50 protein-coding genes (1 of these 50 running past the window's edge) are annotated in these 57,671 nt (G+C 54.3%); 27 read left to right on the plus strand and 23 right to left on the minus strand.

Annotation, left to right across the window (positions count from 1 at the left end; all coding sequences use genetic code 11):
* The first annotated feature begins 200 nt into the window (after positions 1 to 200).
* From AC6I8E_RS21735 to AC6I8E_RS21765, 7 genes are all read left to right on the plus strand, one after another.
* Complete coding sequence (locus AC6I8E_RS21735; RefSeq protein ID WP_013356650.1) at positions 201 to 1,403, plus strand: AAA family ATPase; 1,203 nt, start codon at positions 201 to 203, stop codon at positions 1,401 to 1,403.
* Positions 1,400 to 2,371, plus strand: a complete 972-nt coding sequence (locus AC6I8E_RS21740) for a ParB family protein (RefSeq protein WP_497824938.1) — start codon at positions 1,400 to 1,402, stop codon at positions 2,369 to 2,371. The genes AC6I8E_RS21735 and AC6I8E_RS21740 overlap by 4 nt, the downstream gene beginning before the upstream one ends.
* Before the next feature lie 183 nt (positions 2,372 to 2,554).
* Positions 2,555 to 3,481, plus strand: a complete 927-nt coding sequence (gene cscK, locus AC6I8E_RS21745) for a fructokinase (protein WP_497824939.1) — start codon at positions 2,555 to 2,557, stop codon at positions 3,479 to 3,481.
* A gap of 159 nt (positions 3,482 to 3,640) precedes the next feature.
* Positions 3,641 to 5,176 (plus strand): carbohydrate porin, encoded by a 1,536-nt coding sequence (locus tag AC6I8E_RS21750; RefSeq protein ID WP_497824940.1) that lies wholly within the window; start codon positions 3,641 to 3,643, stop codon positions 5,174 to 5,176.
* A 67-nt stretch (positions 5,177 to 5,243) separates the two neighbouring features.
* Positions 5,244 to 6,614 carry a sucrose-specific PTS transporter subunit IIBC gene (locus tag AC6I8E_RS21755; RefSeq protein ID WP_278495708.1) on the plus strand — a complete coding sequence of 457 codons (1,371 nt, stop codon included), beginning with the start codon at positions 5,244 to 5,246 and terminating at the stop codon, positions 6,612 to 6,614.
* On the plus strand, positions 6,614 to 8,023 hold the full coding sequence (locus tag AC6I8E_RS21760; protein ID WP_497824941.1) for a sucrose-6-phosphate hydrolase: 1,410 nt from the start codon (positions 6,614 to 6,616) through the stop codon (positions 8,021 to 8,023). The genes AC6I8E_RS21755 and AC6I8E_RS21760 overlap by 1 nt, the downstream gene beginning before the upstream one ends.
* Before the next feature lie 29 nt (positions 8,024 to 8,052).
* The gene (locus tag AC6I8E_RS21765) at positions 8,053 to 9,057 is read left to right on the plus strand and encodes a substrate-binding domain-containing protein (RefSeq protein WP_033785205.1); all 1,005 of its coding nucleotides are present in this window, start codon (positions 8,053 to 8,055) and stop codon (positions 9,055 to 9,057) included.
* A 28-nt stretch (positions 9,058 to 9,085) separates the two neighbouring features.
* On the opposite strand, the gene AC6I8E_RS21770 is transcribed toward AC6I8E_RS21765, so the two are convergent.
* The 4 genes from AC6I8E_RS21770 to AC6I8E_RS21785 all read right to left on the minus strand — a co-directional run bounded on the left by AC6I8E_RS21770 (position 9,086) and on the right by AC6I8E_RS21785 (position 12,866).
* Entirely contained in the window at positions 9,086 to 10,276 is a 1,191-nt protein-coding gene (locus AC6I8E_RS21770; protein ID WP_147789852.1) for a cytochrome P450, read from the minus strand.
* Positions 10,277 to 10,298: 22 nt separating this feature from the next.
* The gene (locus AC6I8E_RS21775) at positions 10,299 to 10,844 is read right to left on the minus strand and encodes a chorismate mutase (RefSeq protein ID WP_147789851.1); all 546 of its coding nucleotides are present in this window, start codon (positions 10,842 to 10,844) and stop codon (positions 10,299 to 10,301) included.
* Positions 10,845 to 11,165: 321 nt separating this feature from the next.
* Positions 11,166 to 12,332 carry a zinc-dependent alcohol dehydrogenase gene (locus AC6I8E_RS21780; RefSeq protein WP_033785209.1) on the minus strand — a complete coding sequence of 389 codons (1,167 nt, stop codon included), beginning with the start codon at positions 12,330 to 12,332 and terminating at the stop codon, positions 11,166 to 11,168.
* Entirely contained in the window at positions 12,333 to 12,866 is a 534-nt protein-coding gene (locus AC6I8E_RS21785) for an SRPBCC family protein (RefSeq protein ID WP_049788844.1), read from the minus strand.
* Between the two features lie 228 nt (positions 12,867 to 13,094).
* On the opposite strand from AC6I8E_RS21785, the gene AC6I8E_RS21790 reads away from it, so the two are divergent.
* Positions 13,095 to 13,340, plus strand: coding sequence for a hypothetical protein (locus AC6I8E_RS21790; protein WP_095708309.1), 246 nt, complete (start codon positions 13,095 to 13,097; stop codon positions 13,338 to 13,340).
* Between the two features lies 1 nt (position 13,341).
* Here the strand turns inward: AC6I8E_RS21790 and AC6I8E_RS21795 are convergent, their stop codons facing one another.
* Positions 13,342 to 14,253, minus strand: coding sequence for a GNAT family N-acetyltransferase (locus tag AC6I8E_RS21795; RefSeq protein WP_497824942.1), 912 nt, complete (start codon positions 14,251 to 14,253; stop codon positions 13,342 to 13,344).
* A 477-nt stretch (positions 14,254 to 14,730) separates the two neighbouring features.
* On the opposite strand from AC6I8E_RS21795, the gene AC6I8E_RS21800 reads away from it, so the two are divergent.
* Positions 14,731 to 14,940, plus strand: a complete 210-nt coding sequence (locus AC6I8E_RS21800; RefSeq protein ID WP_497824943.1) for a hypothetical protein — start codon at positions 14,731 to 14,733, stop codon at positions 14,938 to 14,940.
* A 397-nt stretch (positions 14,941 to 15,337) separates the two neighbouring features.
* Entirely contained in the window at positions 15,338 to 16,921 is a 1,584-nt protein-coding gene (locus tag AC6I8E_RS21805; RefSeq protein ID WP_147789924.1) for a sensor domain-containing diguanylate cyclase, read from the plus strand.
* Between the two features lie 24 nt (positions 16,922 to 16,945).
* Here AC6I8E_RS21805 and AC6I8E_RS21810 read toward each other — a convergent pair whose 3' ends face one another.
* A complete protein-coding gene (locus AC6I8E_RS21810) occupies positions 16,946 to 18,727 on the minus strand; it encodes a GGDEF and EAL domain-containing protein (protein WP_013356630.1) in 1,782 nt (593 codons plus the stop codon).
* Positions 18,728 to 19,074: 347 nt separating this feature from the next.
* On the opposite strand from AC6I8E_RS21810, the gene AC6I8E_RS21815 reads away from it, so the two are divergent.
* From AC6I8E_RS21815 to AC6I8E_RS21825, 3 genes are all read left to right on the plus strand, one after another.
* On the plus strand, positions 19,075 to 20,457 hold the full coding sequence (locus AC6I8E_RS21815) for a methyl-accepting chemotaxis protein (protein ID WP_497824944.1): 1,383 nt from the start codon (positions 19,075 to 19,077) through the stop codon (positions 20,455 to 20,457).
* Between the two features lie 416 nt (positions 20,458 to 20,873).
* Positions 20,874 to 21,113, plus strand: a complete 240-nt coding sequence (locus AC6I8E_RS21820; protein ID WP_013356627.1) for a hypothetical protein — start codon at positions 20,874 to 20,876, stop codon at positions 21,111 to 21,113.
* A 426-nt stretch (positions 21,114 to 21,539) separates the two neighbouring features.
* Complete coding sequence (locus AC6I8E_RS21825) at positions 21,540 to 23,669, plus strand: putative bifunctional diguanylate cyclase/phosphodiesterase (protein ID WP_497824945.1); 2,130 nt, start codon at positions 21,540 to 21,542, stop codon at positions 23,667 to 23,669.
* Positions 23,670 to 23,714: 45 nt separating this feature from the next.
* Here AC6I8E_RS21825 and AC6I8E_RS21830 read toward each other — a convergent pair whose 3' ends face one another.
* Positions 23,715 to 24,299, minus strand: a complete 585-nt coding sequence (locus tag AC6I8E_RS21830; RefSeq protein ID WP_013356624.1) for a GNAT family N-acetyltransferase — start codon at positions 24,297 to 24,299, stop codon at positions 23,715 to 23,717.
* 254 nt (positions 24,300 to 24,553) lie between these two features.
* Between AC6I8E_RS21830 and AC6I8E_RS21835 the strand changes: the two genes are divergently transcribed.
* From AC6I8E_RS21835 to AC6I8E_RS21855, 5 genes are all read left to right on the plus strand, one after another.
* Positions 24,554 to 25,123, plus strand: a complete 570-nt coding sequence (locus tag AC6I8E_RS21835; RefSeq protein WP_497824946.1) for a pyridoxamine 5'-phosphate oxidase family protein — start codon at positions 24,554 to 24,556, stop codon at positions 25,121 to 25,123.
* 276 nt (positions 25,124 to 25,399) lie between these two features.
* Positions 25,400 to 26,866, plus strand: a complete 1,467-nt coding sequence (locus AC6I8E_RS21840) for a YsnF/AvaK domain-containing protein (RefSeq protein ID WP_497824947.1) — start codon at positions 25,400 to 25,402, stop codon at positions 26,864 to 26,866.
* 809 nt (positions 26,867 to 27,675) lie between these two features.
* On the plus strand, positions 27,676 to 28,914 hold the full coding sequence (locus tag AC6I8E_RS21845) for an AAA family ATPase (protein WP_497824948.1): 1,239 nt from the start codon (positions 27,676 to 27,678) through the stop codon (positions 28,912 to 28,914).
* Complete coding sequence (locus AC6I8E_RS21850; protein ID WP_497824949.1) at positions 28,907 to 29,665, plus strand: retron system putative HNH endonuclease; 759 nt, start codon at positions 28,907 to 28,909, stop codon at positions 29,663 to 29,665. The genes AC6I8E_RS21845 and AC6I8E_RS21850 overlap by 8 nt, the downstream gene beginning before the upstream one ends.
* Positions 29,666 to 30,363: 698 nt before the next feature.
* Positions 30,364 to 30,702, plus strand: coding sequence for a hypothetical protein (locus AC6I8E_RS21855; RefSeq protein ID WP_497824950.1), 339 nt, complete (start codon positions 30,364 to 30,366; stop codon positions 30,700 to 30,702).
* Between the two features lie 96 nt (positions 30,703 to 30,798).
* Here the strand turns inward: AC6I8E_RS21855 and AC6I8E_RS21860 are convergent, their stop codons facing one another.
* From AC6I8E_RS21860 to AC6I8E_RS21870, 3 genes are all read right to left on the minus strand, one after another.
* On the minus strand, positions 30,799 to 32,235 hold the full coding sequence (locus AC6I8E_RS21860; RefSeq protein ID WP_497824951.1) for a putative phage abortive infection protein: 1,437 nt from the start codon (positions 32,233 to 32,235) through the stop codon (positions 30,799 to 30,801).
* Positions 32,236 to 32,359: 124 nt separating this feature from the next.
* Positions 32,360 to 33,214 (minus strand): restriction endonuclease, encoded by an 855-nt coding sequence (locus tag AC6I8E_RS21865; RefSeq protein ID WP_497824952.1) that lies wholly within the window; start codon positions 33,212 to 33,214, stop codon positions 32,360 to 32,362.
* Positions 33,215 to 33,516: 302 nt separating this feature from the next.
* The gene (locus AC6I8E_RS21870; RefSeq protein ID WP_497824953.1) at positions 33,517 to 33,648 is read right to left on the minus strand and encodes a hypothetical protein; all 132 of its coding nucleotides are present in this window, start codon (positions 33,646 to 33,648) and stop codon (positions 33,517 to 33,519) included.
* A 365-nt stretch (positions 33,649 to 34,013) separates the two neighbouring features.
* Between AC6I8E_RS21870 and AC6I8E_RS21875 the strand changes: the two genes are divergently transcribed.
* Both AC6I8E_RS21875 and AC6I8E_RS21880 read left to right on the plus strand, forming a co-directional pair.
* The gene (locus AC6I8E_RS21875; RefSeq protein ID WP_497824954.1) at positions 34,014 to 34,190 is read left to right on the plus strand and encodes a hypothetical protein; all 177 of its coding nucleotides are present in this window, start codon (positions 34,014 to 34,016) and stop codon (positions 34,188 to 34,190) included.
* Complete coding sequence (locus tag AC6I8E_RS21880) at positions 34,153 to 34,833, plus strand: SOS response-associated peptidase family protein (RefSeq protein ID WP_497824955.1); 681 nt, start codon at positions 34,153 to 34,155, stop codon at positions 34,831 to 34,833. Before AC6I8E_RS21875 ends, AC6I8E_RS21880 begins: the two co-directional genes overlap by 38 nt.
* Here the strand turns inward: AC6I8E_RS21880 and AC6I8E_RS21885 are convergent.
* Together AC6I8E_RS21885 and AC6I8E_RS21890 are read right to left on the minus strand one after the other, a co-directional pair.
* Entirely contained in the window at positions 34,830 to 35,519 is a 690-nt protein-coding gene (locus AC6I8E_RS21885; RefSeq protein WP_497824956.1) for a DUF6685 family protein, read from the minus strand. The two genes, AC6I8E_RS21880 and AC6I8E_RS21885, sit on opposite strands and share 4 nt — an antisense overlap.
* Positions 35,520 to 35,899: 380 nt before the next feature.
* Entirely contained in the window at positions 35,900 to 36,112 is a 213-nt protein-coding gene (locus AC6I8E_RS21890) for a replication-associated protein RepA4 (RefSeq protein ID WP_497824957.1), read from the minus strand.
* Positions 36,113 to 36,676: 564 nt separating this feature from the next.
* Here AC6I8E_RS21890 and AC6I8E_RS21895 point away from each other — a divergent pair.
* Positions 36,677 to 39,214 (plus strand): excinuclease ABC subunit UvrA, encoded by a 2,538-nt coding sequence (locus AC6I8E_RS21895; RefSeq protein WP_497824958.1) that lies wholly within the window; start codon positions 36,677 to 36,679, stop codon positions 39,212 to 39,214.
* A 159-nt stretch (positions 39,215 to 39,373) separates the two neighbouring features.
* On the opposite strand, the gene yefM is transcribed toward AC6I8E_RS21895, so the two are convergent.
* Positions 39,374 to 39,625: a YoeB-YefM toxin-antitoxin system antitoxin YefM gene (gene yefM / locus AC6I8E_RS21900; protein ID WP_013356618.1), complete on the minus strand. Its 252-nt coding sequence runs from the start codon at positions 39,623 to 39,625 to the stop codon at positions 39,374 to 39,376.
* 178 nt (positions 39,626 to 39,803) lie between these two features.
* Here yefM and AC6I8E_RS21905 point away from each other — a divergent pair, with 178 nt between their 5' ends.
* The gene (locus tag AC6I8E_RS21905; protein ID WP_110332314.1) at positions 39,804 to 40,118 is read left to right on the plus strand and encodes a HigA family addiction module antitoxin; all 315 of its coding nucleotides are present in this window, start codon (positions 39,804 to 39,806) and stop codon (positions 40,116 to 40,118) included.
* A gap of 49 nt (positions 40,119 to 40,167) precedes the next feature.
* Here AC6I8E_RS21905 and AC6I8E_RS21910 read toward each other — a convergent pair whose 3' ends face one another.
* The 6 genes from AC6I8E_RS21910 to budA all read right to left on the minus strand — a co-directional run bounded on the left by AC6I8E_RS21910 (position 40,168) and on the right by budA (position 47,751).
* Positions 40,168 to 41,007 carry an MBL fold metallo-hydrolase gene (locus AC6I8E_RS21910; RefSeq protein WP_497824959.1) on the minus strand — a complete coding sequence of 280 codons (840 nt, stop codon included), beginning with the start codon at positions 41,005 to 41,007 and terminating at the stop codon, positions 40,168 to 40,170.
* A gap of 163 nt (positions 41,008 to 41,170) precedes the next feature.
* On the minus strand, positions 41,171 to 42,484 hold the full coding sequence (locus AC6I8E_RS21915) for a CitMHS family transporter (protein WP_033785223.1): 1,314 nt from the start codon (positions 42,482 to 42,484) through the stop codon (positions 41,171 to 41,173).
* A gap of 338 nt (positions 42,485 to 42,822) precedes the next feature.
* Positions 42,823 to 44,274: a flagellin N-terminal helical domain-containing protein gene (locus AC6I8E_RS21920; protein ID WP_497824960.1), complete on the minus strand. Its 1,452-nt coding sequence runs from the start codon at positions 44,272 to 44,274 to the stop codon at positions 42,823 to 42,825.
* A 205-nt stretch (positions 44,275 to 44,479) separates the two neighbouring features.
* The gene (locus tag AC6I8E_RS21925) at positions 44,480 to 45,253 is read right to left on the minus strand and encodes a (S)-acetoin forming diacetyl reductase (protein WP_033734994.1); all 774 of its coding nucleotides are present in this window, start codon (positions 45,251 to 45,253) and stop codon (positions 44,480 to 44,482) included.
* A 21-nt stretch (positions 45,254 to 45,274) separates the two neighbouring features.
* The gene (alsS, locus tag AC6I8E_RS21930) at positions 45,275 to 46,954 is read right to left on the minus strand and encodes an acetolactate synthase AlsS (RefSeq protein ID WP_312217332.1); all 1,680 of its coding nucleotides are present in this window, start codon (positions 46,952 to 46,954) and stop codon (positions 45,275 to 45,277) included.
* 14 nt (positions 46,955 to 46,968) lie between these two features.
* Positions 46,969 to 47,751 (minus strand): acetolactate decarboxylase, encoded by a 783-nt coding sequence (budA, locus tag AC6I8E_RS21935; RefSeq protein ID WP_013356611.1) that lies wholly within the window; start codon positions 47,749 to 47,751, stop codon positions 46,969 to 46,971.
* Between the two features lie 104 nt (positions 47,752 to 47,855).
* Here budA and AC6I8E_RS21940 point away from each other — a divergent pair, with 104 nt between their 5' ends.
* Together AC6I8E_RS21940 and AC6I8E_RS21945 are read left to right on the plus strand one after the other, a co-directional pair.
* A complete protein-coding gene (locus AC6I8E_RS21940) occupies positions 47,856 to 48,761 on the plus strand; it encodes a LysR family transcriptional regulator (RefSeq protein ID WP_013356610.1) in 906 nt (301 codons plus the stop codon).
* Positions 48,762 to 48,833: 72 nt separating this feature from the next.
* The gene (locus tag AC6I8E_RS21945) at positions 48,834 to 49,079 is read left to right on the plus strand and encodes a hypothetical protein (RefSeq protein WP_013356609.1); all 246 of its coding nucleotides are present in this window, start codon (positions 48,834 to 48,836) and stop codon (positions 49,077 to 49,079) included.
* A 62-nt stretch (positions 49,080 to 49,141) separates the two neighbouring features.
* Here AC6I8E_RS21945 and AC6I8E_RS21950 read toward each other — a convergent pair whose 3' ends face one another.
* The 4 genes from AC6I8E_RS21950 to AC6I8E_RS21965 all read right to left on the minus strand — a co-directional run bounded on the left by AC6I8E_RS21950 (position 49,142) and on the right by AC6I8E_RS21965 (position 55,270).
* Entirely contained in the window at positions 49,142 to 52,186 is a 3,045-nt protein-coding gene (locus AC6I8E_RS21950; protein ID WP_497824961.1) for an efflux RND transporter permease subunit, read from the minus strand.
* On the minus strand, positions 52,183 to 53,316 hold the full coding sequence (locus AC6I8E_RS21955) for an efflux RND transporter periplasmic adaptor subunit (RefSeq protein ID WP_147789911.1): 1,134 nt from the start codon (positions 53,314 to 53,316) through the stop codon (positions 52,183 to 52,185). Before AC6I8E_RS21955 ends, AC6I8E_RS21950 begins: the two co-directional genes overlap by 4 nt.
* A 92-nt stretch (positions 53,317 to 53,408) precedes the next feature.
* Positions 53,409 to 54,578 carry a sensor histidine kinase gene (locus tag AC6I8E_RS21960; RefSeq protein WP_497824962.1) on the minus strand — a complete coding sequence of 390 codons (1,170 nt, stop codon included), beginning with the start codon at positions 54,576 to 54,578 and terminating at the stop codon, positions 53,409 to 53,411.
* The gene (locus AC6I8E_RS21965) at positions 54,575 to 55,270 is read right to left on the minus strand and encodes a response regulator (protein WP_013356605.1); all 696 of its coding nucleotides are present in this window, start codon (positions 55,268 to 55,270) and stop codon (positions 54,575 to 54,577) included. The genes AC6I8E_RS21960 and AC6I8E_RS21965 overlap by 4 nt, the downstream gene beginning before the upstream one ends.
* Positions 55,271 to 55,399: 129 nt before the next feature.
* On the opposite strand from AC6I8E_RS21965, the gene AC6I8E_RS21970 reads away from it, so the two are divergent.
* The 3 genes from AC6I8E_RS21970 to AC6I8E_RS21980 all read left to right on the plus strand — a co-directional run.
* Positions 55,400 to 56,188, plus strand: a complete 789-nt coding sequence (locus AC6I8E_RS21970) for a MipA/OmpV family protein (RefSeq protein ID WP_370425751.1) — start codon at positions 55,400 to 55,402, stop codon at positions 56,186 to 56,188.
* Positions 56,189 to 56,196: 8 nt separating this feature from the next.
* The gene (locus AC6I8E_RS21975) at positions 56,197 to 56,319 is read left to right on the plus strand and encodes a hypothetical protein (RefSeq protein ID WP_013356603.1); all 123 of its coding nucleotides are present in this window, start codon (positions 56,197 to 56,199) and stop codon (positions 56,317 to 56,319) included.
* 514 nt (positions 56,320 to 56,833) lie between these two features.
* Positions 56,834 to 57,671 carry the 5' portion of an Rpn family recombination-promoting nuclease/putative transposase gene (locus tag AC6I8E_RS21980; RefSeq protein WP_013356601.1) on the plus strand. The gene runs 113 nt beyond the window's last position, so the window shows 838 of its 951 coding nt (coding positions 1–838); it begins with the start codon at positions 56,834 to 56,836; the stop codon falls past the right edge of the window.

The following is a 57,671-nucleotide window of genomic DNA, read 5'->3' on the forward strand; positions in this document are numbered from 1 at the left end:
CTGATGCCTGTTCAATATACTCAAACTGAATGGACTGCGGCCACAGAGCTCAAGAGATCCTCTTTTACAGCTGACCATAAATTTCCGAAAACCATTCCACCACCTGAGACAAAAAATCCAGGTTTTTGGCATTTTCCTAAAAAATTGGCAGGTATGCGCTTTTTGTGTAGTATGCAAAAAACATTAACGTAGAGGGGCTTATGAAGCGTGATTATGGTGGAGTGCTGGAGATGGCAACACGTGCCAACTCCATGTTACATGGACTCAGTGACCACATTGAGCAGCAGCGTCAGGAATTTAACCAGACAGGTTTTTACCAGACTTTCTCCCGCAATGCTGTTGCTAATATGCCACTGCTGAGTAAGCACGCTGTCGTCGCTGCAATTAGTGATATGGAAGCAGCAGGATACCAGTTTGGTAAAAAGCAAACCGGCAGTACATCGCAATATGCCCTGACCATTCAGAACGTCGTCGACATTTATCAGCATCGTAAAGTACCAAAATATCGCGATCGGCATGATGGCCCCTTTGTCGTGTTTGTTGTCAGCCTTAAAGGCGGTGTCTCTAAAACCGTCAGCACCGTGACGCTGGCTCACGGTATGCGCGCCCATCCTTCAATGCTGCACAATGACCTGCGCATACTGGTTATTGACCTGGATCCCCAGGCATCAAGCACGATGTTCCTGAGCCATACCAACAGTGTCGGTTCTGTACTGGAAACAGCAGCGCAGGCTATGCTCAACGATCTGGATGCAGACCAGCTTCGCGAGCAGTTTATTAAACCTACCGTCATGCCCGGCGTTGACGTTATCCCGGCCTCAATCGACGATGGCTTCGTTGCCAGCGACTGGGAAGAACTGGTTGCTGAACATCTGCCCGGCGTTGCCCCCTCAGAAGTCCTTCGCCGTAATGTGATCGACCGTCTGGCAGGTGACTACGATTTTATTTTCCTTGATACCGGCCCTCATCTTGATTCCTTTATGCTGAATGCGATCGCGGCCAGCGATGTGCTGCTGACACCGACGCCGCCGGCACAGGTCGATTTCCACTCCACCATGAAGTACCTGACGCGCCTGCCAGAAATGCTGGAGCGTATTGAGGCTGAAGGTATCGAACCGCGGCTCAAAGCTAATATTGGCTTTATGTCTAAAATGACCTCCAAGCATGATCACCTGACGTCACAAAGTTATGCCCGTGAGGTATTTACCAAATCGATGCTGGACTGCGGCTTACCGCGTCTTGATGGATTTGAGCGTTGTGGCGAATCCTTTGACACGGTGATCAGTGCCAACCCCGCTTCCTATCCGGGCAGTGCAGACGCCCTGCGAAAAGCCAAATATGAAGCCGAGCAGTTCTCAAGGGCTGTGTTTGATCGCATCGAATATATCAGGAGTACCCTGTGAGCAAACCGATACAGCGCATTGGCCGCAAGTTCGGCGATTCTGCTATTGCGAACATGATCGACAGTAGCAGCCAGTCGCGCACTTTTACGCTGAAGTCAGGTGCGAAGGCGACCTTTGTACGCCAGCTGATCCTGCATGACGATATTGAAACCCGAACCAGCGTTGACCCGAAAATCAATGGACGTGATCAGAGCACGCTGACGCCTGAATCGCTGCAGGAAATCACGCGTACGATTACACTGCAGCAATTTTTCCCGGCCATAGGTCGCGTGAACGGTGACCGAATTGAGATCATGGATGGCTCGCGCCGTCGCGCTGCCTGTATTCTTTCCGGGGCCAGTCTGGAAGTGCTGGTCACCGCGGATGAACTGAGCCTTAGCGATGCGCGTCAACTGGCTGCTGATATTCAGACGGCGAAAGAGCATAACCTGCGTGAATTAGGGCTGCGCTTTATGCTGATGAATGAAAGTGGCATGAGCAAATCAGACATTGCTAAAGCGGAAGGTATCTCAAATGCTAAGGTCTCCCGTGCATTTCAGGCCGCATCCGTACCCGCTGAGTTTATCGAACTCTTCCCGGTCGTTTCTGAGCTGACCCTTCAGGATTATCAGTTGCTGCTTGATGTCTGGGAGGAGGCGAAAGCGGAAGCGATTGATGTCGCCGCACTGGTCAGCAAAATTCAGCAAAAGCTGGAGGCAGATGATGCACTGCAAAACGCTAATGCAGACGAGAAGAAGAGCGCAATCCTGAATGGCTTCAAAAGCGCACGTCGTCAGTTAAAAAAACCTGCACCGGTCAGTAAAACGGTGACGGAAAAGCTGGCAACGTTTACTACGGCCAATACCTATGCGCGTCGTAAAACCAATGATGAGAAGCGCACCGTGCAGTATGAATTCAGTCGTCTGCCGAAAGAGATTGCTGAACAGATTGATGCGTCGATAAGACAGATACTCTCTACGCTTAAATAATCTTCATCACACATTACTGACAATGGAACCGGCCGCTGCGCCGGTTTTTTTATTCCTGCTCTCTAATCATAAAACTCCTCTGCTAATCACATATCACTTAAACATGTTAACGCTTGAACCTGACGCCATTTAGCGTTATAGCTAAAACGGTTTAGCTTTCAGGTTTAATCAGAGGAGTTTTTTATGTCTGTTCGCGTATGGTGCCTCGGGGATGCCGTGGTCGATTTGCTACCCGAAATGCCGGGTAGCCTGATGCAGTGTCCGGGCGGAGCACCCGCTAATGTCGCCGTTGGCATTGCCCGCCTGCAGGGAAACAGCGGTTTTATCGGACGGGTGGGTGCCGATCCGTTTGGTGAATTTATGCGGCAGACGCTCAGTGAAGAAAATGTTGATACGGCCTGCATGATTGCCGATTCACAGCATCGCACATCAACCGTGGTGGTCGGGCTGGATGAGCAGGGCGAGCGCTCCTTTACCTTTATGGTTCGGCCCAGTGCCGACCTGTTTCTTGAACCGTCAGATCTGCCCGAGTTTCATCGCGGGGAATGGCTGCACTGCTGTTCGATTGCCTTAGCGGCGGAACCCTCTCGTACGGCGACGCTGACCGCCATGAAACAAATCCGCGCGGCAGGCGGCCATGTCAGCTTCGATTTAAATCTGCGGGAAGATCTCTGGCCCGACACGGCACTCCTCCATGCGGTGGTGAACGAAGCCCTCAGTCATACGGACGTGGTGAAACTCTCTGACGAAGAGCTCGATTTTCTTAGTCCGGGTCAGGAAGCCGCTGTCAGCATGCCTCAACTGGCCGCCAAATTCAGCATTCGCCTGTTACTGGTGACGCGGGGCAGGGAAGGGGTGATGGCCTGTTATCAGGGCCAGACAACCCACCATGCCACCACGCCCGTTGACAGCGTCGATACTACCGGTGCAGGTGATGCCTTTGTAGCCGGATTACTCTGGGAGCTGGCGAAGTCGGGTCTGCCTGTAAACGAATCACAACTTGCCAGCTATCTGGTGACTGCGCAGCGCTGTGGCGCACTTGCAACCACGGCGAAAGGAGCCATGACAGCACTTCCCTGGCGCCACCAGCTGGACGATCTGGCCGGCTAATCATCCTGTAATGCCCCTGTTTTGGGAGCTATCTCACAATCACTAAACCGGTTTAGCTATTTTCATTGCAGAGGGAAATTACCCGTGGCTATGATTTGCGCCTAAACCGGTTTAGCAAAAATATCGGTGATGATAGCTTCTCCTCAGGGATATAAAAAAATGAAAAAAAGCACGTTAGCCGTCGCCCTCTCTGCAATATTCCTTTCCACATCCGTCTGGGCCGATCCCAGCATGAGCAGCATCGAAGCCCGCCTTGCGGCGATGGAGCAGCGCCTGCAGGCTGCCGAGCAGCGGGCGAATGCCGCTGAAAGCCGCGCAGAGGTCGCCGAAAAACAGGCTCAGATGGCTGAAAGGCAAGCTCATCAGCTGGCAGCGGTGCAGCAGCAGACCCAGACCTCTGCCGCTGAGGTCGCGCAGCGCACTGCGAAACCGGAACAAAAATCTGCCGATGAAGGTGGCTTTGAGTTCCACGGTTATGCCCGCTCAGGATTATTGATGAACAGCTCCGCCGCCAGAACTCAGGGTGGCCCGACCGTAACTCCGGCTGGAGAAACCGGCGGTCACGTTGGGCGTCTGGGTAATGAGCCGGATACCTACGTTGAGCTCAACCTTGAACATAAGCAGACGCTGGACAATGGCGCCACCACCCGCTTCAAAGCGATGCTGGCCGATGGACAGCGCACTTATAACGACTGGACGGCCGCCAGCAGCGATCTCAACCTGCGTCAGGCGTTTGTCGAGCTGGGACAGCTTCCCACTTTCAGCGGTGCGTTCGATAACGCAACGGTCTGGGCCGGTAAGCGTTTTGATCGTGATAACTTCGATATTCACTGGATCGACTCCGATGTGGTCTTCCTTGCCGGAACCGGTGCCGGTATCTACGACATGACATGGAGCGATCAGGCACGCAGCAACATCTCGCTTTATGGCCGTAACTTTGGTGACATCGAAAACAATGAAAACACCGCACAGAACTACATCCTGTCGCTGAATAACTTTGTCGGTCCGGTGCAGATGATGGTCAGCGGTATGCGGGCGAAAGATAACGACGATCGCCGGGATATTGACGGTCTCCGTGTCAAAAGCGATGCGGCAGAAACCGGCGTCCATGCGCTGCTGGGCCTGCATAACGATAGTTTTTATGGACTGACAGAAGGCACGTCGAAAACGGCCCTGCTCTACGGTCATGGCCTGGGCGCTGAGGTGAAGTCGATTGGTTCTGACGGCGCACTGCTACCGGAAGCGGATACCTGGCGGCTGGCGAGTTACGGTACGACGCCTCTTGGCGGTGGCTGGCACATTGCGCCCGCCTTACTGGCACAGCGCAGTGACGATCGCTATGTCAAAGGTGACAGCTATGACTGGGCGACAGTTAACCTCCGGCTGATTCAGGAAATCACGCAGAACTTCGAGATGCAGTATGAAGGCTCTTATCAGTACATGGATCTGCGTCCGGAAGGCTACAACAACCGTAACGCGGTCAGCGGCAGCTTCACCAAACTCACCGTTGCGCCAACCCTGAAAGCCGGTGATGTCGGCGACTTCCTTAAACGTCCGGAGATTCGTCTGTTTGCCACCTGGATGAACTGGGATCACCGGCTGGATAACTATGCCAGTGACGACGCGTTCGGCAGCAAAGGCTTCGATGCCGGCGGCGAATGGAACTTCGGCGTACAGATGGAAACCTGGTTCTGATCGGGCGGCCCCGGCTGCCGGGGCCTGAACGTCACGCGGATAAAAACATAACAAGAGTGAGGTATGTATGGACTATGTAAAAATATCGCGGGCCCTGCTGCCCCTGCTGGGTGGCAAAGAGAACATTGCCAGTGCGGCTCACTGTGCGACGCGGCTACGGCTGGTGCTGGCAGATGATGAAAAAGCGGACACCACCGCGATTGGCCGGATTGAGGGCGTTAAAGGCTGCTTCCGCAACGCCGGACAGCTTCAGGTTATCTTCGGTACCGGTGTGGTAAATAAGGTCTACGCTGCCTTTATCGCCGAAGCTGGCATTAGCGAATCGAGCAAGTCTGAGGCTGCTGATATTGCCGCCCGCAAGCTCAATCCTTTCCAGCGTATCGCTCGTCTGCTGTCGAACATTTTTGTGCCGATCATTCCGGCTATTGTGGCGTCGGGTCTGTTGATGGGCCTGCTGGGGATGGTTAAAACCTACGGCTGGGTCAATCCGGAAAATGCGCTCTACATCATGCTGGATATGTGCAGCTCAGCGGCCTTTATTATCCTGCCGATCCTGATTGGTTTTACGGCGGCACGCGAGTTTGGCGGCAACCCATTTCTGGGCGCGACGCTGGGCGGCATTCTGACGCACCCGGCGCTGACCAACGCCTGGGGCGTCGCCGCCGGTTTCCACACCATGAACTTCTTCGGCATTGAAGTGGCGATGATTGGCTATCAGGGTACGGTATTCCCGGTGCTGCTGGCGGTATGGTTTATGAGCATGCTGGAAAAGCAGCTGCGTCGGGTGATCCCGGATGCGCTCGATCTTATTCTGACCCCGTTCCTGACGGTGATTATCTCAGGCTTCATTGCGCTGCTGATTATCGGTCCGGCGGGCCGTATGCTGGGCGATGGGATCTCTTTTGTGCTCAGCACCCTGATTGCTCACGCTGGCTGGCTGGCGGGACTGGTATTTGGCGGGCTCTACTCGGTGATTGTTATTACCGGCGTGCATCACAGCTTCCATGCGATTGAGGCGGGACTGCTGGGTAACCCGTCTATCGGGGTTAACTTTCTGCTTCCTATCTGGGCAATGGCGAACGTTGCTCAGGGCGGGGCCTGTCTGGCGGTGTGGTTTAAAACCCGCGATGCGAAGATCAAAGCAATTTCGCTGCCCTCGGCGTTTTCAGCACTGCTGGGGATCACCGAGGCGGCTATCTTTGGTATCAACCTGCGGTTTATGAAACCCTTTATCGCGGGTCTGTTGGGCGGCGCGCTGGGCGGTGCCTGGGTGGTATCGGTCCATGTCTATATGACGGCGGTCGGGCTGACCGGTCTGCCGGGCATGGCGATTGTTAAGGCGGGTTCTCTGCTCAATTATGTCATCGGCGTCGCCATCGCGTTCACCACCGCGTTTGTGATCTCTTATCTGCTCAAATACAAAACGGACTCTGAATAATGGCCTCATCAACACGTCTTGCCGCCATTCTGCAGGCGGTGATGCAGGGGATGCCAAAGGCGCTCAGCGACAGCCACTATCCCGGCTGGCATCTGGCACCGGTTACCGGACTGCTTAACGATCCCAACGGCTTCATCCATTTCGACGGTCACTATCATCTCTTCTACCAGTGGAACGCGCTGGGCTGTGCGCATCAGCATAAATGCTGGGGGCACTGGCGCTCAGCCGATCTGCTGCACTGGGAGCATCAGCCCATCGCGCTGATGCCGGATGAGGAGTATGACCGCAGTGGCTGCTACTCCGGCAGCGCGGTCGACGATAACGGCGTACTGACACTGGTCTACACCGGCAACGTAAAATTCGATGATGGCTCGCGTACGGCGTGGCAGTGCCTGGCGCAGCAGAACAGTGCAGGCGGTTTTGACAAGCTCGGTCCGGTCATCGCCGTGCCGGAGGGTTATACCGGCCACGTTCGCGATCCCAAAGTGTGGCGTCACGACGATCGCTGGTACATGGTGCTGGCGGCGCAGAATACGCAGCGGCAGGGCAGGGTGCTGCTGCTGCGTTCTGACAATCTGCGGGAGTGGCAGAATCCCGGCGAGATTGCGGGCAGCGGACTGGGCGGGCTGGATGCCGCGGGTTATATGTGGGAGTGCCCGGACATGTTCACGCTCGGAGACAGCACCTATCTGATCTGCTGTCCGCAGGGTGTTGCGCCCGAAGAGAAGCGCTTTCTGAACAGTCACGCCTGTGCCTGGCTGAGTGGCGACCTGGATTATCAGCAGCCTGCATACCAGCACGGCCCGCTGAACGATATGGATGCCGGCTTTGAATTTTATGCTCCGCAAACCACGCTGACCGCGGATGGCCGGCGTCTGCTGGTGGGCTGGATGGGGACACCAGACGGTGAAGAGATGGCCCAGCCAACCGTGGCGCAGGGCTGGATCCATCAGATGACCTGTCTGCGCGAGCTGAGCTCACGTAACGGGCGTCTCTGTCAGCAGCCCATCGAGGAACTGCAGGCGTTGCGCGAGAATGAGCAGCACTATCAGGGCCGCGCCGATGATGCGCCGCCGATTGCCGCCCAGCGGCTGGAGCTTGAGCTTGAGAGCCAGGGCGACATCGAACTCAATTTCGCCGATACCCTGATCCTGACGTGGCAGCATAACGAACTGCGGCTTGCCCGTCGCAGCCTGATGTCGGGTGAATGGACGTATCGTTACTGGACCGGGGCAGCCCGCCGGTTACAGGTTCTGTGTGACCACTCCAGCGTTGAGATCTTCATCAACGACGGGGAAGGGGTGATGAGCAGCCGATATTTTCCGGACCAGCCGGCGCTGCTGACTCTGCGCGGGCGCGCAGAACTGCAGGCGCGCTACTGGTCGTTACGTCGCTGCATGGTAGAATAAGCCCTTGTTTCCCTAACCGATGTCTTGCCGTGAGAAAAACAAAACGCGTTACCATCAGTGATATCGCCGGGCTGGCCGGGGTTTCAAAAGCCACTGCCAGCCTGGTGCTCAACGGCCGTGGCGAAGAGTTACGGGTCGCGAAGGAGACGCGTGAGCGGGTGCTGAGGCTGGCCCGCGAACACCATTATCAGCCCAGTATCCATGCGCGGATGTTGCACGACGCCCGCAGTCATACGCTGGGGCTGGTAGTACCGGAGATCACCAACCACGGTTTTGCAGCTTTCTCTCATGCGCTGGAAAATCTCTGCCGTGCGGCGGGTCTGCAGTTGCTGATCGCCTGTACCGACGAAAATGCCGGTCAGGAACGGGTCGTGGTCAACAATCTGGTGGCGCGTCAGGTCGACGGCCTGATTGTTGCCTCCAGTATGCTGACTGACAGCGACTATGTCAGCCTCAGCGAACAGCTGCCGGTGCTGCTGTTTGACCGCCACATGAACAACACGACGCTGCCCTGGGTCATCACCGACTCCGTGACGCCCACCGCTGAGCTGGTTGAAAAGCTGGCGCGCGCCTGTCCGGAGGAGATCTACTTTATGGGCGGACAGTCCGATCTTTCTCCGACTCAGGATCGTCTGGCGGGATTCAGAGAGGGGCTGGCGCGGGCCGGTGTAACGCTGCAGCCGGAGTGGGTAATCCAGGGGAACTACCATCCCGGCAGCGGTTACGAGATGTTTGCCGCACTATGTCAGCGGCTGGGGCGTCCACCTAAAGCAATTTTCACTGCCGCCTGCGGCCTGCTGGAAGGGGTACTGCGCTACATGAGTGAGCATCACCTGCTGACCGGCGATATCCGCATCGCCAGTTTTGATGACCACTATCTCTATGATTCACTCTCGATTCCTGTCGACACCGTAGAGCAGAATGTTCCGGCGCTCGCGCAGGCCTGTTTTTCTATGCTGACCACGATGATCGCCGGAAATGATCCAGCAGACAGCCAGCTGGTGCTGCCCGCCACGTTGCGCCTGCGCGGCTAATCGCCGGGCGCTTCTGGCCCCGGCGGCTTCACCACTTGACCGGCAGGGCGCTGACACCACGCAGGTTGGCTCTGTGATTGCGGCGAACCCCGGCGGTTACCGGCCGCATTGCTGGCAGTCGGGTCAGCAATACCTCTAGCGCCACCTCCATTTCCGCCAGTGCCAGCCGGTAGCCCATACAGTGATGTATCCCGCCACCAAATGCCAGGTTGCGTCCCTCATGTCGCCGGATATTGACCCGCTCCGGCGAGGTAAAGACAAGCGGGTCGTGATTGGCTGCGCCCAGACTCAGAAAAAAGCGTGTTCCTGGCGGAATGAGCTGGCCTGCCACCTCAATTTCTTCCAGCGTCGTGCGGTACAGCATCTGGACCGAACTGTCGTAACGCAGACACTCCGCTATGGCATCAGGTATCAGCGCATGATTCTGTTTCAGGCAAGCCAGTTCCTGCGGATGGTCATGCAGAGCCAGGAGAGTATTGCAGAGCATATTTGAGGTGGTCTCATGGCCGGCAATAAACAGCAGTATCACATTGGCGATGATCTCATCGTGACTTAGCCGGTCGCCATCGCTGCTGCTGCGCAGAAAAAGGGACACCAGATCGCTGGCCGTGCTGTCACGCCGGGCGACGATCATTGCGCTGAAGTAACGCTCCAGTACGGCAAACGCATCGGCGGCTTCCAGCAGATCCGACTGGCTGATTTGCGGGTCGAACACTTTGACCAGTACAGACGTGAGCCGACCCAGTTCAGGCGCGTCAGACTCAGCAAGATCCAGCATCCCGCAGATAATGCGTACCGGTAACGGAAAAGCGAATGCCTGGGCCAGATCGCAGTCGCGATGACCTGCCAGCGCATCAACCAGGTCATGAGCGACACTCAGCGCCATCTCCCGGAGTGGTTTAATTTCCCGGGCGCTGAATGCCTTCATAACCAGTCCTCTTAATCGGTTATGATCCGGCGGATTCAGCACCAGAAACATTCTGCTGATGCCCTGAAACAGCGGCATGTCGGCGGCAGCATCACCAAACCTTAACCTGACACTTTCCATATAATTCTTGCCGACCCGCCGATCGTTCAGCAGTGCCTCCACCACCGCGTGACTCCCGCTGATGATGATCTTATCCCCGGCAGGAATAAGCGGGCCCTGCCGATGCAGTTTCCGATAAAGGGGAAACGGATTGTCAGTGTATTCGGGGTTCATCAGTTCATGAAGCTGCATAGCTCACTCCACGGCTTAAGGATTAATGCGAGCGCTGAATGCGGGCGAGAGAAGCGAAAAGGTTGTTTTTATCACTTTCGCTGAGGTGAGACGCCGTGAGCTGTGACATCAGATACGCTTTGTCCTCCTGCGAGAAGCTGCCGGTCATCAGGCGCTGGCTGATCGCAGCCAGGAGCTGGGTATCCAGCCGTTCAATCTGCTGCCGGGTCCCGGCCAGATCGGTGACGGGTACGTCACTTTCCGGTGCTGAGAGCCAGTCAGCCCGATAGCGATACTGAATCGCTTTGCTTGCGTTCATCAGAGCATGGACAAAAGGCTCAACCGATTGAGGTTCAAGTCCTGCCTGCTGCGCGTTTTGCAGCATCTTTTCCAGAACAACCTGCTCACGAGGCAGATCCTCAACGGGTAAATGATGCTGCGCTTTATAACCCGCCACAGCCTTCATGACCTGCATGCGTTCATTTAATGCGGTGGAAAGCGCGTCGAGTGATACGGAAGAAACCGAACCTGCGAAAACGTTGCTGCACATGAACAGTGAAGAGAGAAAAACTGCCACATATTGCGTCATTTGCCTGCTCCATAAATGAAAACTGGCACTAATTTACACATGAAAAAATAACTTATTGTGATTATTTTGTTTTCAAAATGTGAACAGGCAGAGGTGTCTGCTTAGCGTTTACAGGGGTCTGATTCTGATGTGTTTTTTTCACTTTACGTTCATAAAAAATTCATATCAACATGGAATTATGGCGGGTTAATTCAGGTTCAGCTTTACGGTGACAGGCGCTTATCATCAGTGTTTCAGCGTCCGGGAATAAGTGGGATTTTTGCCAGAATTCAGGAAAGGTCCCGCCGGGCGGCAGCGCCGCCCGAATCGGTTTATGTGTTTTCAGGGCACGAACACGGCGCGAACGCAGCCATCTTCTTTGTGTTTAAACATCTCATAGCCTCGCGGGGCCTCTTCCAGTGGAAAACGATGTGTCGCCATAAAAGCCGGGTTCAGCTCATTTCTGGCAACATGCTCCAGCAGACGATGCATGTAGCGTTGCCCGTGCTGCTGGGCGGTACGGATGGTCAGGCTTTTATTAATCATCAGCCCCAGCGGGAACTTATCCATCACGCCATATACCCCCAGAATCGCGATGTTGCCGCCTTTACGGCAGGCATATAACGCCTGGCGCAAGGCTGCACCGACATCCGTTTCCAGATGCAGCATCTGTTTGGTCTTGTCATAGACCTGACTTAATCCTTCACCGCGGGCTTCCATGCCGACAGCATCAATACAGCTGTCCGGGCCGCGCCCGCCGGTTAACTCCAGCAGCGCTTCGTTGACGTCCACCTCGGTGTAATCCAGCGTTATGCTGCCTGCGAAGTCGCGTGCCATGGCCAGCCGTTCAGGATAGCGATCGATACCGATGACCTGATGCGCGCCCATCAGCCAGGCGCTTTGCTGTGCCATCAGTCCGACACCGCCACAGCCCCAGACCACCACGGTGTCACCGGGATGAATATTACAGAAGTCGGCACCCATATAACCGGTCGGCGTCGCATCGGAGAGGAACAGCGCCTGCTCATCGGTTACGCCTTCGGGCACGACGAAGCAATCATTGTCGGCAAAGGGCACGCGAACATACTCTGCGTGTGAGCCTGCATAACCGCCAAACGCGTGGCTGTAAGCGTAAATGCCGCCCGTGGCATGACCGAGCACCGTTTCACCTTTCTCCCACTGCGGATGCGTATTGTCACAGCAGGAGGGCAACTGATGCTGGCAATACCAGCAGGAACCACAGGAGATGAAAGAGGGCACTACGACCCGATCGCCACGCCGGATATTTTTTATCGCACGGCCAACTTCAACTACCTCACCCATGAATTCATGACCCAGAATATCGCCTTCACGCATACTCGGGATCAGGCCGTCAATGACGTGCAGATCGGAGCCGCAGGTGGTGGTGAGCCTGACGCGAATAATGGCATCATGAGGATTGAGCAGACCGGGGTCGGCTACGGTTTCAACACTTAAATCGTTGACGCCATTCCAGCAGAGTGCGCGCATTTATTTCTCCTTATCCTGACGTCCGGCATGACGACCCGCAGGCTGCCCGTGCAGAGTAGGAATTTCACCGGTTTCAGCCAGGCTTTTAAAGCGATGTAACGCTTTGCTGGCCACCTCTTTTGGCAGCAGATCAAATAACGTCGTTACCTTTTTTCCCAGTGCGCCACCCGGCGGCGTGAACTGCAGAGTCAGAGCCAACTCGGTGCCCCATTCCCCCGGCGCCGGGCGAAGGCGCAGTTCACCTTCGTTAGGAATGTCTGCATCCTCAAGCGAGCGCCAGGCAATCACTTCGCCTGGCTGCGCTTCGACAATGCGGGTATCCCAGCGGTAGTGCTTACCCAGTGGGCCCTCAATCTGCCAGTGTGCATCGCTTTTATTGACCGGCGTCACGCTGGCAAAGTGGCTCATAATGCGGGGCAGGGTATCGGGCTCAAGCCACAGGTTAAAAAGCTCGGTAGCGGGCAGGCCCACAGTAATCCAGCGCCGTAGCGTGAGGGTATTGTCACTGGCGGTAGTCAGAGATGTTGTCGTCAAAACGTCCTCCGATAGTTCTCTCAGTGGCACAAAATCACTGATTTTGAGTTAAGAACAGCTGGCGGAATTTTGCGAGCGAAGCCGCGCCCTGCAGGTCATCTCTGCAAGGCTATAAAGCTTCTGCGATGCATGCCGGGTTATGCGCACAGTAAGCCGTCATGCCTGTCGGATAATCGGTATAATACGTGCCGCCGGTTTCATCATTTTTAGCAGCAAAAAGAGGCAGATATGTCTGTAACTGAAACGTCAGCCAGTGGTAAAAATGTCGCGGAACTCGTCGGAATTCTGGAAAAACAGGCGTCAAACCGTGCGGATGCCAACTGGCACAACGGTCTGAAAAGCAGCACCAGAATCGCACTGGAAAAAATTAATCATGCGGTTGAGGCAAAGTGGATCGGCGCAGAAGAGGGTCTGAACCTGAAGCAGCGCGTTTACAGCATTCAGGATGAATTGATTGAGCTGGCGCTGTGGTGATTTAAATGGCCCGGCGCTCCGCCCGTAAATCAGCGGGGGTAAAAAAGTGATATTTCAGCACGCAGCGCCGTCCGGCATTTTGCGCGCTTCGCAGAGACGGCGTATTGCCGGGCAGAATGGTGCCGGTCAGCATCGCATCATGACCGCAGTAATGGTGAAGCTGCTGCAGCAAACGCTGCTGAGCGCGTGCAGCGAGTCCACGGCCCTGATACGCCGGCAGAATCACCTCATCCATGATCTGAAATCCTTCAATAAAGGCCAGTTGTCGCGGCACACAAATCATCAGCCCCGCCACCATGCCCTGCCAGAGGATCAGAAACACATGCCCCCCGGCAATATCGTCTCGTAATTCCTGCCTGCTGGTGGCCAGCAACTGATCCCGCAGATGCGGCAGCGTGTGCCAGCTGGCATGATAAGCGCGGTTAATGGCGGAGCTACAGAGGGGATAATCTTTCCGGCAGGCCGTAATCAGCGAAATCTCGTCATCGTCAGACGCGGAGTGTGAGCCTGGAACGCTGAGGTAAATCAGCTGATCGGTTATACCAATATCAGGATCCGTGGCCGGCAGCAGAATACGCATCTTCAGCGGCCTGATCGTTTGCCACTCACGCATGATGGCGGCTGCGGCTGCGTAATCCAGTACGCCATCACGGGCCACGATCTCAATAAAAGGCTGAGCGGGGTCGCCCCCCAGATAGCGCGGGCCGGTGAGAAAACGCTGGCCGTTAATCGTCAGTTCGCGCTGCAAAAACGTGTGCTGGGGCAGGCCGGTTTCACGCCAGGGAAAGGCGGCGGAGAAGTGATGATCGTGGCAACGGGCCTGCTGCTGCGCCAGCCAGCGGGTAAGCCAGTCGCTGAGACATTCAGATGAGACAGGCACATTACGGTAGAGCGATACCATATAATTCAGCATAAGATTCCTTATTGCCCGCCGTCAGTAATCTCCTGCCTCTCTGCGTACACGACAGAATCGTGCCGATAAGGCTGCTGAGAGTGTAAACGATGCGTTCGCTTTATGACCATCACCATCGCATCGGTCAGCACGAATATTTTAACGTTTCATAAAGATTCCGGTCCTGCCGCACACACGTTCTCATGCCTAAAATGCAGTCAGATAAACGTCATCATCCTGTGCGCTTATTATCACCGCCGGCTTGCTGATTAAAAAAACAAAGCGCATTTTCCCGGCTTTTGGCACGTTACGCAAACATGGTCAAATTAATTGATGCAATAGGGCTAAGTTGCCCGAAAATTAAATGAAAAATAAAATATTCCTTTTTTACGAAAATATTACGGAATCAGATAATCGGCGGCCGGTAAATGTATTATGCTAAACAGGCTGTTCAATAATTATAAAATGCACGATCTTTTTTTAACACCCGGGGGTCATATGGTCCATATTGATTTATGTACCAAAGAGGGCGTGATGAAGGCTTATGCTTTCCAGACGCCCATGCAGGCGATGAGTCTGCTGGATAAAATTAAAGATGACGAATTTCAGTGGTTTAATATGGAGTGGGAAGGGTGTCGCTTTACCTGCCCGCATCAGTTTATTAAAAGACTCAGCAGCCGTTCTTATATTAAGTCGTTCTGGCGTTAATCCGACCGCAATGATTAATCCTGTGCCTGACTGCGTATTCACGACGCGGATTTAATTTAACTGTTTTACGGGCATTTCATTCATGATGATAAACGGGGCAGATTCTGCCCCGTTATTTTTCGTGCCTGCAGCACCTCATGCTGGCGCTTGGCGATAATAAGGCGTCTCACCTGAGCCGGTCGCGGCTTAATCCGTTTCATTATTACAGCTTAATTATTTTGGGCTGCTGTTTATCCGTGCCTGAGAAATGCTCAACAAGGCCTTATGCCAGCCTGTACGGATTTGTCCTGCGCCCGGCAATGCAGCGTGATCCACTGTAAATCCTCTTCTGTTCTTCCCTTGACGTTAAGCATCAACTGTTACACTCAGGTGATACTTCATCCGGATCCCGACTGCAATGTTCCATGAAAAAATGCGCCTTCGTTCGCTGCTGATTTTGCTTTCCATTGGGGGCGTCATTCTGACCTCCGGTCTGCTGCTGAGTGCGCTGCTGCTGTTTCAGAAGGCCAATATTGAAGACAGCCTGCTTGAAGGAAACATTGCCTATGCCCGCAAACTGGCCGATACCACCGATCGTTACCTGACGACAGCACAACGGGAGCTGGCCTGGAGCGCATCGCAGATCAAAGGCCTTAGCGATCTGAAACAGCTAAAAGCAGAGACCGATCGTCTGCGCATGCAGTCTGGCTTTTTCAACTCGGTGGTGGTGGTTAACCACGATGCCATTATTGCGGCAACTTCACCGGATAGCCTGAATCTGATAGGCGTGAAACTTCACTCAGCAGCCAGTCTGCAGGCTATTGCCACCCGTAAGCCCTTTATCTCCGCGCCCTTTACCTCTGCCGCCGGAAACTATGTGGTGTTTTTATCTCAGCCGCTGTTCAGCGAAAAAGGGGGCTATCTGGGCTATATTGGCGGCACCATTTATCTTAAAAAACAGAGCATGCTGAGCGAAATCCTGAGCCAGCATTTTTATACCAAAGGCTCGACGGTCAGCGTGGTCAGCAATGAGGGGCTGATTATTTTCAGTCACGATCCGGCGCTCGTCGGAACGAAGATGCTGCTGAGCCTGGCGCTGCAGAAGCGTCTGTCCACTACGGAAAGTGGACATTTTACCCTGGAAAATGGGGGGCAAAACTTTCTGACCGGCTATGGCACGCTGCATAAAACCGGCTGGAATGTGTTTATTACCGGCACCTCTGAAACGGTCAGGCATATTCTGCTGCGCACGGCAGAAAGCGCCATCTGGTTCGTTCTGGGCATTATTCTTGTAACAGCCGGCGTGATTGCTTTTATGGCCGGACGGATTGCTTCGCCACTGGAAAAGCTGGCGGACAGGGTTCGGGATGGCGGCAGCGAAGCACAGGCGGAGTCACTCGCCACCGTCAAAACCTGGTATTACGAGGCTGACCGGCTCAAAGAAGCGGTGCAGGAGCATCGCCATGCCGTGGCAGGCCATCTGGCTGCGCTTAACGATGAAGCGATGACCGATCCGCTGACCGGGCTCTGCAACCGTCGCGGATTTACGGCGCTGGCGGCGCAGGCAGACAGTGAGCATGAACAGTGTGTCATCGCGATTGATATTGACCATTTCAAAAAGATCAATGACTGGTATGGGCATGACGCGGGCGATGCGGTCCTGGTGAGCCTGGCGGCGTTGCTGCGTCAGGCCTGCCGAACCGGCGATATCGTCAGCCGGTTTGGTGGCGAGGAGTTTATACTGCTGCTGCCGGACACGACGCTGGCCGATGCTGCCCGCACCGCGGAACGCATCCGCGAGACCGTCTGCGCCACCACCTTCCCGTTCGCCGGTACGATGACCATATCAGCAGGCGTGGCTTCACGGGATGACCAGAGTCGCGATCGCGATGCGCTGTTGCGCCGGGCGGATGAAGCGCTTTATGAGGCGAAAGCGGCCGGGCGCAATACGGTTATCATTGCCGGGCCGGACGGATTCAGTACGCCTGAGTCTGCCAGATAAGATTACGGGGCAGGGAAGACAGAATCAGCACTTACTGCGTAATCGCCAGCCGAGCCACTCATCCAGCGCCGCTTCTGGCAGCGGCCTGGAGTAGAAAAATCCCTGAGCCTGGTCGCAGCCGAACTCGGTCAGCGCCGTAACGGTTTCCGCATTCTCAACGCCTTCAGCCAGCACCATGTAATCAAGGTCCTTGAGCATCGCAATGATACTGCGGGCAATGACGCGCGATGCGGTGTCAGACGAAATTTCACTGATCAGCGAGCGGTCCAGCTTGATCACATCCAGCGGCATGCGCCGCAGATAACTGATGTTACTGTAGCCGGTCCCGAAGTCATCCAGTGAAATACCAAATCCCCGTAGCTTCAGCATCTCAAGCCCCTGCATCGCGGTGGGGCTTTCCAGAATCCGTTCCGTTTCCAGACACTCAATGCCCAGCAGCGAAACCGGCAGCTTCGCTCTTAGCATCTTTTCTTCCAGTTCATCAGCAAAACCGTCACGGGAAAAATCGCTGCTGCTGACGTTAATGGTGATGGGCAGCTGAATATAGCTGTCGCGAAGACGGGACAAACGGGCGATGGCGTGCTCTGTGACCCAGGCGGTCAGCTCGGTAAGCAGTTGGGTTTGCCCGGCAACGGGCAAAAACTGCGCAGGTGAAAGCTCGCCGCGCTGCGGATGCTGCCAGCGGATCAGCGCTTCCAGTCCTATCGGCTTACCGCTGTGAAGGCAGATTTTCGGCTGCCAGGCGAGCCATAACCCTTTATCCTGGCGTATTGCAGTGGCCAGGTCATGCATTAGGGTGAAATCCTGGGTATGGCGCGTATCAGTGGCTTCACTGAACGGCATTGAGGCAACGTTGCGGGTAATGGCTTCATGCAGGGCGCTGACTGCCCGGCGCAGGATCTCCTGAGCAGGCATCTCACCCGTATTGAAACTTGCCTCACCGGTGTGGGTCATCAGCGCAACCGACAGCCCATCCCCCAGATCGGCGCTGATCCCAGCCAGCTTATTGGCCACCCAGCTGGCAGTGAGTCTGCTCTCCTGCCGTGTCAGCAGGGCAAAGCGTCCGGTTGCTACGGTGTAAAGCATTTCTCCCGGGGCAGGACGCAGACGCAGCGGCAGCAGTGTTGCCACATCCTTCAGCAGACTTTCAACCGGCCCCATGCCCATTGAGCGCGCCAGCTCGTAAGCACGCGGCATATCAATACAGTCAATCAGCACCAGCCGCCGTGGCGTGGTGTCGCCGGAGGCGGCAAGGAACTGCAGGTCGCGGATCAGACGCTGACGATTGGGCAGGCCGGTTACCGGGTCAGCAAAGCCAGCCGAGTACCAGGCGTCAAGAAAAGACATCACCAGCGCGGCCAGCATTTTCAGCATCGTCACCTGATCGTCACTGAAGCGATGAGGTGCCGTGTCGGTCACGCAGAGTGTACCCAGAATCAGACCGGTACTGCTTTTAAGCGGCACGCCAGCATAGAAACGGATAAAAGGCGCGCCTGTAATCAGCTTATGGGCAGCAAAACGGCTATCCAGCAGGGTATCGGGCACCACTACCGTACTGTCACTGTCCACGGCATGCCGGCAGAGCGAGTCCTGTCGCGTGGATTGAGTCAGTGTGAAATTGTGCGCTGCCTTGACGTGCTGCATCTCATCATCCAGAACGGAGATAAAGCTGCCGGGAATGCCAATGGCCTGGCTGGCCAGCCGGACGAACTGTCGCAACACATCGTCACGACTCTCGTCGTTACTGCGCAGCGCGTGCAGGGTTCGCGTACGGCAATCGTCGCCGCCGCTGAAGCTCATAAGCATGGATTCCTCCGCACCGGCTGGTTACGGAGCGAAATTAAACAGAAAAATTGAAGGTTATAGCGTCATGACTACAGGCTATTTCTGTAAAAAGAAAGAGCCATGACGATTTATTTTTTATTACGTTGCCTGCCAGGCCTGAGCAGAATAGCAAATCCTTTTTCTTTAACGAAATATTTTATGAATGACGATTCTATTATTTTGTCGTTAAAAACTTTTAATTTCTGAAATATCCTGCCAGGATAGTAAGCATAAACATAGCGCGCTATATAATAACGCATTAAAGTAGATGGTATAACTTATTTTTGTTTAATTTTAACTACACCAATGACAACATCGGGGAAAACCTCATGAACTCACTCAGGCATTTCACTATTCGCCGCGTTGTGCTGTGGATAATGATCGTCTCACTGGGCGTGGTCGCGCTGGCAGGTGGCTACAGCAGTCAGATTGTGCGGGATATTTATCGTCAGGCCGATCGCTCAGCTGTTCTGACGCAGCAGCTGAGTTTTCTGACGCACAGCGCTCTTGTTATGCAGGGCGGAACAGCCGCAGACAAAAACGCCCTCGTCGCCTTAACGCCGGCTAGTGCTGACTGGGATAGCTTTCGCGCAGCACTTACGACCTCACCCTCAGAGTATGCAACGGTTACCCGCGCGAAGCTGGATAGCGTGACGCAGCAGCTGGCGCAAAATCAGGCTGCTCTTACCGCTGACCGGCGTCAGCTTGAGCACGTATTGCTGGCGGCACTGCTGGCAGCCTTCGCGTTGCTGCTGTTTTGCGACCGCTATCTGGTTGTCCATCTGGTGCGTCCGGTAGGTAAAATCCGCGGGCATTTAAAAATTATTGCCGGAGGTGACCTGACGCGCGAGCCGGAGGATCTGGGTCGCAACTGCGTCGGGCAACTGGTGCCGCTGGTTAAAGAGATGCAGCACAGTCTGTTGCAGACGGTCAGCGCTATCCACGACAACGCAGCCATTCTTCATCGTGAGGCTGGCGACATCGCAGCAGGTAACGCCGATCTCTCCGACCGGACCTCCACTCAGGCCGCTGCGCTGGAGCAGACCGCTGCCAGCATGGAGGAGATTACGGTTACCGTGCGTCACAATGCACAGAATGCCCGTGAAGCGCGTGAACTGGCCGCCAGCACCACGGATACGACCCATCAGGGCGTGGAGCTGGTTCAGCGGGTGTCGGCAGCCATCACCAGCATCGCGCAGGGATCAGAGAAAATCCGGCAGTTCACCGCCACCATCAATGGCATCGCATTTCAGACCAATATTCTGGCGCTCAACGCCGCCGTAGAAGCCGCGCGTGCGGGCGAGCAGGGCCGCGGTTTCGCGGTGGTTGCCAGTGAGGTACGTTCACTGGCCCAGCGAAGTGCTGCGGCCTCCAGAGAGATCGAAGAGCTGATAGCCGATACTGTGGCACGCGTGGATGATGGCCGACGGGCGGCAGAGAGTGCCGGAACGACTATGGAAGCCGTGCTGCGCGGTGTCGGCGGCGTCAATGAACTGATTGGACAGATTGCGCTGGCCTCGGATGAGCAGAGCAAAGGGATTGCCCAGGTCACCGTGGCGGTGGCTGAACTTGACCGCGTTACGCAGCAGAACGCGACGCTGGTCCAGCAGGTTTCGGCAACGGCAGGCAGCCTTAGCGGACAGACTGAAACGCTGGGCAGCGTCATTACCCGCTTTACCCTGCCACCGCAGGTTGTCGGGATAGTGAACTGACATTTGCATCGATTAAACACACGCGGCCGTGTGGATTCCGGTCAGGCATAGCCTGACCGGCTATTTTATTCATCTGCAGATAACGGCTCTGTAAAATAAAATAACGGTTAATAATTGCGCTCTTTTATTTCTGAATGAAAAAAGTCATCTTTTTCAGGCGGTGATGAATGTTAATCATTACCTGATCATAATCACTATTCAGAAGGGCGAGGGTTATTCTCAGCGGTGCAATAATTATCCGTTTCACGAATTAAATATAATTACAGTTAATCTCTGTGGTTTTACCTGAGCTTTACGCTTTCCTGACGATTACGGATCGCTGCGCATTTAAAACTTAACTCAAATTTATGTATTGGATGCAGGCGGATTCGGTTGCCTGACCATCTCACCGGGGCACCGTATGCGGAGCGTTTCATATGGGAAATCAGATTTTACAGCGGCCTGTTGCCGTCCAGCATAACGTGCGTGAGCTGCGCCTTGCGGCGGGTCTTTCGCAGGAGATTGCAGCCGAACGTTTCGACCTTAGCCAGCGCGTCTGGCAGACTAAAGAAGCATCCAAAAACCCTGCGCTGCTCAGCCAGGGAGAATATGAACTGCTGATGCTGCTGGCGGGAGAGCATCCGCACTACGAACTGGTTCCAAAGCTTAAAAAGTAAGGCGTTCTGCCGCTTTTTCCCCTGAAGTTAACGTATTTCAGGCCGATATAAAGAGCTAAGCGAAGCGCATTAATTCGCGCATCTTATCTGCTCTGGCAGGATTGTCCTGGCACGGTCCGCTATTAACCGCCGAACCGTCACGACCGCACTGCCCGGCATAATGTATTAACCGGCATCTCGCTGCCTGCGATGCCGGTATTATCGGACTCGTTGCAGCTGGTTTTTGCTGCAGAGTTCACTGACGGGCCTTTCTTCCGGTAGCGGGTCGGCAGCCAGTTCTGCGCGTCCTGTCTGATTGAACGTGTCCTCTTCATGCTGCGTCATGCCGGCCACAGCAGATAACATCAGAGGGGATTTACGCTGAAACGCCCAGTTTATCATGATGCCGAGGCGGCTCGCCTTGATGCACTTAAGCAGTATCATCTGATGGATTCACCGCCGACTGATGCGCTGGATCGCCTTACCACGCTTGCTGCGCGACTGTTCCGTGTACCGGTGGCGTTTGTATCGCTTATTGATGAGAAACGACAGTTTTTCGCTTCCCGTTACGGTCTGAACATTTCCGGTACGTCGCGCAACGTCGCCTTCTGCCACCATACGCTGGCGCAGGGCGATATCCTCTGCGTGCCCGATACGCTGAAAGATCCCCGCTTCCGCGACAGTCCGCTGGTTCATGGCTACCCCTTTATCCGCTTTTATGCCGGGATCCCGCTCTCGACGCCGGATGGTCATCACATTGGCACCGTCTGCCTGACCGACAGTCATCCGCGCGAGCCGCTGACTGCAGAGGATCGGACGCATCTGACCGATATTGCTGCGCTGGTGATGGATCGCATGGAGATGCATCGTCTGGAGTTACTGCGCTACACCAGTCAGCAGCGTCTTCAGGCAATCTCATCCACCTCACCCGACGCCATTGTCTGTACCGACCTGCGGCGCGGCATCACCTTCTGGAATCCGGCCGCCACTGCTCTCTTCGGCTACAGCGCAGAGGAGATGAGAGGACAGTATGTCAGCGAGCTGATCCCGGCGCGCTGCCAGACTGATTACCGTAACGAGCTGGCCCGGATTACCTCAGACGAAGCAGCTATCTCTCATCCTCGTTCTTTGCAGATATGGGGCGTCACGCGTGACGGCCGTGAATTCCCGGCAGAAGTCTCATTTTCGGGCTGGCGTGAAGAGGGCGAGCGGCTGGTGGGCATGATCATCCGCGACGTTACGGCCCGCTATGAAAGTGAGGCGCGGCTCTGTGAGCTGGCTTCTCTGGATATGCTGACGCGACTCGCCAGCCGTAGCGCGTTCATGGATCAGGTCGGGCAGCTGACTAAAGCGGGTGTTCCCTATACGTTACTGATGACCGATCTCGATGGTTTTAAAGAGGTGAACGATACGCTGGGACATGCAGCTGGCGATGCGTTGCTGTGTCACGTGGCCGAGCAGATTCGTGCAGTGTGCGCCGGTGCCGTGACGGCTGCGCGGCTGGGCGGCGATGAATTTGTGATCCTGCTGGCGGGCGGCAGCGCTGAGGCAGCGATTACGGCGGAAAAACTGATTGCAGCCGTACAGACGCCGTTCCGCTACCACGACTCGCCGGTTGTGGTTGGTGCCAGTACCGGCATCGCTTCCTACCCGGAGCACGGTCGCGATCCCTCTGCGGTGATGTCCGCTGCTGATCTGGCACTCTACCGTGCCAAAGCCTCAGGCAAAGGCTGCAGTATCCTGTTTATGCCTGCGTTTCGTGAAGCGGAGCAGCAGCGCCGCCGTTTTGAACGCGAACTGGAAACGGCAGTGCGGCAGCAGCAGTTCACGCTTTACTATCAGCCCCGCTTCGACGTGGAAAGCGGAAAACTGGCTGGCTGCGAGACGCTGGTACGCTGGCAGCACCCGACACGCGGATTGCTGTTGCCTGCCGACTTCATCGGCATGCTGGTTAAAAGCCCGCTTTCCGTAACGCTGGGGGAATGGATCATCCGCAGTGCTCTGGCACAGGTCCGGCAGTGGCAGGTGCGATCGCCTGAGCTTCGTGTCAGCATCAATCTGTTTCCGCGTCAGCTGACAGGGAACAGCCTGGAAAACGTTATACGCGAGAGTGCCGGCGGCGATGCGGGTTTTGTTGAGCTGGAGGTGGATGAGCCTCTGCTGGCTGTGCTGGTGCAGGATATGCCGGTTCAGGTTGAAGCGGTGCGCCGGACCGGTGCCTCATTCATCATCGATCATTACGGACGCACGCTGGGGGCCATTAATCTGCTGCGCCACAGCTTTGTGGCAGGTTTCAAAATCGACAAGTCGCTGACGCACGAGCTGAACTCCAGCATGCGGGTGCGAATGATGTACCGATCTATCGCGGCACTCGGCAAAAGTCTGGGTATTCGGGTGGCTGCTGAAGGGGTTGAAGACAAAGAGCAGATCTCTTTTGTCACGTCAGCCGGATGTCACATTATGCAGGGCAATGGCCTGTGCCGGCCACTGACACCAGCGGACTTTGAAGCAATGCTGTGCGGCGAGGAGCATTCTGCGCCTGCTGTTGCCAGCGGTTACGATGTCACATCACCCTGAACACTCTGACCCTGGCAGCAGAAGAGAGGGGACAATCGACGCCCGTCAGTCTGGCTGTCCGGGTCGGTAATCCTGTTTCAGCAATCCGAAAATCCAGTCATCGTGCCACTGGCCATCGAGGAAGAAATTCTGCCGCAGAGTGCCTTCCTGAATAAAGCCCGCGGAGATCAGCGTACGGCGCGAGGCGACATTGCCTGCCGTCACCGTTGCGGTCATTTTGCGGTAACCCTGTTGCTCAAAGCAGATGGCGATAGTGGCATGCAGCGACTCGCTGCCGTAGCCTTTGCCCTGCGCGTGGGCAGCCAGAATAAAACCAAATTCCGCAATGCCCTCTCCGCGATCGATAAACCCGCAGAAGCCAGCCGGAAGACCCGTCGCTTTTTCCTCAATGACCAGGCACAACCAGTGTGTGCAGCCTTTGTACCAGGCTGGCAGGCGCACGTCGAATGACCGGGTTCGGATCTCTTCAGCGCTGCGCGGATCGCTGATGTAATTCATCACCGATCTGTCCTGACTGACCGCAAGATAAAAAGGCCAGTCTTCCTGACTCAGTGGCCGATAGGTCAGGCGCGGCGAGGTGACTTTAACGGGCATTTCTGGCCGGACTTCAGCGGGCTTTTCATCAGACATAGTGCCATTTCCTGCGGACAAGACGGTAAGGTGATGGCGCAAAAATAGCACAGAGCGGCAGACTGGCGGGACGCGCGTTCGCGACTTTGCGAGGCGTTCCGCAATCCCGCGACTGTCTCACTCTTCCGCGGTATCGCACGGCGAGTCGCGGATCATATTTTCCTGCCAGAGCGGGGCGGACAGGCCATCTGCTCACATCATTGCTACGCTTTTAGCCAGATGGCTGACATTGTCCCTGATGAGAGTAATTTCCAATGGATCTGAAAACCTTTGAAACAGCCAGCTGGGCAGCACTGGCAGAGGCTGCCGCCGATCCGCAGGCCGGATTTCGTTATCTGACGCTCGCTACCGTGGATGCTGCACAACGGCCTCAGGCGCGCACGGTGGTACTGCGCGAGTGCCATGACGTCCGCCGGATGCTGACCTTTCATACCGATGTGCGTAGTCCGAAGTGGCTGGAGATGGCGGCGAACCCCCAGGTTACCGTGCTGGGATATTGCCATGAGCGTCGCCTGCAGCTCCGACTGGTGGGACAGGCTGAATGTTATGCCGCGGGAAGTGCTGTTGCCCGTGACGCCTGGCGCGCGTTACCGCAGCACACGCGCCAGACGTACATCGGCGGGCCGCCGGGAGAAGCGCTGGCCCCCGCTCACGAGACACAGGACGCAACGGCAGCAGAAGCGGGCGAATCACGTTTTGGCGTGGTGATTGTGCAGGTCAGCATGCTGGATGCGTATCAGCTTCAGCGCAATGAGAATCAGCGTGCGCGGTTTCACTATTCCACCAATGGCGAACGGCAGGAAAGCGGATGGATCAACCCGTGACATTAGGCACGTCAGGCGAGCTCACTGCCCGATCCGTTCTCTTTGACTCATCTGAAAACAGAGATTTCACTGCTATTCACCCTTTGATCCTCTTTTTATCTGCCGCATCGCTTATCCGATTTTAGCGCCATGTTATCTTCACATAGCGGCATATTTCTGCTTTTTTCTTTCCATTATCATTCTTTGTGCCAGGCTTTAACTAACCCAAAAGCAGTCACTTATGCTCAAGGCCAGGGAAAGTACAAATGATCGCTCTGTATCACAGGCAGGTTAACCATGAACAATCAACCTCCTGAAAAACCAGGGCCAGAGGGTAGCGAACAGGTCTTAAGTCTGGCGGAGGAAACCGTTGAGATCTCGAAACAGCGGGTCATCGACGGTCATGTCAGGGTTACCCGGCAGGTCACTGAACATCAGCAGCAAATTGCGCTGATGCTCCGGCAGCAGACGGCGGATATTCAACGCATTCCTAAATCGGAGCGGCTGACTGAGATGCCGGCGATTCGTGAAGAAAATGGCGTCCTGATTATTCCGATTGTCGAAGAAGAGGTCGAGATCGTCCGTCATCTGGTGCTGAAAGAGGAGTGGCACATTCGCAAAGTCGTCAGCGAGGTGGAGACAGAACAGATTGTCTCCCTGCGCCGACAGCAGGCTCATCTGACCCGAATACCCTGTTCAGAGCCGTCCGAATCCATCACCGAGGAACACAACATGGCGCGTGAAACAATCGTAACAATGTTCAGCAATATCTCACTGGCAGAAGGTGCAAAGCGTAACCTGATTAAGGCCGGGTTCCTGGATGATGATATTGATATCATCTCCGGTGAACGGCTGCGTACTGAAGGTCATGAAGCCCGTCATCCGGGATTCTGGCAGCGCCTGTTTGGCAACACGCTGGAAGAGGATCAGGCCGAAGTTTATGAAGATGCGATGCGTACCGGCGGTGTGGTGCTGTCGCTGCGGGCCGATGAGGATGAATTGCCGCGCGCACTGGGTATTCTGGATGCACATGAAGAGCTGACTGAACGCAGTGCCGCGCTGCCTGATGACTATGCGCCCGATGATGGCCTGACAGCACCCGCCAGCGGCACGCTTCAGGAAAACGGTGCCATCGATCCGCTGCAAACCGATTCTGCCCATCGCGGCGCGGCGCGTACTGCCCTGACCGGTGATGAGAGTGACGAGGATGTGCTGCGTCTGGTCGAAGAGCGATTGGAAGTAGGTAAACGACTGGTCAGCGAAGGATCAACCCGCGTGCGCCGCTACACTGTCACGGATCGAGTGTCTGAAAACGTCTCTCTGCATGAGCAACATGCGGAAATATTCCGTCGTCCGGTGAACGAAACGGGCTCACCGGACCAGGTTGACTGGTCCGAGAAAATGGTTGAAGTGGAAGAGACGCATGAGCAGCCGGTCGTCAATAAGACTGCGCAGATCATCGAAGAAGTGGTGCTGCGTAAAGAGGCAAGCGATCGGGTCGAAACCATCAATGACTCGGTGCGTCGTCAAGAGGTGGATATTGACCATGCCCGTGCCGACCATCTCAATGCAGATCCGGTGACCGGTAATCCTGCCGCGACCGATCCGCTGCTGGAAAGCACGCGTCAGGCGCGCGCTGACCACGACAGCCGTCCGGTAACGCCAGGCAGCGAACCCGCGCATAAAGAGGGTTTCGTGGAAAAAGCCGGGGATAAAATTGCTGAAGCTAAAGATAAGGTCGAAGACAAGTTTAAAAAGCCGTAATGCTGATTTTCATCTTTCAGGCCTGAAAAAACCCGTCGCTGACGGGTTTTTTTTGCATTAAGATTTTGTTTTAAATTAAATTTTAGGCAAGAAAAATCTCTGGATTTTTTCTTCTACAGCACATAATTCATGCTAAAGCATTATCAATAGTGCTGTGCTGCCACATCCCCTTGCCACTTTTGATAATTTTTGTTGCTCTAAACTAAAAAATGGGTGGTCAGCTTGAGGACAATGTATCAGGCATCCGGCGCTTCATACCTGCATAGGATTAACCTTGAGACAGAAAAAGAGTAGGTCATAAAGCAATGACTAATCTCGCGGAATTTACCCCTGCGCCTTTTCCAGATTTCACACAGCGACGTCTGTTCTTAATCTGCTCATTTTCACCTGGCTTACGGGCGCCGACCACCGGAAAAATCCGCTGAGCGACCCAGGCATGTTTTCCGGTTTCAGGATATATACCATAAAACGGAACAAAACAGCAGGCGGGTGACGGGAAGGGCGGATCCTGAAAGGATCCGGTTATACCTGGATAAGGGACTACTGATGATGATCGGACACCGTATGTTGTGGTTCCGGCCCGGAATCGCCTCCTGACGCGGGGTTTCCGGTTATTACAGAAAGCGGAAACCGCCAGAAAGACAGTATGTGCGTCACGCACGCTAATCACAGACAGACCCTGGGCGTGCCTGTCATCATGACAATGAGGTATTTATTAAGGTAATATAGATAAATGAATCTTCTGAGACAGCTTTAATAATAGCTTTCATATAAGAGAATTTTTTATAAAATTTAAAAGGAGAAAATGGATGACCATTGAAAAATTATATGTTAAAAGCCTAAAGAAATTTTCGGAGGTTAACGTTACGTTTAATGACAGGTTTAATTTTATCACGGGGCCAAACGGTTGTGGTAAAACATCCATTCTCGCTGCAATAGCACATTGCATTGCCTGGAATGGTAAATATTCAAGGCATAAAGATGAAAGTGAATACTGGATAGATGTTGATATAAATGGTGATAAATTCAGAAGCGGCTTGGGCCCTGGATTCTTAAGAACGAAAAGGTATAGAAACGACGAAATTAATACATTTGTAACGCCGCCTTCCGAATCAGGGCGGAAATCTATTTCTGTTCACCATGCTAAAACCACCTTTAATCTTCCGCCTCTGGTAATTGGCGCACAAAGAAAAATAAATTATAAAAGTATCAGTGGCGTTACCAGAGAAAAAGATAGTGAAGAAAGCATAAAAGTATATTGTAATAACTCGCTAGATTTTTTATATAATGACTCTTCAAGAGATGTAAAGCAGTGGCTCATTAATCGTTATTTTGTGATTGATAAAGCGTGGGCAAAGGAAGAAAAAGAAAACTGGGATCATTTGATAAAATCTTTACCAGTTATAGGACCATTCAATAGCTCATTCAGATACATCGAAACAGGACGTGACCTTGAGCCTGTTTTCTCAATTTATGGAAAAGAATGTTTTCTTGAAGAACTCTCATCAGGATTCCAGGCCGTTTTATATATCATAATAGCTATATTCGAATGGATAGAAGCATGTTTACCCGTAGGCGAAAAAAACGTAAAGAATGCGCATGGCACCGTACTTATAGATGAGCTTGACAACCACCTTCACCCCGAATGGCAGTTAACTGTCAGGCAAGGTATAGCGGCAATTTTCCCCAACTTACAGTTCATTGTAACAACTCACTCGCCTCACCTTTTGGCATCAGCTAAAGAAAATGAAATTATTATGCTTCCATCCTCATACAATGAAGAAAAATATGAGTTTCAGCCCTCTGAAAAGGCATATTCAGGATGGAGTACGGATTTAATATTGACGGAGCTAATGGGCGTAAGAAGCCTAGATAATAAAGATTACGAAACTCTGGTAACTTCTTGTTATCGCAATATTAAGGAAAATAATCTTAATATGCTTAAAGAAAATTATGCCCGTCTCGAATCCATCTGCCATCCGGGGGATGAAATATTAATTATCCTGAAAGCCCGTATGGCTGGCATGGAGGCAAAGGCCGATGATTAAGCTGACCCGACCACCTGAACCACAGGTGTTATGCGATAACGGTGCAGACTGGACGCAGGGGATTATGAGTTTGGTCGCAAAGTATGGTGAGTATAAAACGATACCGACGTCAGAAAAGGAGGCGGCATTAAAATTCTACCGACATGACGAAATCAGAAGAGCTTTAAAAGAAAGTTCTTTTAATAAATGCGCATTTTGTGAAGGGATACCTGCAGAAACAGGCTTTGCAGAGGTTGAACACTTTCATCCTAAGTCCATTTATACGGATAAAGCCTTTGAATGGGCCAATCTCCTTTATAGTTGCAAGGCCTGTAATAACAGTAAGCTCAACCATGACACGCAAAGAGAGCCCATCATAAATCCTTACGAACTCGATCCATGCGACTGCTTCACCTACACAGACATCATGATTGAGCCAGCGGCAGGTCCCAGCCACGACATCGCTGAAAAGACCATCGAGGTATGCGGCCTTTCAGAAAAAAGACTTTTTTCGGCAAGAGGCGCTATTCTGGTGAACTTTCGGGTTTTTGAGGCCGACCTTCGTGAGGCTCTCGATGAATTCAACTTGGCACGTACTGCCGCAAATAAGCAGAAACGGGCAGGAAAGATAAACAATGCACTTTGTACCATCGAAGAGCTGGTCCGACCCAGCGCAAGACTATCTAACTTCTGCTCCTACCTACTACAAAATTCGGTCACATATCAGGAAGCAAAACACCGGCTGAATGAATACGCTGACGAATGTATGTAAATATAGCCAGGCATAGCTGGGTACATGGCCGTCGAATTGCACAATGATGCCGGCCTTTTCGCTTCTAGCGGAAAACGGAAAGCACCTACCTGACAGGCAGACAGAAGAGCAAGCGGACATGTTCTTTCAGACAATATGTGCCGCCATCTTTTAAACTTCGCGAGGTATCAATACTTTTAAAAGGTACCGGTTCAGTTCAACAAAAAATAACTTTCTGCCGGGTAAGTTCTGCCCAAAAAGTTTTATCAAGCTGCGCGCATAATACTATTAAGTGCGCAAGAAAAATTTAATAAAATAAGAGAAAAATACTTGACTCTTGACAAAGACGTATTGTAGCGGTAAGATAACACTATATTCAGGAAAGGAAGTAAAGCAGCTTCCGGGACATAAGTCGGGTCCTCTGCGAATAAATATAATAACAACGTCAGAGAATCCGAATGGTGTGTTCATGCCAGGCTCTGACGACCGTCAGGGCCTTTTTTTTGCCTGACTCAAATAAATGGATTGTGAGAAAGAAGGTGCAACGCCTTAGGGAAGGTCTGCCTGAAAGGCAGTAAATCAAATGCAGTACTTATTTGCGAGTAAGGAAATAAGGGTTATTTAATCGTCTTTTACTGAAACACAAAGGATATCTATGAATAGGTCATTTTTTAATCGAGAAGTATCAAACATTCCTAACTACCTGAGGGGTAATATATATGAACTTAATGTCTTTAGTCGTCAATATCAACGTGAACTCGAACAACAACAGCAGTATCAACAGCAACAACCACGCTATTCAGCGTCAAGATCCCCCCCCGACTGACAACAGCGGAAGCGGAAACCACGACAGCCTTATTGACTGGTTCTGGGGCACGGCACTTACGTACTGTTCGGATCCGTATATGGCGGCGGTAAGAACTTGGATGGTTGATTTGCTTGTGAAGTTCGGGGAAAGTCCGGCGCTGGCACCTGCAACAGCAGTCTTGGTCAGCAGTGCATTTCTGTGCGCAGCACCGGCAGTTATGCGTTGGGTCATACGTAAGTTCTTGAAGTAAGAAGCTGTACAGAATCAGGGTGTCTCACCACCCTGATTCATTTAATACTAACAGAAAGCTGTTCATTTAACAACCATTCACGTTTTGAGCGCTGGCTTACTCTCCCTCAGGAATTTCTGATTGCAGAGCAGCATATTGTGCACTTCTTACGTTGTAACTTTCAATTTCATTGAGGGAGTTGTTAATGGTTTCATTATGGAGCCGCACAAGATAATCCGCATAACCTTCTGCGCCATTGTAAGTTTTGTATTGTTCGAGTATGTCTTGTGAACGTTTAAATGTGCCAAGGTGGTCCCTTACGAGTTTTCCTTCCAGCGGCATTATTTTTCCATCGTTTACCATTTCGAATTTATAGGCATCAGAATTACAAGCAGTCCTAAATGTATTTTTTTCTATATCTGAAAGGATCTCTTCAGTGATTTTGTTCCATCCCGAGTAGCTGGAAGACTGGTATCTACATGAGGGAATTTGTTCAACAAATTGAACAGCGTGCTGTACCCTTTCTTTTGCATTTTCTATTTTTTCAATAACCTGATCATTTACCTCCCAACGCAGGCCCAGACTATCGAGTGCTTTAAGAACTTCTTCACGCATTGGATTGTCAAAGATATAGAGAACCATAATCAACGGGGAAATCAGTCGGACTTTGGGAATCCTGAAGTGAGGGTTCGTATCATCCATCTGACTGCTGAGTTTTGTAGAGAAGTCTGACTGGCTTATTATTACCTGGTCTTGTACCTGTTTCTTCCAGTTATCTCGACTGAACAGAGAGTTAGGCTTTGAAGGGAACATGAAAATGGCGTGTTCAAAGAAACTGAAGTTATGCAGCATTTTCTGATATAAAGGGTATGACGAGTTTTTTGCACCCTGGCTCCGGACATTAAGCGCATTAATGGCTATCAGCAACAGTATGTCATTGCGGATTGTTGACCTGACCGGAGATGTGTAATTTTTCTGAAACCTAATTTTTTTATTTTGGTTAAAATTGGCATTTTCGTACACAAACTTTAGCAGGTGGTAAAGTACACGCATGTATCTGCTGATAATCTGGTGTCCCGTTAGAAATGAAAAGCAGTCATTCGGATTTTCTGCATAAATGCTTTTAGAAAAGAAATTTTCAATTTCTTCAATTTGCAATTTATCAACATCAGGTGTTTCTAATTCATTATTATGCTGCCAATAGGTATCAAGATAATCACATAACTGTTGATGATAATGGTCATGGTGAGCTAGAAGCATAGTGTAGCGGCTTTCAAAAGCCGTTCGCTGGTTTGCCATCTGTGTTTCTTTCAGTGTTTCCAACCCCAGCGCCTTTGTTGCGTCCATGGATTCTCTTGCGATTTTCGCACTCTTCGCTGCCTCTCTGGCAGCCTGCCAGGCTGCGTAGGCCGCGACAATCGTTCCTATTGCACTGGCAAATGCGATCCTTTGCTCCATATCTTTAACGCCAAATAAAAGAAATAGAATTGTCAGAGCAACAACTACAGAAATAAAAAATTTTTTTTGATCAACGATTTTAAAACCCATGTCCATTGACGTTTCCTTTTTAACACTTACTTATTAACTATTAGCACGAGGACTTGAGCAAATTTCTAATCAGAAACACCCCGTAATGTGAGATTCAATATTTTATTAGGCGATGATAATTTTTTATATATCAGCTAAATTCGCGTAATTCGCGATATTCAACGAAATGGCGGCCTGACTCTGATGCTTCACGTATTTTTGCATTCAGCAATACAGGGAATGGAATGCGGTCGCTCAGGCTGTAAAACAGGTCTGCACCGCTTACACAGATGATGCTGTGCCCGCGGCCGAATGCCTGAATACCGTCTTCTGTATAACCCTTCCAGCTTATAAACACACCACGCGTCCAACTTGCTTTCTGACGTAGTTTCCCGTCAAAAACGTGAAGATCCGCTGCTGGCGTCAGACTCTGCTGCCACTTCGCTTCCAGGAGATAATAATCTCCCTCCATTCTGAAGCTGCCATCTATCTGCTCGCCTCTGTTACGGAACGCTTCACGTGGCTCCAGCCTGAAGACCGCAAAAAGTTTTTTCAGCCACACCTCAAAACGGTATCCGCGCTGCTGAGGCGGAAGTATGCTCATAGCCTGCATCTCTGCCGTCAGCGCTGCGTAATCGATGCCGGCATACGCCTGGATGGGCCGAAGACCCTCGACCTCATGGCTTTGCGCTGCAGTAATTCTATCCAGCAGATTATGAAAGTCAGCCTGATCGCGCAGCGCAGCTGCAGGGAAAGTCTGCTGTTTGTAAGCCCACAGGCAGTTCAGCATTCGCATGACGGTTTCCTGATCGGACTTGCGCATCAGGCACCTGACACGCTTTGCCTTAGAATCACCATCCTCCTTATAAATCTCATGTTCTATATCAATATTGAGTTCTTCATCAAAGAATTCAGCAAGTGTTCGATTTGAAAAATCAAGAATATAGCCACCACTACTTTCAAAAAGGCGATCAAATAATTGAATATCCTGACGCTTTATTTTCATTAGGTTTTTCCTATGCGTGGTCTTAAATTCTGCCATTTATACATAAAAGTCGGTTTGTCCAGCGGGGAAAGCCCTACCATTATGCTGACGTTCTTTGCCGTGACTCATCATCAAAGCCCAGCACTTCATTTAGGCTACGTGCCTATAAACCAGTTTCTGATTAAGCCAGTCGCTTGTGATTAAAAGCGTAGCAAAAGCATATCCTGCTTAAATTATGGGGGGAGGATTAATGCAATAAATGATTAATTTCGGTAGATAATTTAGCAACGGCGGCAATCAGATAGCCTACACCGTGCAGCGGATCACTCATCCTGCACCCTCATCACCTCATGCTTCAGCAGTTGCAGCAATCTGTCTTTGTTCATATTTTTCATGGCAGGCCATTCGGCTTTCAGGGTCAGGGCAACAGTGGCGAGCTGGACAGTGCGGGGCACCGCTGCGCCGTCCTCATATTTGACCAGACTGGTCCGGCTGATGCCGAGCTCAGAAGCTGCGCGCTCCTGGTTCCAGTTCAGCCCTCTGCGCCAGAGAATAAGGTCAAAGCCGGTCAACCCGGAGCTCTCCGACAGGGTTTACGCGGCTTATCTTGGTTGTCATTCTGCGCGAGAGCGCCCTGTGCTATAACCAGCAGGATACCGGTCATCAGTGAATTTTTCATATCTTCCTCGTCTTCTACCCGTTTCCGGAGACGCCACAAATACCGTACGGATTACAAAAATATACGGTAAAAATGTTCAGATATGAACAATTTTATAATACATTTAGAAGGTTTATATTTTGCAGACAGAATGGAGAGACGATGAATATTAATTATTATGACGAGCATACTGAAGAGTTCGAAGTTGTCACGCTGGCGCTGAAAAAAGAGATGGAAAAAATCTGGGGCAGCATACTGGAGAAGAATGGCGATATCCTTACATCAACAGCAGGAGGTAACTATGTGTGGAAGATTTGCGCAGTACAGCAGCCGCGATGATTATTTTGATGCACTCGGCCTGGCACCGGACGAAATCACGTTCGATCCGGAACCTCTCGGGCGCTTTAACGTAGCACCAGGCACTAAAGTATTACTGCTAAACGAGCAGGAAGATTCGCTGCGCCTCGATCCGGTGTACTGGGGCTACGGACCGGAATGGTGGGATAAGCAGCCACTTATCAACGCGCGCGGTGAGACGGCTGCGAGCGGCCGCATGTTTAAGCCTCTCTGGAATCATGGCCGCGCTATCGTGCCTGCTGACGGCTGGTTCGAATGGCAGAAAGAAGGTGGTGAGAAGCAGCCATTCTTCATCTTTCACAAAAAAAAGGAGCCGCTTTTCTTCGCCGCCATCGGCAGGCAGCCGTACGGTCAGGATCACGGCAAAGAGGGGTTCGTGATTGTCACCTCAGCCAGTAATCAGGGCATGGTCGACATACATGACAGGCGGCCGCTGGTGATTACGCCTGATGCCGTTCGTGAATGGCTCAGCAATGAAACGTCTCCAGCGCGTGCAGAAGAAATTGCTCATGACGCAGCCGTTCCGGAAAAAGCATTTACCTGGCATCCCGTCAGCAAAAAAGTAGGCAATATACATAACCAGGGAAAAGAACTGGTTGAGGCTGAAGTGGACAGTGATATTTAGTCGAAATGGTTTTCTTCTATACAGTCGTTCATTGTCCCTTCCAGAACGCGGCCTAAATCCGGAAATCCAGCCTTTAAAAGAACAGTCGCAGCCCGTTCAGCCTTAGGGTCATGCCGGTCTAACCATACCACGTACAGTCCTTTGTCTCCGCCCTGGCGATAGTGAAGGTTATCCGGCATTTCTGACAGTCCGAACGGACATTTGTCCCGTTCCATTGCATCCATGAATGTGGAATAAGCGGCAGAAAAAGGTATCAGCACGAGGTGCCAGCGACTTCTGAGTAATGTTACTCCGGGCTTACTGAGGGTGTACCTCGACAGCCTGCCCTTAAGTGGCCAGTTAATTCCGAGCTGCAGTGCGATGTGACGTGCTGCGGACAAATGATGTGAGCCATTATCGTTGTTCCAGTAAAGGCCTCTGCCAGTCCAGGAAAAAGCGCTGAATGTCATATCATCAAGTTTAACTGAGTGATACGTTATCATTTCTTGCATTCTGGATTCAGTAAGCGGCTTGATGTAATCAGGACAGAACATCTGAGCAAAATCCTCCATGTCTTTTGCGGAGGAAACGTTGTTACTTGATGAACTCATTCCGATCACGTCGGTGAGATTGCACCCGTGATTTCCGAGCGTTTCTTCCTGAACAAGGCCGCTGACCTCCGCAACAGCCAGCCGGACTTTTTCCATACTTCCGTAAGACTGATAACGGAAATATTCAATGCAGCCAGTTTTACTCAAGTTGCTGATATCAGGCCATTCATCCCATCTGACCACTGACGTCAGACTGGCTGAACGTGGGACGGGCACTAATGGCTGCGGAACAAGTTTTTCGCTCCTGATGTCGCATTCTAGCGCTGTGCGGGTAGAACTGATTCCCGTGATGTTATTTCGTTCCAGTTTCTCATCTCCTAAAGATTTTAGATGCGCGACAGCGCATGAAGGCGCCAGCTGATATCAGCCAGGGCGAAGTGGCTACATGGCGCCGATAGCCCGGCGAAGCCGGTTCCGCTGTGATAGGTTCTGCCTAACCATACCTTCGCTCTGCTAAGCCAAACCCGCTTTCAGCTTTATATAAGCCATTTTGCGCTGTCGGAGTGGTCACGACAAGGCGTAGCCGCAGTCGGGGCGTATCTCCGTGTTAGCGGGCCTTCAGGGCCGCTTACGTGCGTGTTCTCCTGGCTAACAGCAACACTACTTTCAGCAACTCTTTGTCTAATTACAACATCCATACTAAAAACGACTCCATCCCGGCCTCCGGCCGGGGCGGCGGCGCTTTTCAATCATGTTTAACACTTACTATAAAGATTTATAATTTTTGCATTACGATTTTTTTCATTTTAATTAATATAATATTCCTACTCGTCAGTGTTATCTTTATGTATTGACGATTTTTAATTTATTATCATGTCAAAAAAACTGGCATTTATAGTTTTTCGAACGTTTTTATAATATTGCAATGATTTTATTTAGCGCTTAGGTTAGTAGTTGTAATGCATCTTTTGAGTGAGTATTAAAAGTTATTCTGGCATTTTAATTATGTCGAAAGGTAAAGGTTCTTTTTAATACAGAAATTTATTTGGTTGGTAAGGGAATTCTCAGGCACGATTTCGTTGTTAGTCAAATGTGCTCTAATTGTGGGACCCATCCCGGTTTTCTTATGTTCAAATTAATTATGACGCGAGGCGCTCCTACGCGTTGTGCAGACCAAAATCCCTGACTACCCTTGCTGGTGTTTCTGTCCCGTAATGGGCCGGATAGCCCGAAAGCCGGGTCAGCCTCTGCAATTTTCAGTCATTAACGGCAGTTGATCGTTAATCTGCCGTGCATCATCAAACAGGGACATCATGACAGAACAAGATAACGCCCAAACTTATCGCGCTGATGAGCACATCGATCCTTATGTCTCGGTGCAGGGTGCAAGAACACATAATCTCAAAGATGTATCGCTGCGGTTTCCCCGTAATGCCATGGTGGTGTTCACCGGGGTTTCAGGGTCCGGGAAATCCTCACTCGCCTTTGATACGCTTTATGCAGAAGCCCAGCGCCGGTTTATTGAGTCGGTTTCACCCCATGCCCGTCGCCTGATCGATCAGGCCGCTGCGCCGGATGTGGATAACATTGACGGACTGCCGCCTGCGGTGGCGCTTCAGCAGAGCCGGGCTGGCGCGCAGGAGCGTTCAACGGTAGGCAGCCTGACCCGAATTTCCGTCACGCTGCGCCTGCTGTTTTCCCGTGCGGGCACAAGGCCTGACGGTGTGCCGTTTATGACCGCCGATTATTTCTCGCCTAACAATCCTGAAGGTGCCTGTCCGCATTGCCAGGGGCTGGGACGGGTCCATACCGTCAGAACCGAGGCGATGGTGCCGGACAGGTCACTGAGCATCCGGCAGGGCGCCATAGCTTCATGGCCGCGGGGCTGGCATAACAAAAATCTGCGCAGCATCCTTGAGACGCTCGGCTACGATGTCGATGCCCCCTGGGATACGCTTTCAGCCCGCGACCAGCAGTGGATACTGCTGACTGACGAGCAGCCATCAGTGCCGATTTTTATGGGTCTGAACGCTGAACAGCGTGAAAAAGCCCTGGCGGCTGGCGAAGAGCCCGCTTATACCGGCACCTACACCAGCGCAGCAAAAATCGTATTGCAGAGCTATTCCGGTGGCAGCGAGACGACGAAAAAACGGCTGGCGCGCTTTGTCACGGTCACGCCCTGTTCAGTGTGTCATGGCAAAAGGTTAAACCGGAACGCACTGTCCGTGACCTTTGCCGGTTATGACATTGCCAGTCTGAGTGAGCTGTCGGTTTCTGAACTTGCTGAACGGCTGAGGCCTTATGCAGACGGTTCATCATCAGATCTGCCTGCCGAGGCGGCGCTGCGGGAAGCCGTCATCCGGATGGCGTCAGATATCTGCATGCGGCTTGAACAGCTTGAGACGCTGGGACTTGGGCATCTGGCACCGGGACGCCGCACCACGCTGCTCTCCTCCGGCGAGTTGCAGCGCGTACGTCTGGCTACCCAGCTGATATCGCGGCTGTTTGGCGTGCTTTACGTGCTGGATGAGCCTTCAGCTGGTCTGCATCCTGAGGATGTCAAAGCGCTGCTCGCATCCCTCAGGAATCTTGTGCGTGCAGGTAACTCGCTGGTGGTCGTCGAACATAACCTCGACCTCATCGCCGAGGCTGACTGGCTCATCGAAGTCGGTCCCGGCCCGGGAACGCATGGCGGTGAGATCGTCTATAACGGTGAACCGGCAGGCCTTAAAGACGTCAGTGCCTCACCGACATCAGGCTATCTCTTCTCCCGCAGCTATACCGGGCTGCGCCAGCGCCAGCCCGCGGAGAGCTGGCTCAGGCTTGAGCAGGTCCATTGCAACAATATTACCGGCGTGGATATCGCCATCCCGCTGGCGAGAATGACGGCGGTTACCGGTGTTTCCGGCTCCGGCAAATCGACGCTGCTGAATCGCGTACTTCCGGAAATGCTCGGACGTTTTGACAAAACATCTGACAGTGAAGAGGGTGAGGAAGAGGACCTGGTGCCGGACGTTAAGGGTCAGGTTGTCAGCGGAAATGACGCCATTGGCCGTCTGGTCAGAATCGATCAGCGTCCTATCGGGCGGACGCCACGCTCCAATCTGGCCACCTATACCGGCTTTTTCGATATCGTCCGCCGGCTGTTTGCAGAGACCCCCAAGGCCAAAGCCCGAGGTTTCAGCGCCAGCCGGTTTTCCTTCAATCTGCCTGCGGGGCGCTGTCCTGCGTGCGAGGGACAGGGCCAGATTTCGATTGAGCTGCTCTTTATGCCCAGCGCCACCGCAACCTGCTCGGTCTGTGCGGGAAGCCGTTACAACCCCGAAACGCTGGAGGTGAAGTGGAACGACCTGACCATAGCGGATGTGCTTGATCTTACCGTAGATGATGCCACCAGGGTGTTTGACGGGTACGACGGGATCCAGCGTTCACTGTCGGCACTGCGATCTCTGGGGCTGGGATACCTGACGCTGGGTCAGCCCGCCACGGAGCTCTCTGGCGGTGAGTGTCAGCGCATCAAGCTCGCCTGGGAGCTGCAACGCGTCCAGCGCACAGCCACGCTCTATCTGCTTGATGAACCGTCAACCGGGTTGCACCCATCCGACATGGACAAACTGCTGATTGTGCTGAATGAACTGGTGACGCGCGGTCACACCGTCGTGCTGGCGGAACACACAATGCGCATTGTGGCAGAGGCGGACTGGGTGATTGATCTGGGGCCCGGTTCGGGGCTGAAGGGCGGAAGGATTGTTTCGTCCGGTACGCCGGAAGCGGTCAGCACATCCGCAGAGAGTCTGACTGCGCCATGGCTTTCCGCACAGCTTAAAAAGAGGGCGGGCGATCCGGCGTAACAGGATTGCGGTAGATGAAGCCGCCGCTGAAACAGGCGCACGATAAGGGCTCAGGGGTAAACTCCTGAGCCCGTCAATAATGATAGCGGCTTAAGGCGATTGACAGAGCATCCCCACTGACGGCACAGACCCGCCGGGCTTCTGCGGACCTGGACAGTTTTACGCAATCACATTCCTGTCAGTCCCGTCACCGCTTCGCAGGCTTTCGATAGCATCCATCAATCTGCGGGCATTCCTGGGCGATCGCAGTAGCCAGTCCGTCTCTTCCAGTGAGTTATATTCTTCAGTCGACATCAGCACGCAGGACTCACCGTTCCGGCGAATGATCATTACTGGCGCTTTATCTTCTGCCGTCTGAATCATCGTGGCAGAAAGATTCCGTCGGGCTTCGCCGAAAATGATGGCTTTCATAAAGACCTCCGCAGTGAATAAAACAAACCATTGTACAATGAAAAGCCGGGCTTTCGCTTTCACCCAGGCACGGGGAAAGGAAGAACGTCTATGCAGTTCCGGTCAGAGCAAACTGGCGCATCACATTCGGATTCACGAACGTCTACGCATTCATTCTCAACCTCGGGGATTATCATTGATGGTAATGTTTAAACCGCCACACCCAGGCAGCCTGATAGCGGAATATCTGGAAGATAATGACATCAGTCTGCGCAGTCTGGCTAAACAGCTGGGCGTTTCGGCGGCATCGCTGAGCAAAGTGGCAGGCGGAAAAGCTTCCGTCAGCCCGGAAATGGCTGTATGTCTGGAAGCAGGCCTGGGTATTGCGGCGCGGCTCTGGTTATCCATGCAGGCTGCATGCTATCTGCACAAGGCACGAGAAACGACAGACGTTTCCGGCGTGCCTCTGCATCCGGGGCTCGTGACGTCCCTGAGGCGCGATGGGACGGCTTAATCCTCGCTCTTAGGTGGCTGTCCTCATCACCATTACGGAGTTTATCCCATCAGCGCAGCGGCGCATTTACCTGCAACGCATCCAGCTCGCGCGCATCGTGACTGCAGAAAAAGGTGATTTCGCCGCCGCGCTGGCAGGAAAGCTCACGCAGTCGCTGCTGGTTGTGCCGTCTGGCCTCGTTATCCATGCCCATCATCCACTGGTAAAAGCGCAGTCCCGGCGTGCAGTGGCGCGTCGGCTGCCGCATTTCGCCGCGGTAGAACCAGGCGTCGCCGCCGTGCAGCAGCCAGCCATCGGGCTGCTGAATCGCAATGCCCGCGTGACCTGGCGTATGGCCCGCCAGCGGCACCAGCAGAATCTCCGGCGGTAAATCCCGCAGGCGATTAACCGCCTCAAAACCAAACCACGTTTCCCCCTGCAGCTGATAGGTTTCCCAGTTGCCGATCCCGCCCCATTGTCCGGGACGATAGCGCTCACGCGACAGCCAGCTATGACGCTGGTGGGCGGTATCGACCTCCTGCTGCAACAGATGGATGCGCGCCTGCGGAAAATCGGTCAGTCCGCCAGCATGATCAAAATCGAGATGGGTCAGAATAATATGGCGCACATCGTCAGCCTGAAAGCCCAGCGCCTTCACCTGTGACAAGGCGGTGAGATCGTCACGCCGCTGAATATTGTTTAAGGCGCGGAAAAAGCCCGAGAGGCGACTGCCGGGCGTATGGATATCCTGCCGCCCAAAGCCGGTATCGACCAGCACCAGCCCGTCGCGGTCTGTCTCAATCAGCAGGCAGTGACAGACCAGGTGCGCCTTCAGGCCTTTACTGAATCCATCATAGAACGCGCCGCCCAGCGGGCACATACAGCCACAGTTAAGGTGGTGAATTTTCATCGGGCCTCCATAGGGTCATCGGCAAAATCTCTGAGACTACGGCCTGTCCGGCGCGCAGCACATCAGCCTGGCTATAGAGTGTAGTGAGGGTTGCAACAACAGGCGGAGCGGTGAAGCGGATAACCGGGCAAAAAAAGCCGGTTATCCGCGATAAAGCAGAGAATTAACTGTGGAACAGCGGGAAAGCACCGGTCAGCAGACCGCCCGCCATCAATACCAGGCTGACCAGAATCCCCCACTTGATGGCAAAGCGCTGGTGGTCGCCGATATCGACTTTCGCCAGGCCCACCAGCAGGTAGACCGACGGCACCAGCGGGCTCAGCAGGTGGAACGGCTGACCGACAATGGAAGCACGGGCAATCTCTTCGGCGGTAATGCCGTAGCTGGCCGCCGTCTGCGCGATAACCGGCAGGATGCCGAAGTAAAACGCATCATTCGACATAAAGAAGGTGAACGGCAGGCTGACCAGCGCGGTAAACACCGCCAGGTAAGGTCCGAAGCTGGTTGGGATTACGGCCAGCAGACTCTTCGCCATGGCATCCACCATGCCGGTGCCGGAGAGAATACCGGTGAAGATACCGGCGGCAAAAATCAGCGCGGTCACCGCCAGCACGTTACCGGCATGCGAGCTGATACGCGCTTTCTGCTCTTCCAGCGTGGGATAGTTGAGCATCACCGCAATGGCAAACGCCAGCATAAACAGGATCTGAATCGGCATTAAACCAATTACCAGCAGCACCAGCAGCACGGTGGTCAGGATAAAGTTAGGCCAGAACATCTTCGGACGGCGGTTGGCAGCGCACTCTTCGGCATCGCCCAGACCCAGCTCGATGTTGTCGAGATGGTGATCTTTCATGGTCATCACGCCTAACCGTTTACGCTCACGCAGGCCAAACAGCACCGCCATCGCGACCAGGCTGACGCAGGCGAGCAGCATCGCGGGCAGCATCGGAATAAAGATGTCGAGCGCATCAATGCGCAGTGCCGCAGCGGCACGTGCCGTCGGGCCACCCCAGGGTGAAAGGTTCATGATGCCGCTGGCGAGGTTGACCAGACAGGTCATCATCAGCACGTTCATGCCCAGCCGATGGTAGAGCGGCAGGAACGCTGCGATAGCGATCATGTAAGTGGTGGAGCTGTCACCATCCAGCGAAACCAGCAGTGTCAGCACCGCGGTGCCGACCAGTACTTTCAGGGGATCGCCACGCACCAGCCGGAGAATAAAGCGTACCAGCGGATCAAACAGGCCGGCATCGATCATCAGACCAAAATAGAGAATGGAGAAGGTCAGCATCACACCGGTCGGAGCCAGCTTTTTGACGCCATCCAGCATCATGGCACCCAGTCCGGCATAAAATCCGCCAATCAGCGCAAATATGGTTGGTATCAGGATCAGCGCAATTAAGGCTGACATGCGTTTGGTCATGATCAGATACATGAAGCAAACAACCATGGAAAAACCCAGTATCGTCAGCAAAATAGCAGCCCTCACATTGGCGTAAAAGTAATGAAAAAGTTACATGAAGCCAGGAAAATTCAGGTAATTAGTTAGCGTGGTAACAATTAACCTGTTGTTTTATTTAACCCTGCACTGCAGGATGATAGTAAATAGTTGTCAGGATTTAGCATTTCTTTAACAAGGAAGGGTGATCGCGATCATCTTTAAACGAATCTTAAACGAGTTTGTGTGACTGGGATCAAAGGGTGACGAGGTGTAATCGCGAATGTCGGGCCAGCAGGGTGCGGAATCAGGCGGTTCAGATGGTGAAGAAACAGGATAAACGGCTGAGTCAGGATGCTCAGCCGGATAAGGTATTAGCTGCCTAATAGCTGGATGATCATTTCAGATGTTTTGTTCGCCATTTTGCTGACGGCAGTCTGGCCCTGCTGAATAATCTGGCTGCGCGCCAGCTGACTCGCTTCTTCAGCATAGTCTGCATCCTGAATGCGGCTGCGAGCCGTAGAGGTATCCACACCCTGTTGTGACAGCACATTACGGTTTGACTCGTAACGATTTATCTTAGCGCCATAGAGCGACTGATAGCCGCTGATCTTCTCCAGCGCCTTATCCAGCGCCTTCATGGTGGTGGAGATGTCACCACTGGTCAGCAGGGTGGTGTTGTTCAGTCCCAGCGTTTTAGTATCTGACGGCGTAGCGGGGATGCTATCCGACTGTATCGGCTGACCATAGTCGGCGCTGGTGATCACTTCGAGAGGACGACTCTCATGTGGCGGCGTTGCAGGCACGCCCTTGGGCTCCGGCAGGATTCCCCAGGTCAGACTACCAGTGAAGGAGCCGTTGCCCACCACCACCACAATCAAATCTTCGCTGACGGTGTCCAGCGAGATGCGCTCCAGCCGGGTGCCGGTATTGGTGCCGTTATTGAAATCGCCGCTGGCGACATCTTCATAGCGGTCGCCGTCACCGCTGTAGGTGATGGTCATCCCGTTGTAGCTGCTGCTGTTACTGCCCGCCAGCGCCCAGCTCGGGCCGCCTTCCAGCAGCTGAGAGCTGTCATAAGTTGCGCCAGTAGCAAAACCGTTTTTACTGGTCAGCAGGCGCGAATCTGCGGTCGCTGCATCCGTAATGCCTTTGCTGGTCCAGGTGTAATCAGGTGCACTGCCGTCCAGCGGTGTTCCCGCCAGATGTTTACCGTCGCGGGTAAACAACTGGAGATCGTCATCCTGACCCAGTGAGTCAATGGTAATGCTTATCGATGTTGAGCCTGCCGGGATATAGGCCAGCGGTATCACACCCGAGGTAAACGAGTAACTCTTGCCCGGCACCGGGAACTTAACGTTGATAGGGTCAACGTTACCCAGTTTCGCAGGCGGCAGATCGGGATTATCCGTTGCCAGCGGGTAACGCCCGAAAATCTCGGTGTGATCCGCGACTTCGTTGATGCCGGCCAGAATCTGCTGATATGCACCGTTGACGCTCTGCCGATCCGCGTCTGACAGCGTGCCGTTAGCGGTCTGCACCGACAGCGTACGCGCCTGGATCAGCAGATCGACGATGGTGCCCAGGCCGCCACTGGCAGTCTGGGAATAGCTGATGGCATCATTAAGGCCGCGTGCCACTACCGCGTCGGCGTTGACATTGGCCGTCATACGGTTGGCAATCGCCTGACCTGCCGCATCGTCTTTGGCACTGTTAATCCGCATCCCTGATGATAGCCGTTCAACCGTTCGTCCCAGAACGGAGTCAGTACCGTACCGCAATTTGTTCGTAATGGCGGCGGTTTCGTTATGGTTGATCGTTAACATGGTCGCTTCGAACAGGGAGAGGAGTCTCTGTTTTATCGGCAGGGTGATAAGCAGCTTTAATCTCTGCGGCGACAAAAACTGAGCAAAGACGGGGTCAGGAGGGCAACCGGCTGATGGGTAACCGCTTTTCAGATAAAATAAATTAACGGTTTTGCCAGGTCAGGAAAGGTGCCTGCTGCGCAGAGACGCAGCAGGCGAGAGTAGATCAGTTAAATACCATGCCGCCGTCAATTAACAGCGACTGGCCGGTCATATAATCGGAGTCGGGGCTGGCGAGGTAAGCGACGCAGGCAGCTACATCTTCCGGCTCAGAAAGCCGTCCCAGCGTAATGCGTTTTGCAAACTCTTCGGTGCCGTAACCGGCGGGTTTTCCGGCGGCTTCAGAGATCTGCCGGTCAATCTCTTCCCACATCGGGGTTCTGACAATGCCCGGGCAGAAGGCGTTGACCGTGATACCGGCGGGTGCCAGATCGCGCGCGGCGGTCTGCGTCAGACCGCGCACGGCAAACTTACTCGAGCTGTAAACCGCCAGCTCCGGATTGCCGACATGACCCGCCTGCGAACAGGCGTTAATGATCTTGCCGCCGTGGCCTTCTGCAGCGAACGCTTTAATTGCGGCCTGCATGCCCCAGATGACCCCTTTGACATTGACGTTATAGACTTTATCGACCACCGCTTCGGTGATCTCAGCAATCGGCGTGGAGGGTGCAATACCGGCGTTGTTGACGATGACGTCAAAACCGCCCAGCGTGCGACGCGCCTCTTCTACGGCATCCATCACCTGATCGCGCTGTGAGACATCGACTTTCAGGGCAATCGCTTTACCACCCTGCTGGTTGATCTTCTCCGCGACCTGGCGGGCGGTCTCCTGATTGAAATCGGCGACGGCCACTGCCAGTCCATCTTTTGCCAGACGCAGGGCGATCGCTTCACCAATGCCCTGGCCTGCGCCGGTTACCAATGCCACTCTGTTTTTCATCCTGATTTCCTTTTTGCGAAATTAAAGAAGCTGGCTCAGATGCAGCTGACCCATCAGCAGCGGGTTGTCGGCGTAATCGACCGGTACAGCCACCACGGCAGGACCCTGAACATCCATCGCTTTACGCAGCGTCGGCTCCAGCTCTGCCGCGCTGGTCACCGCAAAGCCCGCGGCGCCAAATGCTTCGGCGTAGGCTTTGAAATCGACCGGGCCAAAATTGACACCTGAGACGCGGTGATACTTTTTCTCTTCCTGCATTGCCACCATGTTGTAGGCGTTATCGACCCAGACGATGTGCAGGATATTGGCTTTTAACCGGACGGCCGTTTCCAGCTCCATGCTGGACTGCAGGAAGCCACCATCCCCTGAAACCGATACCACTTTGCGCTGCGGATCGACCAGCCAGGCACCAATCGCCCACGGCAGCGCCACGCCCATGGTCTGCTGACCGTTGGAGATCATGATCTGGCGGGCACGGAAGCTGTAAAGATAACGGGCGATCCAGATGTGGAAGCTGCCCATATCAACGGTGAGGCTGACGTCGCTGTTAATGATGTCCTGCATAGCGCGCACGATGCGCAGCGGATGCAGGGCAAACTGATTGAGACTGGCACCCTGCATCGCCAGCAGTTTGCGCTGCTGCTGACGATCTTCAAGAATGCTGGCGGCTTCCGCTGTCAGCTGTAGCGGCGCGGTAATGCGTGCTGCCAGTTTACGCACCGTGGCAGCGATATCGCCCACCAGCTCGGCGTCCGGCAGGTAGCGGTTGTCGGTCTCTGCCGGAATCACGTCGATGTGAATCAGGGTGGCGTTACCGCTGTTCCACATCGCCGGTTCATATTCTACCGGACTGTAACCGATGGTGATGATCAGGTCAGCCTGTTGCAGCAGCCGGTCACCTGCCTGGTTGTTAAACAGTCCGACGCGACCGGCGAAGCGTGAGAAGTGATCCTGCCTGATCGCGCCCGCCGCCTGATAGGTGCTGGTGACCGGAATATGACTGCGGCTCAGCAGATCGTGAATCGCTTCGCTGTTTTCCGGCTGGCTCGCCATTAATCCCAGCAGGATGACCGGATTTTTCGCCCCGGCAATCGCCTGGCTGACCGTGTCAATCATCGCGTCTGGCGCGGCACCCAGCACCGGACGGCCCTTGCTGCTCAGTGCCTTGCCGGTGACCGGCTGGTCGACGATATCCTGCGGCAGGCTGATAAAGGCGCCGCCGCCGCGGCCATGCTCGGCGTGACGAAACGCATTCGACAGGCATTCAGAGAGCGCAGAGGGATCGGTTACCTCAACTGCATATTTGGTGACCGGGCGAAACATGGACACCGTATCCATGCTCTGGTGAACCTGTTTGGCGCTGTCGGAGCGTTTCACCTGGCCGCCGATGGCGACCACCGGATCGCCTTCGCTGGTAGCGGTGGCCATGCCGGTGATCAGGTTGGAGCAGCCCGGCCCGGACGTGACCAGTGCCACACCGGCATTGCCGGTCAGCCGGCCCACTGCGGCGGCCATAAAGGCGGCATTGGCTTCATGACGAACAGGGATAGTCTGGATTGAGGAATCCAGCAGGGAGTCAAAAACCTTGTCGATCTTTGCGCCAGGGATGCCAAAAACATGTTGCACGCCCTGTGCCTCAAGCTGTGCGACCACCAGGTCAGCGCCGCAGGTCCAGAGTGTGGTATCGGTTGGAGTTTTCATCGTCATTCCTCTGATTAGCTTTCTACCGCACGGATCGCGGCGTCAAGATTGGCGGGGTTCAGGTCGGCATTGAGAAAGTCACTGTCCTGCGGCAGATCCACGACCAGCTTGCTGATGGCACCAAAGGTCAGGGTGCCCTGTTCCAGCGCATAATCGAGAATGTGGCCGCCGCCTTCGCGGTCGTCGGTAATAAAGTGTTCGTGATAGCCCGCTACGTTAATGCCCTGCATATACTGTGGCGTGCGGAAGCCAATCAGCTCGCCCGCGCGCTGGCTGAAGGCAAAGGTCGGCTGATCGCCCAGCACTTCCGGCATGGAGCGGTAGGGACGGCACTGACACGGCACGGTGCGGGTGTCGACGCGGCTGAAACGACCGCTGATGCGCAGCGCGCAGAACTGGTTATCGGAGGTGATTTCGCTGTCGATCACCCGATGGATATCCTCGCGCGACATGGGCCGGTCAAACTCAAACAGGTGCTGCGGCCTGAAAAAGGTCATCACCGCAAATGGAGTTTTCTGTGCCGGATCGGCCGGATGCGCGCTGCCATCTGAGTGCAACTGATAGACCTTGCTGTCGAACGCAATCATCTCGCCATCCAGCCGGTTAAACGTGCCCAGGCCGAAATCCCCTTTGCGCAGCAGGTCGGCGATGCGCACGTTGCCGTCGTAGACGCCGCTCAGCAGCGCACTCATTAAAGAGGTCTGATAGATAACGCTTTCTGGTGCATCCTGGGAAAGCGTTAAGACAGTATGTTTTAGTTGATCCTCACAGGAACAATCAGTTACACAATTGCTCATTTCATGCCTCATCGATTAACCGTTAAGCCGTGTTAACCTAATGGTGAACCGATTCAGTCGGTGGGTCCAATAGCGAAACCTGTTAACTTTGAGACGTTTTTGATATGGAACTGCGCCACCTGCGTTATTTTGTTGCCGTAGCCGAGACGCTTCACTTCACCCGCGCTGCTGAAATGCTGGGGATTTCTCAGCCGCCGCTGAGTCAGCAGATACTGAGGCTGGAGCAGGAGATTGGCACACCGCTGCTGAAGCGGCTGACGCGCGGCGTGGAACTTACTGAAGCGGGGGAAGCGTTTCTGGCCGATGCCCGGCAAATTGTCCAACTGGCCGATCAGGCACTGGAGAACGCGCGCGGGATTGCCCGCGGGATCAGTGGCCAGCTGTCGCTGGGGTTTGCCAGCTCGGTGGCGTTTAATCCGCGCATCTTCACCCTGATCCGTCAGTTTACGGAACGCTATCCGGCGATGGAGCTGCTGACGCGTGAAGAGAACATGTCGTTGCTGATGCAGGATCTGCAGGAGGGATTACTGGATGCTGCCTTTATCCGGCTGCCGTGCGAAAGCAGCAAGGCGTTTAATCTGCGCGTGATCTCCACCGAAAAGATGCTGATTGCGCTGCCGCGCTGCCATCCCCTCAGCGGCACGCCGACAGTCTCGTTGTCCGCGCTGGCGGATGAAACCCTGATAATCTTCCCGCGCGACGTTTCGCCCAGTCTCTATGAGCTGATTGTTACGGCCTGTCTGCGGGCGGGCTTTTCACGCCACACCTTCCAGCAGGCGCCACAGATCACCACCTCATTGGGCATGGTGGCTGCAGGCTGCGGGATTGCGCTGGTGCCGGAGTCGCTGCGCTGCGTCGATAATCCCGAAGTCAGCTTCTGCGATATCGAGAACAACACGCTGTTTACCGACGTGGCGTTTGCCTGGCGTCGGCATCACCCATCAAAAGCGGTGCTGCATCTGCTGGCGCTGCTGGCCGAACCACCTGTGACACCAGGCGAAGCGGGTTGATAAGCGCCAGCTATTGTACTGAAAACAATAACCAACTGGCGGCGGCGGGGCCGGGATGCCAATAATCGGTGCATGACTACATACCGCGTAAGAGTCGGGTATCACAACCCGTCAGCCCTGACATTCAGGCAACTGGATGAAATTCTGGAGCCGCAGCGATTCTGGAGAACAGATTCGGCGGGCGGCCAGTTCCGCTATTTCATGGAGTATGAGTACCAGTCTGACGTGCGCGACCTCTGTTCGGTCTGCTCGCTGGCCTACAGTCAGGCCTGCAAAGTCAGAAAGTGCCCGCTGATTCTGGTCGAGGTGATGAACTGAACGCGTCCGGCGATCCCGCTGTTCTCAGCACGGGATCGCCGGGCGTTTTAATACGAACTGCTTTAACCTGAACGTCGCTGCATCAGCAGACTTAACGCGGCGGGCAGCACCGTGAGCGTCACCAGCGTGCCGCTGACCAGACCACCAATAATCGCCAGTGCCATCGGCCCCCAGAACACCTGATGGGCGATAGGGATCATGCTAAGTATCGCGGCACAGGCGGTCAGCAGGATGGGACGCGCCCGGTGATGGGTGGCCTGCCGTATAGCGTCACCGGCAGGCAGTCCGGCGCGGCTGTTCGCATCCACTTCACTGATCATAATCACCGCGTTGCGGATGATGATCCCCGCCAGCGCAATAATCCCCAGCAGCGCCACAAACCCCAGCGGTGTGCCTGCCGGCAGCATCGCGGAGACGATGCCGGGCAGGCCAAACGGGGCCATGCTCAGCGCCAGCAGCATACCGAAGAAGCGTTGCAGCTGAATCATCAGCAGGACCAGCATGGCGCAGATCGTCACCGGCAGCAGAGCAAACACCGAACCATTGCCTTTGTCCGATTCCGCCACTACGCCACCTTCTTCAATACCGTATCCGGCAGGCAGTGAGGCGCGCAGGGCGGCGACATCAGGTGCGAGCTGTTGCGAGACCTTTTCAGCCCGTTGACCGGGTGCGATATCGGTCTGTACGGTGATGTAAGAGAGCCGCTGACGGCGCCAGATCACCGGATCATCCACACCCCAGTTCAGGGTCGCTACCTGGCGCAGCGGAATTTTCTGTCCGCTGGCATTGGTGATCATCAATCCTTCCAGCGTCTCCGTGTTCTGCCGCTCGGCGTCATTGCTGCGTAGCACCACGTCAATCAGCCGGTTGCGATCGCGCAGAGTCGTCACCACGCTGCCGGACATCAGGGTGTTCAGCGCAGAGGCGATGGTGTCGGACGACAGTCCGGCGGCACGGGCGGCGGTCTGGTTTACGGCCAGCGTCATGACCCGTTCCGGCTCCCCGGCGGTGAGATTCACCTCGCGGGTCAGTGGAGAGTGGGCGATCAGCGCTGCCAGCTCACCGGCAGCCTGCCGCACCCGGCCATTGTCCGGGCCGGTGATACGATATTTCAGCGGCCAGCCCACCGGCGGACCCAGCTCCAGCGGCGAGACCCGCGTCGTGATATCACTGAAATCCGCGGCCAGTTTCTTCTCCAGCCTGCTGCGCAGCCGATCGCGTACCGCCAGATTCTTCGCCACCACCACCAGCTGTGCGATGTTTTCATTATCCAGCAATACATCCATCGGCAGATAGAAGCGTATTGCGCCAGAGCCGACGTAACTGGTGAAGTTCGCCACATCCCGATCGTTGCGCAGCATCTGTTCCAGCTGTGCGGTACGGCGCGTGGTTTCCGCCTGGGAAGTACTGGCGGGCAGCGTCAGGCTGACCAGCAGTTCAGGGCGGTCGGACGCCGGGAAAAATTCACCCTGCATAAAGGTGGTTGCGTACAGGCTGACCAGCAGCACCGTCAGCGCTGCGCCAATCGTCATCAGCCGGTGGCGCAGAATGACCTCCAGCAGCCCATGATAGCCGCGCGTCAGTAAGCCCGGCGGCTGGTGGGCTTTGATGCGCTTCGCTGACAGCAGCCAGCAGCCGGTGAGCGGCGAGAAGATGACCGCAACCACCCATGAGCAGAGCAGCGCCAGCGTAATCACCACAAACAGCGAGTAGCAATACTCCCCGGCACTGGAGGCGGCGAATCCGACCGGGATGAACCCGGCGATCATCACCAGCGTGCCGGTCAGCATCGGAAAGGCTGTGGTTCTGAATGCATACGTCGCGGCCTGCCACTTACTGTCGCCCGCTTCGAGCCGTGCCACCATCGCCTCGACGGTGATCATGGCGTCATCCACCAGCAGCCCGAGCGCAATAATCAGCGCGCCCAGTGAGATGCGCTGCAGTCCGATGCCCGCCAGCAACATGCCGGTAAAGGTCATCGCCAGTACCAGCGGAATAGCCGCCGCCACCACCAGACCGGCACGCAATCCCAGCGAAACAAAGGAGACGGCTAACACGATGACAACCGCTTCGCCCAGTATCCGCACAAAGCCGCTGACCGCTTGTTTCACCACGGAAGACTGATCGGCCACGCGAGTCATGGTGATACCGTGCGGTAGCTGACCGGCCAGTGTCTGCATGCGCTGGTTAAGCTGTTTACCGAAATCGAGCATGTTGCCGCTGGCGGCCATGGAGATTGCCAGCCCGATAGCCGGCACGCCGTTAACCCGAAAGGTGGGTGCCGACGGTTCAGCAGGTTGCAGGCTGATGGTCGCCAGATCGGTCAGCGGGATGAAACGCTCCCCGATATGCAGGGTAATCGCCTGCAGGCTTTCGACCGAGGTCAGCGTACCGCTCACCCGCAGCGCGATATTTTCGCGGTCGGTGCGCAGGCTGCCAGCGGGCACCACATCGTTCTGCGCTTTGATGGCGTCGCTGACCTGCTGTAAATCGAGCCCCATGCCGTTCAGCTTGCGTGGGGAAAAGGCAATAACCACCTGCTGCTCCTGCACGCCCAGCAGACTGGTTTTACCAATGTCGGGCAGACTGGCCAGGCTGCGGCGCAGGTTATCAACCCGATCGCGCAGCTCTCTGGCGGTAAAGCCATCCGCCGTGAAGCCGTAAATTGTGCCGAAGGTGTCATCAAACTCGTCGTTAACCGCCGGACCCTGCACGCCCTGCGGCAGGGAAGACGTCACATCATGCATTTTTTTCCGCAGCTGATACCAGATACCGGCCACCTCAGAAGGTGGCGTGTCATCGCGCAGGTTGACATAAATGACCGTCTCTCCGGCGCGGGTTTCGCTCTCAACCGCATCCAGTGACGGGATCTCCTGCACCTTCTGTTCCAGCACATCCGTCAGCAGTTGTACGGTGGTGTTTACATCAGCGCCGGGCCACCGGGCAGAGATCACCGCAGTTTTGATGGTAAACGCCGGATCTTCATTACGTGACAGGCGTTCATAACTCAGCACACCCGCCGCCATCACCAGCAACATGAAAAAGATGACCAGCTGCTGATGCGCCAGCGCCCAGCCGGAAAGGTTAAAGCCAGTAATTTTTTTCATGAGCCCTCCTGTGCCAGCGTCACTTTTTCACCGGGCTGCAGGGTGCCGACACCGGCGGTAACCACGCGCTCGCCTGGCCGGAGCCCGGCAGAGACAAAGATTTGCTGTGCGCTGAAGCGGGTCAGCACCACCGGACGAAGCTGTAAGCGTGATGTCGCATCAACCACCAGCAGCGCGGGCTTGTCTGCAAAGCGGGTCAGGGCGCTGGCGGGCAGGGCGATGACCGGCGGTTGCGCATCGGGAAGCGTGACGGTGACGGTGGCACCCAGTGCCATCGCCTCGGGTGGCTGATGAATTGAGATGCGCAGCCGCCAGGTACGAGTCTGTGAATCGGCCTGCGGGCTGATGTCACGTATCGTGCCACTGGCCTGGATGTCCGGGTCGGCGAGCAGTGTCACCTTCAGCGGAGTCCGGTCGTCAGCTCGCAGCAGAGCAGGCGTTGTCAGATCAAACACCGCATCGCGTGCATCACCGGCTGCCAGCGTCATCACAGTCTGTCCGGCGCTGACCACCTGGCCGGGCTGAACCGGGAGGGCGGTAATCCGGCCTGCGGCGGGCGCAGTGAGCCGGGTCCAGCTGAGATTATCCTGGGCATTTTTCAGTGCTGCGTCGCTGCTGAGACGGCGGGACTGCGCGCTCTGCCAGTCTCCCTCGGCACTGTCCAGCTGGCTGCGGGCGATGGCACCGCCGGGCATCAGCAGCCGCATCCGATGGAGGTTAAGCGCAGCGACGCGTTCGGCGGCGCGGGCGCTGTCGAGATCGGCTTGCGCGCTGCTCAGCTGATTACGTGACTGATCGTTTTCCAGCGCGGCCAGGGGTTGCCCGGCGGTGACGCGATCGCCCAGCTCAACAGCGCGGCTCACCACCCGGCCATCCAGCCTGAAGGCCAGCGCAATCTCTTCATGGGCGCGAATTTCACCGGTCAGCACGCGTGACGCGTTGCTGCTGAGCGGCGGGGCAATCACCGTTTTGACCGGGCGGAGTGGGGCGGCTGGCGGGGCAGGATTGTTGTCCCGGCAGCCGGTCATGATGAATACGCCGAGCAGCACGAACACGATCGGCGCGAAAATATGTACACTGAAGAGATGACGCCACACCTGGCGGGCAGCATCCGATAAGAAGTCTGTCATAACCGGGTTCCTTTAATGAGTTGTGCTCATTGAACCCGGCCTGTGTCCAGAAACGTTCCATGAACCATCAAGAAATGGTCAAGTCAGTAAATTTATCCCGCCGGTAACATTATCCCAATCAGCAGACCACCCTCGGCAGGCAGGGTGGCGTGCAGCGATCCGCCGTGCGCCTCGATAATCACTTTGGCGATCGACAGCCCCAGCCCGCTGCCGCCGGAGTGGCGGGCGCGTGAGGAGTCAGCCCGGGTAAAGCGATCAAACAGTTGCGGCAGGAAGTCTGGCTCTACGCCCTGACCGTAATCACGGAAAGTCAGCGTGGTCGCCTTATCGTTCTGGCTGGCGGTGATCAACAATGCGCCACCGTCGGCGGCGTAGCGCAGCGCATTTTCACAGATGATGGTTATGACCTGACCCAGGCGAAAGGTATCGGCGCAGAGCAGCAGATCGCCGGGTGCCATTACGCTGATGACGACACCCGACTCTTCTGCCTGTGGCAGCAGCCAGCCTGAACGCTCGCGCAGTAACTCAGAGAGATTAAATCGCTCGCGGTTGAGGGTAAGCTGCCCTGCATCTGCCAGTGACAGCAGATGCAGTTCATCGGTCAGTCGGCTGAGCTGTGTCAGTTGCTTCATGATCATCGCCAGCTGCTGCGGCTCGGCAGGGAAGACGCCGTCCAGAATGCCCTGCAGGCGGCCCATCGCTGCTGTCAATGGTGAGCGGAGTTCGTGTGCCATCGCCACATGCGAGGTGCGCAACTCACGATCGTAGCGCGCCAGCTGTTGTGTCATCTGGTTAAAATCGTCGGTAAAGCGCACCAGCTCCTGCGGGGCTTCTTTCACCACCGCCGCCGTCCGGCCGAATTCCCCTTTCGATACCGCACGCGCCGCCGTCGCCAACTGGCTGAACTGCGCCGACAGCGGACGGGCGAAACGCAGCGCCATCATCACCATAAACGGGATGGTGACCACTACCAGGACCAGCACGGTCAGCCAGTCAGAGGATGCCAGCGAGGGATCGGAAAATTTGATCCCCCACCACTGATCGACAATCTGATGAAAGCGCGCCGGATCGCTGGCGGGATGATGGCGCAGCTGCGTGAACTCATCGAGCAGCGCATGCGGCATCCGGTAGTAGACCCAGAACGCCTGCACCGCAAAGCGCAACCACATACAGGCGGCGATGAGGATCACGCTGCCGATAGCCAGTAACAGCACCCGAATGCAGATCCAGCGCCACAGTGAAGTGTGCGTATCGTTCTTCATGGCTGTCTGAACCGGTAACCGACGCTGCGTACTGCCGGTAAGACGTCAGAGATGCCTGCAGCCTCCAGTTTACGGCGCAGGTTATAGACGTGAGTATCGACTACACGCTCCAGAGCATCGCTTTCCGGCAGGCAGTGCTCCAGCAAAAACAGGCGGGTAAAAGGCCGCGTCGGGGCACGCATCAGCGTGACCAGCAGGGAAAACTCGGTGGGCGTCAGATCGAGGCGGCGCGGTGCATCACTGTCGCTGGCGACCACGGCGGTGAGTGCCAGCGGATCAACCACCAGACCCGCCCAGCGCAGCGATTCTGCGGCGGGCGCGTGACTCTGGCTGCGACGCAGCACGGCCTGAACGCGCGCCACGACTTCGCCCGGATGGTAGGGTTTGACCACGTAGTCATCAGCACCATAACGTAGCGCGCCGATGCGGTCCGGCGCGTCACCCATCGCCGTCACCATGATTACCGGGGTATCGTCACGCCGACGCAGCGCGGCCAGCACTTCGGTGCCATTCATGCCAGGCAACATGATATCCAGCAGGATCAGATCGGGTTGCCAGCGTCCTGCGGTTTCCAGCCCGCCGGGTCCGTCACCGGCAATCATGACCTCATAGTTTTCACGTTTCAGGTAGGCCTCAAGTACACCCGCCGCATCTGCGTCATCTTCAATAATCAGTACACGTTTTGACTGCATTTTCGGATCACCTTGACTGTTTCTTCATAAATCCCTGGTCGTTCATTGACACTCGCCTCGCATACTCCGGACAGTGACGCGGCACTGAATCCCTCAGCTCCGCACCTGATGTGATAATGAGGAAACGTGATGATAACCGGAAAAATAACGCTTCACATGGTCTGTTTTTCGCTGGGGTTGAGTGCCGCTACTGCTATGGCTGATGAGAGTGCCACGCCACCGCCCAGCCTGACGCTGGGCATTGCGGGCATTAATGCCCCACGCTACAGCGGCGCAGATAAGCAGCACTGGCAACTGATGCCGGTTATTCAGGCGCGCGACGGAGCATTCTTTTTCGACTCGCAAAAAGGCGTTGGTTATGACATGCAGGCGGATAACGGGCTGTATCTGGAACATACCTTGGGTTATGGGCTGGGTCGCTCTGACCGTAACTCATCGTGGCGCGACGGTGATGACCGGCTCCGAGGCATGGGGAATATCGACGCAACGGTTAACACCGCGCTGGCGGTGGGCTGGTCGGTTACCCCGTGGTTTGTGGTTGAGGGTAAAGCGACGCTGCCATTGAGTGATAGTCAGGGCGTGCAGTACCGGACGTCCGTAACCCTGATCCCCTGGCAGACCCAGGACGATACGGTAGCACTGCAGGTGGCAGGTCTGTCTGGCGATGCGCGTTATATGAATACCTGGTATGGCGTGAACAGCGAGCAGAGTGCTCGTAGCGGGTTTAAACGCTATAACGCTGCGGGTGGATTTTATGGCACAGACACCAGCCTGACATGGAGTCACCAGTTCACGCCCGGATGGGCTGCCAGCGTGATCGGCGATTACACCTGGCTGGATAAGCATGCTTCAGATAGCCCCATCGTCGCCCGGCACAATGGCGCTTCGGCCACGCTGGCATTGAGCTACACCTTCTGAATGGCACCATGAAGAAAAGTGAGATGCGTAGCCATCGACGGTTGCTGGCTGCGCTGATTCTGTTCTATCTGCTGGTTTATGCTCTTCTCATCGTGGCGCTGAGTCTGTTTGATGCGCCGATAAGGGGATAAGGACATGAATAATATTCACTGCAGCGCTTACAGTTATTAAGTCATTCTGTTACCGAATAAATCAATGCTGATATAGCGGCTGGCAGGAAATAGAAATACCTTGCTAGTGAATGTAATACTGCTGATTAACAGGCGTGGTTTATAAATTTAAACTGAGCCGGTTTATCATTGGTAGGTTGTGCTGAAAAAACAGGTGATTCAGGTAATGATCGTTTTTTTATAATTTATTATCTCTTATTTATTCCGGTTTAAATCTTGTTGGTGGATGTGGAGAATCATGGTTTTTTTTCATTTCATAAGCGCCCATCCTACTGTTTTGTAATGATATTTATTTTTATATTAAGGGGTGGCTTATTTTTAATGCATTGATTTTACTTTTAAAAATTTCAGTTAATTCATCATGGGTGTAGGCCATTTTAATTCACAGATAACACAACGATAATATTGCCGTCCGGCCTGGATAAACCACTTTTCCCTGAGCTGTCAGTATGTGAACCTTATAGAAAGTAAACCGATGAGAAAGAAAAAAAGCCCTGTACCCCATGACGCGACATTCCGACAGTTTCTGGCAAATCCGGATGTTGCCAGAGATTTTATGCAGCTGCATCTTCCTGAAGAACTGCGTAAAATCTGCGATCTCGGCACACTTAAGCTTGAATCCGGCTCCTTTGTCGAAGACGATTTGCGGCAATATTTTAGTGATGTTCTGTACAGTCTTAAAACCTCAGCCGGGGACGGATATATACACGTTCTGATTGAACATCAATCTACACCGGACAGGCATATGGCGTTTCGTCTGATGCGTTATGCGATTGCCGCTATGCAACAGCATCTTGCTGCGGGTCATAAAAAGCTGCCTCTGGTGATACCTGTATTGTTCTACACCGGTAAGCGCTCGCCCTATCCTTATTCGACCCGCTGGTTCGACGAATTTGATGATCCGGCTGTGGCAGAACAACTCTATGGAAGTGCTTTTCCGCTGGTGGACGTCACGGTTATTCCTGATGACGAAATCATGAAGCACCGTAGCATGGCCGCACTGACACTGATGCAGAAGCATATTCATCAACGTGATATGGCTTCGATCATTGACCGTCTGAGTACCTTACTGATGGCCGATTATCTTTCTTCACCCCAGGTATTGGCGCTGATACACTATTTAATGCAGGCAGGTGAATCAGCTGATCACGAAGCTTTCGTTCGCGAACTGGCACAGCGGGTGCCGCAACACGGAGATGCACTGATGACTATTGCACAGCAGCTTGAGCAAAAAGGTATTGAAATAGGTCGCGCTGAAGGTATTGAGCTGGGCGAACAGCGGGGAATGGAGAAAGGCCGCAGTGAAGGTAAGC

This window comes from Pantoea sp. X-Soil-YNGN-785, from assembly GCF_059730585.1.

Coding starts and splice junctions, on each gene's coding strand:
- AC6I8E_RS21735 (WP_013356650.1), top strand. CDS start 201: ATGAAGCGTGATTATGGTGGAGTGCTGGAGATGGCAACACGTGCCAAC.
- cscK (WP_497824939.1), top strand. CDS start 2,555: ATGTCTGTTCGCGTATGGTGCCTCGGGGATGCCGTGGTCGATTTGCTA.
- AC6I8E_RS21750 (WP_497824940.1), top strand. CDS start 3,641: ATGAAAAAAAGCACGTTAGCCGTCGCCCTCTCTGCAATATTCCTTTCC.
- AC6I8E_RS21755 (WP_278495708.1), top strand. CDS start 5,244: ATGGACTATGTAAAAATATCGCGGGCCCTGCTGCCCCTGCTGGGTGGC.
- AC6I8E_RS21760 (WP_497824941.1), top strand. CDS start 6,614: ATGGCCTCATCAACACGTCTTGCCGCCATTCTGCAGGCGGTGATGCAG.
- AC6I8E_RS21770 (WP_147789852.1), bottom strand. CDS start 10,276: ATGCAGCTTCATGAACTGATGAACCCCGAATACACTGACAATCCGTTT.
- AC6I8E_RS21775 (WP_147789851.1), bottom strand. CDS start 10,844: ATGACGCAATATGTGGCAGTTTTTCTCTCTTCACTGTTCATGTGCAGC.
- AC6I8E_RS21780 (WP_033785209.1), bottom strand. CDS start 12,332: ATGCGCGCACTCTGCTGGAATGGCGTCAACGATTTAAGTGTTGAAACC.
- AC6I8E_RS21790 (WP_095708309.1), top strand. CDS start 13,095: ATGTCTGTAACTGAAACGTCAGCCAGTGGTAAAAATGTCGCGGAACTC.
- AC6I8E_RS21795 (WP_497824942.1), bottom strand. CDS start 14,253: ATGCTGAATTATATGGTATCGCTCTACCGTAATGTGCCTGTCTCATCT.
- AC6I8E_RS21800 (WP_497824943.1), top strand. CDS start 14,731: ATGGTCCATATTGATTTATGTACCAAAGAGGGCGTGATGAAGGCTTAT.
- AC6I8E_RS21805 (WP_147789924.1), top strand. CDS start 15,338: ATGTTCCATGAAAAAATGCGCCTTCGTTCGCTGCTGATTTTGCTTTCC.
- AC6I8E_RS21810 (WP_013356630.1), bottom strand. CDS start 18,727: ATGCTTATGAGCTTCAGCGGCGGCGACGATTGCCGTACGCGAACCCTG.
- AC6I8E_RS21815 (WP_497824944.1), top strand. CDS start 19,075: ATGAACTCACTCAGGCATTTCACTATTCGCCGCGTTGTGCTGTGGATA.
- AC6I8E_RS21820 (WP_013356627.1), top strand. CDS start 20,874: ATGGGAAATCAGATTTTACAGCGGCCTGTTGCCGTCCAGCATAACGTG.
- AC6I8E_RS21825 (WP_497824945.1), top strand. CDS start 21,540: ATGGATTCACCGCCGACTGATGCGCTGGATCGCCTTACCACGCTTGCT.
- AC6I8E_RS21830 (WP_013356624.1), bottom strand. CDS start 24,299: ATGTCTGATGAAAAGCCCGCTGAAGTCCGGCCAGAAATGCCCGTTAAA.
- AC6I8E_RS21835 (WP_497824946.1), top strand. CDS start 24,554: ATGGATCTGAAAACCTTTGAAACAGCCAGCTGGGCAGCACTGGCAGAG.
- AC6I8E_RS21840 (WP_497824947.1), top strand. CDS start 25,400: ATGAACAATCAACCTCCTGAAAAACCAGGGCCAGAGGGTAGCGAACAG.
- AC6I8E_RS21845 (WP_497824948.1), top strand. CDS start 27,676: ATGACCATTGAAAAATTATATGTTAAAAGCCTAAAGAAATTTTCGGAG.
- AC6I8E_RS21850 (WP_497824949.1), top strand. CDS start 28,907: ATGATTAAGCTGACCCGACCACCTGAACCACAGGTGTTATGCGATAAC.
- AC6I8E_RS21855 (WP_497824950.1), top strand. CDS start 30,364: ATGAACTTAATGTCTTTAGTCGTCAATATCAACGTGAACTCGAACAAC.
- AC6I8E_RS21860 (WP_497824951.1), bottom strand. CDS start 32,235: ATGGACATGGGTTTTAAAATCGTTGATCAAAAAAAATTTTTTATTTCT.
- AC6I8E_RS21865 (WP_497824952.1), bottom strand. CDS start 33,214: ATGAAAATAAAGCGTCAGGATATTCAATTATTTGATCGCCTTTTTGAA.
- AC6I8E_RS21875 (WP_497824954.1), top strand. CDS start 34,014: ATGAATATTAATTATTATGACGAGCATACTGAAGAGTTCGAAGTTGTC.
- AC6I8E_RS21880 (WP_497824955.1), top strand. CDS start 34,153: ATGTGTGGAAGATTTGCGCAGTACAGCAGCCGCGATGATTATTTTGAT.
- AC6I8E_RS21885 (WP_497824956.1), bottom strand. CDS start 35,519: ATGGAAAAAGTCCGGCTGGCTGTTGCGGAGGTCAGCGGCCTTGTTCAG.
- AC6I8E_RS21895 (WP_497824958.1), top strand. CDS start 36,677: ATGACAGAACAAGATAACGCCCAAACTTATCGCGCTGATGAGCACATC.
- yefM (WP_013356618.1), bottom strand. CDS start 39,625: ATGAAAGCCATCATTTTCGGCGAAGCCCGACGGAATCTTTCTGCCACG.
- AC6I8E_RS21905 (WP_110332314.1), top strand. CDS start 39,804: ATGGTAATGTTTAAACCGCCACACCCAGGCAGCCTGATAGCGGAATAT.
- AC6I8E_RS21910 (WP_497824959.1), bottom strand. CDS start 41,007: ATGAAAATTCACCACCTTAACTGTGGCTGTATGTGCCCGCTGGGCGGC.
- AC6I8E_RS21920 (WP_497824960.1), bottom strand. CDS start 44,274: ATGTTAACGATCAACCATAACGAAACCGCCGCCATTACGAACAAATTG.
- AC6I8E_RS21925 (WP_033734994.1), bottom strand. CDS start 45,253: ATGAAAAACAGAGTGGCATTGGTAACCGGCGCAGGCCAGGGCATTGGT.
- alsS (WP_312217332.1), bottom strand. CDS start 46,954: ATGAAAACTCCAACCGATACCACACTCTGGACCTGCGGCGCTGACCTG.
- budA (WP_013356611.1), bottom strand. CDS start 47,751: ATGAGCAATTGTGTAACTGATTGTTCCTGTGAGGATCAACTAAAACAT.
- AC6I8E_RS21940 (WP_013356610.1), top strand. CDS start 47,856: ATGGAACTGCGCCACCTGCGTTATTTTGTTGCCGTAGCCGAGACGCTT.
- AC6I8E_RS21945 (WP_013356609.1), top strand. CDS start 48,834: ATGACTACATACCGCGTAAGAGTCGGGTATCACAACCCGTCAGCCCTG.
- AC6I8E_RS21950 (WP_497824961.1), bottom strand. CDS start 52,186: ATGAAAAAAATTACTGGCTTTAACCTTTCCGGCTGGGCGCTGGCGCAT.
- AC6I8E_RS21955 (WP_147789911.1), bottom strand. CDS start 53,316: ATGACAGACTTCTTATCGGATGCTGCCCGCCAGGTGTGGCGTCATCTC.
- AC6I8E_RS21960 (WP_497824962.1), bottom strand. CDS start 54,578: ATGAAGAACGATACGCACACTTCACTGTGGCGCTGGATCTGCATTCGG.
- AC6I8E_RS21965 (WP_013356605.1), bottom strand. CDS start 55,270: ATGCAGTCAAAACGTGTACTGATTATTGAAGATGACGCAGATGCGGCG.
- AC6I8E_RS21970 (WP_370425751.1), top strand. CDS start 55,400: ATGATAACCGGAAAAATAACGCTTCACATGGTCTGTTTTTCGCTGGGG.
- AC6I8E_RS21975 (WP_013356603.1), top strand. CDS start 56,197: ATGAAGAAAAGTGAGATGCGTAGCCATCGACGGTTGCTGGCTGCGCTG.